The 54,866-nt window shown below is 70.7% G+C and carries 52 protein-coding genes and 3 pseudogenes (1 of these 55 running past the window's edge); 27 read left to right on the top strand and 28 right to left on the bottom strand.

Translation table 11 applies throughout. The features are described 5' to 3' along the window. A protein-coding gene (locus ACZ4WS_RS40575; RefSeq protein WP_467988190.1) for an MFS transporter crosses the window boundary here: on the bottom strand, nt 1–467 show its 5' portion. It extends 1,129 nt beyond the left edge of the window; the window shows 467 of its 1,596 coding nt (coding positions 1–467); its start codon is at nt 465–467; its stop codon lies beyond the left edge, outside the window. A gap of 236 nt (nt 468–703) precedes the next feature. Here ACZ4WS_RS40575 and panB point away from each other — a divergent pair, with 236 nt between their 5' ends. Continuing rightward, nucleotides 704–1,588, top strand: coding sequence for a 3-methyl-2-oxobutanoate hydroxymethyltransferase (gene panB / locus ACZ4WS_RS40570; RefSeq protein ID WP_467988189.1), 885 nt, complete (start codon nt 704–706; stop codon nt 1,586–1,588). A 133-nt stretch (nt 1,589–1,721) separates the two neighbouring features. Here panB and ACZ4WS_RS40565 read toward each other — a convergent pair whose 3' ends face one another. The 5 genes from ACZ4WS_RS40565 to ACZ4WS_RS40545 form a co-directional block, all read right to left on the bottom strand. Next, entirely contained in the window at nt 1,722–2,801 is a 1,080-nt protein-coding gene (locus ACZ4WS_RS40565) for a phosphotransferase enzyme family protein (protein ID WP_467988188.1), read from the bottom strand. After that, nucleotides 2,798–3,631 carry an ABC transporter ATP-binding protein gene (locus ACZ4WS_RS40560; RefSeq protein WP_467988187.1) on the bottom strand — a complete coding sequence of 278 codons (834 nt, stop codon included), beginning with the start codon at nt 3,629–3,631 and terminating at the stop codon, nt 2,798–2,800. Before ACZ4WS_RS40560 ends, ACZ4WS_RS40565 begins: the two co-directional genes overlap by 4 nt. Then, nucleotides 3,628–4,401 (bottom strand): ABC transporter permease, encoded by a 774-nt coding sequence (locus tag ACZ4WS_RS40555; protein WP_467988186.1) that lies wholly within the window; start codon nt 4,399–4,401, stop codon nt 3,628–3,630. Before ACZ4WS_RS40555 ends, ACZ4WS_RS40560 begins: the two co-directional genes overlap by 4 nt. Then, on the bottom strand, nt 4,398–5,444 hold the full coding sequence (locus ACZ4WS_RS40550; protein WP_467988184.1) for an ABC transporter substrate-binding protein: 1,047 nt from the start codon (nt 5,442–5,444) through the stop codon (nt 4,398–4,400). The genes ACZ4WS_RS40555 and ACZ4WS_RS40550 overlap by 4 nt, the downstream gene beginning before the upstream one ends. Nucleotides 5,445–5,568: 124 nt before the next feature. Next, nucleotides 5,569–6,501 carry an ABC transporter substrate-binding protein gene (locus ACZ4WS_RS40545; RefSeq protein ID WP_467988183.1) on the bottom strand — a complete coding sequence of 311 codons (933 nt, stop codon included), beginning with the start codon at nt 6,499–6,501 and terminating at the stop codon, nt 5,569–5,571. Nucleotides 6,502–6,921: 420 nt separating this feature from the next. On the opposite strand from ACZ4WS_RS40545, the gene ACZ4WS_RS40540 reads away from it, so the two are divergent. The 3 genes from ACZ4WS_RS40540 to ACZ4WS_RS40530 all read left to right on the top strand — a co-directional run bounded on the left by ACZ4WS_RS40540 (nt 6,922) and on the right by ACZ4WS_RS40530 (nt 9,779). After that, nucleotides 6,922–7,833 carry a sulfurtransferase gene (locus ACZ4WS_RS40540; RefSeq protein ID WP_467988182.1) on the top strand — a complete coding sequence of 304 codons (912 nt, stop codon included), beginning with the start codon at nt 6,922–6,924 and terminating at the stop codon, nt 7,831–7,833. Nucleotides 7,834–7,923: 90 nt separating this feature from the next. Beyond that, complete coding sequence (locus ACZ4WS_RS40535) at nt 7,924–8,958, top strand: ATP-binding cassette domain-containing protein (RefSeq protein WP_467988180.1); 1,035 nt, start codon at nt 7,924–7,926, stop codon at nt 8,956–8,958. Continuing rightward, on the top strand, nt 8,955–9,779 hold the full coding sequence (locus ACZ4WS_RS40530; RefSeq protein ID WP_467988179.1) for an ABC transporter permease: 825 nt from the start codon (nt 8,955–8,957) through the stop codon (nt 9,777–9,779). The genes ACZ4WS_RS40535 and ACZ4WS_RS40530 overlap by 4 nt, the downstream gene beginning before the upstream one ends. Nucleotides 9,780–9,809: 30 nt before the next feature. Here the strand turns inward: ACZ4WS_RS40530 and ACZ4WS_RS40525 are convergent, their stop codons facing one another. Then, the gene (locus ACZ4WS_RS40525) at nt 9,810–13,370 is read right to left on the bottom strand and encodes an AfsR/SARP family transcriptional regulator (RefSeq protein ID WP_467988178.1); all 3,561 of its coding nucleotides are present in this window, start codon (nt 13,368–13,370) and stop codon (nt 9,810–9,812) included. A 19-nt stretch (nt 13,371–13,389) separates the two neighbouring features. Continuing rightward, nucleotides 13,390–13,953 (bottom strand): DUF6578 domain-containing protein, encoded by a 564-nt coding sequence (locus tag ACZ4WS_RS40520; RefSeq protein ID WP_467988177.1) that lies wholly within the window; start codon nt 13,951–13,953, stop codon nt 13,390–13,392. Between the two features lie 114 nt (nt 13,954–14,067). On the opposite strand from ACZ4WS_RS40520, the gene ACZ4WS_RS40515 reads away from it, so the two are divergent. After that, nucleotides 14,068–14,868 (top strand): site-2 protease family protein, encoded by an 801-nt coding sequence (locus ACZ4WS_RS40515; protein ID WP_467988175.1) that lies wholly within the window; start codon nt 14,068–14,070, stop codon nt 14,866–14,868. On the opposite strand, the gene ACZ4WS_RS40510 is transcribed toward ACZ4WS_RS40515, so the two are convergent. The 3 genes from ACZ4WS_RS40510 to ACZ4WS_RS40500 all read right to left on the bottom strand — a co-directional run bounded on the left by ACZ4WS_RS40510 (nt 14,858) and on the right by ACZ4WS_RS40500 (nt 16,970). Then, a complete protein-coding gene (locus ACZ4WS_RS40510) occupies nt 14,858–15,067 on the bottom strand; it encodes a hypothetical protein (protein WP_467988174.1) in 210 nt (69 codons plus the stop codon). The genes ACZ4WS_RS40515 and ACZ4WS_RS40510 overlap by 11 nt on opposite strands. 72 nt (nt 15,068–15,139) lie before the next feature. Next, nucleotides 15,140–15,859: an NADPH-dependent F420 reductase gene (npdG, locus tag ACZ4WS_RS40505; protein ID WP_467988173.1), complete on the bottom strand. Its 720-nt coding sequence runs from the start codon at nt 15,857–15,859 to the stop codon at nt 15,140–15,142. 37 nt (nt 15,860–15,896) lie between these two features. Continuing rightward, nucleotides 15,897–16,970 (bottom strand): sialidase family protein, encoded by a 1,074-nt coding sequence (locus tag ACZ4WS_RS40500; protein ID WP_467988171.1) that lies wholly within the window; start codon nt 16,968–16,970, stop codon nt 15,897–15,899. A 120-nt stretch (nt 16,971–17,090) separates the two neighbouring features. On the opposite strand from ACZ4WS_RS40500, the gene ACZ4WS_RS40495 reads away from it, so the two are divergent. Then, nucleotides 17,091–17,693, top strand: coding sequence for a hypothetical protein (locus ACZ4WS_RS40495; protein WP_467988169.1), 603 nt, complete (start codon nt 17,091–17,093; stop codon nt 17,691–17,693). Between the two features lie 281 nt (nt 17,694–17,974). Here the strand turns inward: ACZ4WS_RS40495 and ACZ4WS_RS40490 are convergent, their stop codons facing one another. Then, on the bottom strand, nt 17,975–18,211 hold the full coding sequence (locus ACZ4WS_RS40490; protein WP_467988167.1) for a hypothetical protein: 237 nt from the start codon (nt 18,209–18,211) through the stop codon (nt 17,975–17,977). A gap of 57 nt (nt 18,212–18,268) precedes the next feature. Here ACZ4WS_RS40490 and map point away from each other — a divergent pair, with 57 nt between their 5' ends. Then, a complete protein-coding gene (gene map, locus ACZ4WS_RS40485) occupies nt 18,269–19,126 on the top strand; it encodes a type I methionyl aminopeptidase (RefSeq protein ID WP_467988165.1) in 858 nt (285 codons plus the stop codon). Between the two features lie 180 nt (nt 19,127–19,306). After that, nucleotides 19,307–19,975 (top strand): biliverdin-producing heme oxygenase, encoded by a 669-nt coding sequence (locus ACZ4WS_RS40480; protein ID WP_467988163.1) that lies wholly within the window; start codon nt 19,307–19,309, stop codon nt 19,973–19,975. Nucleotides 19,976–20,261: 286 nt separating this feature from the next. On the opposite strand, the gene ACZ4WS_RS40475 is transcribed toward ACZ4WS_RS40480, so the two are convergent. The 5 genes from ACZ4WS_RS40475 to ACZ4WS_RS40455 form a co-directional block, all read right to left on the bottom strand. Beyond that, nucleotides 20,262–20,906 (bottom strand): PhzF family phenazine biosynthesis protein, encoded by a 645-nt coding sequence (locus ACZ4WS_RS40475; RefSeq protein ID WP_467988162.1) that lies wholly within the window; start codon nt 20,904–20,906, stop codon nt 20,262–20,264. Between the two features lie 24 nt (nt 20,907–20,930). Beyond that, nucleotides 20,931–21,563 carry a hypothetical protein gene (locus ACZ4WS_RS40470; protein WP_467988161.1) on the bottom strand — a complete coding sequence of 211 codons (633 nt, stop codon included), beginning with the start codon at nt 21,561–21,563 and terminating at the stop codon, nt 20,931–20,933. Between the two features lie 13 nt (nt 21,564–21,576). Next, a complete protein-coding gene (locus tag ACZ4WS_RS40465) occupies nt 21,577–22,446 on the bottom strand; it encodes a hypothetical protein (protein ID WP_467988159.1) in 870 nt (289 codons plus the stop codon). 15 nt (nt 22,447–22,461) lie between these two features. Further along, complete coding sequence (locus ACZ4WS_RS40460; RefSeq protein ID WP_467988158.1) at nt 22,462–22,710, bottom strand: hypothetical protein; 249 nt, start codon at nt 22,708–22,710, stop codon at nt 22,462–22,464. Nucleotides 22,711–23,289: 579 nt separating this feature from the next. Further along, the gene (locus ACZ4WS_RS40455; protein WP_467988157.1) at nt 23,290–23,889 is read right to left on the bottom strand and encodes an HtaA domain-containing protein; all 600 of its coding nucleotides are present in this window, start codon (nt 23,887–23,889) and stop codon (nt 23,290–23,292) included. Between the two features lie 98 nt (nt 23,890–23,987). On the opposite strand from ACZ4WS_RS40455, the pseudogene ACZ4WS_RS40450 reads away from it, so the two are divergent. The 5 genes and pseudogenes from ACZ4WS_RS40450 to ACZ4WS_RS40430 form a co-directional block, all read left to right on the top strand. Continuing rightward, nucleotides 23,988–24,427 (top strand): annotated as a pseudogene (locus ACZ4WS_RS40450) (ATP-binding cassette domain-containing protein); the annotation flags it as partial. 191 nt (nt 24,428–24,618) lie between these two features. Then, entirely contained in the window at nt 24,619–25,764 is a 1,146-nt protein-coding gene (efeO, locus tag ACZ4WS_RS40445; protein WP_467988156.1) for an iron uptake system protein EfeO, read from the top strand. 12 nt (nt 25,765–25,776) lie between these two features. Next, a complete protein-coding gene (gene efeB, locus ACZ4WS_RS40440) occupies nt 25,777–27,048 on the top strand; it encodes an iron uptake transporter deferrochelatase/peroxidase subunit (RefSeq protein WP_467988155.1) in 1,272 nt (423 codons plus the stop codon). A gap of 3 nt (nt 27,049–27,051) precedes the next feature. Continuing rightward, nucleotides 27,052–27,927 carry an iron uptake transporter permease EfeU gene (gene efeU / locus ACZ4WS_RS40435; protein ID WP_467988153.1) on the top strand — a complete coding sequence of 292 codons (876 nt, stop codon included), beginning with the start codon at nt 27,052–27,054 and terminating at the stop codon, nt 27,925–27,927. Then, on the top strand, nt 27,884–28,942 hold the full coding sequence (locus ACZ4WS_RS40430; protein WP_467988152.1) for an SCO2278 family lipoprotein: 1,059 nt from the start codon (nt 27,884–27,886) through the stop codon (nt 28,940–28,942). Before efeU ends, ACZ4WS_RS40430 begins: the two co-directional genes overlap by 44 nt. 54 nt (nt 28,943–28,996) lie before the next feature. Here the strand turns inward: ACZ4WS_RS40430 and ACZ4WS_RS40425 are convergent, their stop codons facing one another. From ACZ4WS_RS40425 to ACZ4WS_RS40405, 5 genes are all read right to left on the bottom strand, one after another. Beyond that, nucleotides 28,997–29,722, bottom strand: coding sequence for a bifunctional DNA primase/polymerase (locus ACZ4WS_RS40425; protein WP_467988151.1), 726 nt, complete (start codon nt 29,720–29,722; stop codon nt 28,997–28,999). A 239-nt stretch (nt 29,723–29,961) separates the two neighbouring features. Beyond that, nucleotides 29,962–30,603 carry a TetR/AcrR family transcriptional regulator gene (locus tag ACZ4WS_RS40420; RefSeq protein WP_467988149.1) on the bottom strand — a complete coding sequence of 214 codons (642 nt, stop codon included), beginning with the start codon at nt 30,601–30,603 and terminating at the stop codon, nt 29,962–29,964. A gap of 126 nt (nt 30,604–30,729) precedes the next feature. Further along, the gene (locus ACZ4WS_RS40415) at nt 30,730–31,722 is read right to left on the bottom strand and encodes a small ribosomal subunit Rsm22 family protein (RefSeq protein ID WP_467988148.1); all 993 of its coding nucleotides are present in this window, start codon (nt 31,720–31,722) and stop codon (nt 30,730–30,732) included. Nucleotides 31,723–31,879: 157 nt separating this feature from the next. Next, entirely contained in the window at nt 31,880–33,052 is a 1,173-nt protein-coding gene (locus ACZ4WS_RS40410; RefSeq protein WP_467988241.1) for a serine hydrolase domain-containing protein, read from the bottom strand. Beyond that, entirely contained in the window at nt 33,007–34,413 is a 1,407-nt protein-coding gene (locus ACZ4WS_RS40405; RefSeq protein WP_467988147.1) for a multidrug effflux MFS transporter, read from the bottom strand. The genes ACZ4WS_RS40410 and ACZ4WS_RS40405 overlap by 46 nt, the downstream gene beginning before the upstream one ends. Before the next feature lie 83 nt (nt 34,414–34,496). On the opposite strand from ACZ4WS_RS40405, the gene ACZ4WS_RS40400 reads away from it, so the two are divergent. Both ACZ4WS_RS40400 and ACZ4WS_RS40395 read left to right on the top strand, forming a co-directional pair. After that, nucleotides 34,497–35,525, top strand: a complete 1,029-nt coding sequence (locus tag ACZ4WS_RS40400; RefSeq protein ID WP_467988146.1) for a Gfo/Idh/MocA family protein — start codon at nt 34,497–34,499, stop codon at nt 35,523–35,525. Nucleotides 35,526–35,616: 91 nt separating this feature from the next. Beyond that, nucleotides 35,617–36,375, top strand: a complete 759-nt coding sequence (locus tag ACZ4WS_RS40395; RefSeq protein WP_467988145.1) for an SDR family oxidoreductase — start codon at nt 35,617–35,619, stop codon at nt 36,373–36,375. A gap of 303 nt (nt 36,376–36,678) precedes the next feature. Here ACZ4WS_RS40395 and ACZ4WS_RS40390 read toward each other — a convergent pair whose 3' ends face one another. Further along, nucleotides 36,679–37,842 carry a D-alanyl-D-alanine carboxypeptidase family protein gene (locus ACZ4WS_RS40390; protein ID WP_467988144.1) on the bottom strand — a complete coding sequence of 388 codons (1,164 nt, stop codon included), beginning with the start codon at nt 37,840–37,842 and terminating at the stop codon, nt 36,679–36,681. Between the two features lie 387 nt (nt 37,843–38,229). Between ACZ4WS_RS40390 and ACZ4WS_RS40385 the strand changes: the two genes are divergently transcribed. Both ACZ4WS_RS40385 and ACZ4WS_RS40380 read left to right on the top strand, forming a co-directional pair. After that, nucleotides 38,230–39,708 (top strand): ABC transporter permease, encoded by a 1,479-nt coding sequence (locus ACZ4WS_RS40385; RefSeq protein ID WP_467988143.1) that lies wholly within the window; start codon nt 38,230–38,232, stop codon nt 39,706–39,708. A 113-nt stretch (nt 39,709–39,821) separates the two neighbouring features. Then, nucleotides 39,822–40,565: an ABC transporter ATP-binding protein gene (locus ACZ4WS_RS40380; protein WP_467988142.1), complete on the top strand. Its 744-nt coding sequence runs from the start codon at nt 39,822–39,824 to the stop codon at nt 40,563–40,565. Nucleotides 40,566–40,589: 24 nt separating this feature from the next. On the opposite strand, the pseudogene ACZ4WS_RS40375 reads toward ACZ4WS_RS40380, so the two are convergent. Both ACZ4WS_RS40375 and ACZ4WS_RS40370 read right to left on the bottom strand, forming a co-directional pair. Next, nucleotides 40,590–40,883, bottom strand: a pseudogene (locus ACZ4WS_RS40375) (aldo/keto reductase); the annotation flags it as partial. A 164-nt stretch (nt 40,884–41,047) separates the two neighbouring features. Continuing rightward, the gene (locus ACZ4WS_RS40370) at nt 41,048–41,374 is read right to left on the bottom strand and encodes a nuclear transport factor 2 family protein (protein ID WP_467988141.1); all 327 of its coding nucleotides are present in this window, start codon (nt 41,372–41,374) and stop codon (nt 41,048–41,050) included. Between the two features lie 132 nt (nt 41,375–41,506). On the opposite strand from ACZ4WS_RS40370, the gene ACZ4WS_RS40365 reads away from it, so the two are divergent. The 3 genes from ACZ4WS_RS40365 (at nt 41,507) to ACZ4WS_RS40355 (ending at nt 42,914) form a co-directional block, all read left to right on the top strand. Beyond that, nucleotides 41,507–42,052: a DoxX family membrane protein gene (locus ACZ4WS_RS40365; RefSeq protein WP_467988140.1), complete on the top strand. Its 546-nt coding sequence runs from the start codon at nt 41,507–41,509 to the stop codon at nt 42,050–42,052. A 70-nt stretch (nt 42,053–42,122) separates the two neighbouring features. Continuing rightward, nucleotides 42,123–42,455, top strand: coding sequence for a MazG-like family protein (locus ACZ4WS_RS40360; protein WP_467988138.1), 333 nt, complete (start codon nt 42,123–42,125; stop codon nt 42,453–42,455). A 42-nt stretch (nt 42,456–42,497) separates the two neighbouring features. Continuing rightward, nucleotides 42,498–42,914, top strand: a complete 417-nt coding sequence (locus ACZ4WS_RS40355) for a P-loop nucleotide/nucleoside kinase family protein (RefSeq protein ID WP_467988137.1) — start codon at nt 42,498–42,500, stop codon at nt 42,912–42,914. Here ACZ4WS_RS40355 and ACZ4WS_RS40350 read toward each other — a convergent pair. Continuing rightward, nucleotides 42,898–43,134, bottom strand: coding sequence for a hypothetical protein (locus tag ACZ4WS_RS40350; RefSeq protein WP_467988136.1), 237 nt, complete (start codon nt 43,132–43,134; stop codon nt 42,898–42,900). The two genes, ACZ4WS_RS40355 and ACZ4WS_RS40350, sit on opposite strands and share 17 nt — an antisense overlap. 210 nt (nt 43,135–43,344) lie before the next feature. Between ACZ4WS_RS40350 and ACZ4WS_RS40345 the strand changes: the two genes are divergently transcribed. The 4 genes from ACZ4WS_RS40345 (at nt 43,345) to ACZ4WS_RS40330 (ending at nt 48,991) form a co-directional block, all read left to right on the top strand. Next, nucleotides 43,345–44,646, top strand: a complete 1,302-nt coding sequence (locus ACZ4WS_RS40345; RefSeq protein WP_467988135.1) for an extracellular solute-binding protein — start codon at nt 43,345–43,347, stop codon at nt 44,644–44,646. 68 nt (nt 44,647–44,714) lie between these two features. Continuing rightward, complete coding sequence (locus ACZ4WS_RS40340; RefSeq protein ID WP_467988133.1) at nt 44,715–45,566, top strand: carbohydrate ABC transporter permease; 852 nt, start codon at nt 44,715–44,717, stop codon at nt 45,564–45,566. Further along, entirely contained in the window at nt 45,563–46,489 is a 927-nt protein-coding gene (locus ACZ4WS_RS40335) for a carbohydrate ABC transporter permease (protein ID WP_467988132.1), read from the top strand. Before ACZ4WS_RS40340 ends, ACZ4WS_RS40335 begins: the two co-directional genes overlap by 4 nt. Nucleotides 46,490–46,618: 129 nt before the next feature. Beyond that, a complete protein-coding gene (locus ACZ4WS_RS40330) occupies nt 46,619–48,991 on the top strand; it encodes a glycoside hydrolase family 3 N-terminal domain-containing protein (protein ID WP_467988131.1) in 2,373 nt (790 codons plus the stop codon). 121 nt (nt 48,992–49,112) lie between these two features. On the opposite strand, the gene ACZ4WS_RS40325 is transcribed toward ACZ4WS_RS40330, so the two are convergent. Both ACZ4WS_RS40325 and ACZ4WS_RS40320 read right to left on the bottom strand, forming a co-directional pair. Then, nucleotides 49,113–50,642, bottom strand: a complete 1,530-nt coding sequence (locus tag ACZ4WS_RS40325; RefSeq protein WP_467988130.1) for an RICIN domain-containing protein — start codon at nt 50,640–50,642, stop codon at nt 49,113–49,115. 130 nt (nt 50,643–50,772) lie between these two features. Beyond that, on the bottom strand, nt 50,773–51,813 hold the full coding sequence (locus ACZ4WS_RS40320) for a LacI family DNA-binding transcriptional regulator (RefSeq protein ID WP_467988129.1): 1,041 nt from the start codon (nt 51,811–51,813) through the stop codon (nt 50,773–50,775). A gap of 112 nt (nt 51,814–51,925) precedes the next feature. Between ACZ4WS_RS40320 and ACZ4WS_RS40315 the strand changes: the two are divergent. The 3 genes and pseudogenes from ACZ4WS_RS40315 to ACZ4WS_RS40305 all read left to right on the top strand — a co-directional run. Continuing rightward, nucleotides 51,926–52,264: pseudogene (locus ACZ4WS_RS40315) on the top strand (tetratricopeptide repeat protein); the annotation flags it as partial. A gap of 128 nt (nt 52,265–52,392) precedes the next feature. Further along, nucleotides 52,393–54,333: a DNA/RNA helicase domain-containing protein gene (locus ACZ4WS_RS40310; protein ID WP_467988127.1), complete on the top strand. Its 1,941-nt coding sequence runs from the start codon at nt 52,393–52,395 to the stop codon at nt 54,331–54,333. 342 nt (nt 54,334–54,675) lie between these two features. After that, nucleotides 54,676–54,866: transposase (locus ACZ4WS_RS40305; protein WP_467988126.1), on the top strand; the 191-nt coding region annotated here is incomplete at its 3' end.

Below are 54,866 nucleotides of genomic sequence, written 5' to 3'. Positions count from 1 at the left end.
GCCCAGATGCCGATGGCCTTGGGCTGCTCGTCACGCTCGAAGACGTTCATCAGGACGGCGAGCGTGGCGGGCATCACGAAGGCGGCGCCCAGGCCCATCAGGGCGCGGAACACGATGAGCTGGACCGGCGAGCCGGATTCCGCGGCCAGCGCCGACCCGATGCCGAAGACGGCCAGACCGGCGAGCAGCACCTTCTTGCGGCCGAGCCGGTCGCCGAGCAGCCCCGCGGTGAAGAGAAGTCCGGCGAAGACGAGCGTGTAGGCGTTGATGGCCCATTCCAGCTCGCTCTGGGTGGCGCCGAGTCCGGTGGGTGCCGGGGTCGAGATCGTCTTGATCGCGACGTTCAGGATGGAGTTGTCGAGCACCACGATCAGCAGGCTGAGCATGAGCACGCCGAGGATCGCCCAGCGGCGCCGATGCACCGCCTCGGGCACATGTCGATCGGCAGGAGGAGCGGAAGTCGTCATGGCTGCCAACCTAGCGAGTTTCGATACGACACCGTATCGTATCGGAAATACTTTACACAGAACTTACGAAGAGACCTAGGGCTGTGGCGGCGGAGACCTAGGACTACTGAACCAGGACCCGGAGCGGGATCTGGGTCACTCGCCCCGGTCTAGCCGCGCGTGGCACGAGGTGCCACCATGGAGGTGATCCGGGGACGCCGTCAGGGTGCCTCGAGATGACAGAAGGAGCCGTTGCGATGACGCAGCTTTCGGCTGCCCAGCAGCCCGCTGAGGGTGTGCGCCCGTCCACCGACAGCAGCAAGGCGCTGTACGGGGGCAAGAGCACCCGCCGCATCACGGTGCGCGACGTCACCGCCGCCAAGGAGCGCGGCGAGAAGTGGCCCATGCTCACCGCGTACGACGCGATGACCGCGTCCGTCTTCGACGAGGCCGGCATCCCGGTCATGCTCGTCGGCGACTCGGCGGGCAACTGCCACCTGGGCTACGAGACGACCGTGCCCGTCACCATGGACGAGATGACCATGCTGTCCGCCGCGGTCGTACGGGGCACCTCGCGCGCCCTGATCGTCGCCGACCTCCCCTTCGGCTCGTACCAGGAGGGCCCGGTCCAGGCGCTGCGCTCGGCCACCCGCCTCGTCAAGGAGGCCGGGGTCGGCGCGGTGAAGCTGGAGGGCGGCGAGCGCTCGCACCGCCAGATCGAGCTGCTGGTGGAATCCGGCATCCCGGTCATGGCGCACATCGGCCTGACCCCGCAGTCCGTGAACTCCATGGGCTACCGCGTGCAGGGCCGTGGCGAGGAGGCCGCGCACCAGCTGCTGCGGGACGCCAAGACGGTCCAGGACGCGGGCGCGTTCGCGGTCGTCCTGGAGCTGGTCCCGGCGGAGCTCGCGGCGGAGGTCACCCGCAGCCTGCACATCCCGACGGTCGGCATCGGCGCCGGTCCCGAGACCGACGCGCAGGTCCTCGTCTGGACCGACATGCTCGGTCTGACCGGCGGCAGGATGCCGAAGTTCGTGAAGAAGTACGCCAACCTGCGCGAGGTCATGGGCAACGCCGCGAAGGCGTTCGCCGAGGACGTCGTCGGCGGAACGTTCCCCCTTGAGGAGCACTCCGTCCACTGAGGGCCCGAGGCCCACTGAGCCACTGCGGCACCGAGGCGACCCGTCGATCTTCCCCCGTCGACGGGTCGCTGCCCCTTTTTGCGCCTAAACCGGCGCCGCTCTCGCGGACCGAATTGCTCGCCGCAGGGGTTCCTCAATCGATGGTTGCGGTGCGTATTCGCTTCAACAGACACATGCCGTCCTCCCCCGCGAACCACCGCGCATGCTCCACGAAGTACTCGTACGCCAGCGCCGTGTTCTCGGCGGCCCGCGTGACCCCGTGGAAGTAGCCCATCTCGGAGAGCGCGAACTCGGCGTGCACGAGCGGCAGCAGCTCGGGCAGGGCGGCCGACTCGGCGGGGCTCAGCGGGCGTACCGAGGTGTAGCCGTCGAGGAGCGCGTCCACGTCCTCGAAGCGGACCGGGCGGGCCGGGTCCAGCCACTGCACCGTGTTGCGCTCGATGGCGGTGGCCAGATCGTGGACGGCGGTCGTGCGGTCGCTCAGGCCGAAGTCGAGGACGGTGGAGACCTCGCCGGACGCGGTGTCCCACAGCAGGTTCGAGGCGTGCCAGTCGTTGTGGGTCCACAGCGGGGTGAGGCGGCTCAGGTACGGCAACAGGCGCTCGTAGAAGGGGAGATGGACCTCACGGAGGTCGCTGCGCCAGGACCGGCGCGCCAACGCCGCGGCGACGGCGGGGCGTTGGATCGCGTACGACTCCAGCGCCGCCTCGGGGTCGACCGCCGCGAAGACGGTGAAGGAGGAGACGAGGTGCTGCGGGCGGCGCCGCGGAGCGTCGAACCCCTCCGCGGCCAGGTGAAGTTGGGCCAGCGCGGCCCCGGCGGCACGGGCATGACGTACGGAGACGAAGGGCGACCACGAGAGCGCGTCCCGGTAGAGGTCCGTGCCGGTGCCGGCCGAGTGGACCTCGTACACCCACTCCCCCCGCACCTCGGCGCCCAGCACCTCGACGACCGGCGCGCCCCGTTCGCGCAGATGCCGCAGGAAGGCGTGCTCCTCGGCCAGACCCTCAAGGGTGCGTACGTCGCTGTGGTGCCGTTTCACGAAGAGCAGCCGTCCGTCGCTGTCGACGAGAGCGGCGGCCGACAGCGGGCGCGGACTGCGCCACAGGACGTGCCCGGGGCCGACGACGGCCTCGACCTCGGCCTGGGTGAGCGGCGGCCAGTCGGGGGCGACGGGGTCCGTGCCCATGCCGTGGGCCAGCAGGCGGCTCATCCGGTCACCACCTTTTCCGCCTCATCCTGTGAGGCCCTACCCACCCGACCCGGTGAAGCCTTACCCACCCGACCCTGCGAAGTCTCGCCCACCCGGCCGCTCAGCGCGTCCAGCAGGCGCCGTTCCGTCGCCGCGAACTCCGGTGCGGCGAGGGCGTCCAGGCCGCGCGGCCCGGAGCGCGGCACCTCGACGCGCTCGACGACCGTGGCCGGGCGGCGCGAGAGCACATGCACGGTGTCGGCGAGCAGCACGGCCTCGCGGATGTCGTGGGTGACCAGCACGACGGTCCAGCGATAGCGCTGCCACATGTCGGCCAGCCACAGCTGCATCTCGGTGCGGGTGAGCGAGTCGAGCGCGCCGAACGGCTCGTCGAGCAGCAGCACCGGCCGCTCCAGGACGACCGTGCGCAGCAGCGCGGCGCGCTGCCGCATACCGCCGCTGAGCTGGAAGGGGTAGGACTGCTGGAAGCCGTCGAGGCCGAAGGCCTCGAAGAGTTCGCCCGCCCTGCGCCGCGCCTCCTTCTTCCGCACGCCCTGCGCCTCAAGACCCAGCGCCGTGTTGTCGAGCACCGTGCGCCAGGGGAAGAGGAGGTCCTTCTGCGGCATGTACGCGACCTTGCCGGAGGCCACCGACGCCGGGGCGCCGTCGACGAGGATCTCGCCGGAGGTGGGGGTGTCCAGGCCGGAGATCAGGTTGAACAGGGTGCTCTTGCCGCTGCCGCTCGGGCCGATGACGGCGGCGAACTCACCTGGCTCCACGGCGAGTTCGAGGTCGCGCAATACTTCGAGGGACCCGAACGCCTTGCCGGCGCCACGGACTTGGAGACTCATGAACGGCCCTCCTTCTCCAACGCCCGTTCCCACGGCAGGACGAGCCGTTGCAGCAGACAGGTCGCCCCGAACAGGGCGATGCTCAGCAGGGCGGTCACCGCGACGGCCGCGAAGACGAGGTCCGTGCGGAACGCGCTCTTCTGCGCCTGCATGTAGATACCGAGGCCCTTCTCGGCGCCCGCGTACTCCGCGAAGACCGCGCCCACAACGGCGTACGTGATGCTCACGCGCAGCCCGGTGAAGAAGTGCGGCAGCGCGCTCGGCACCCGGACGAGGCGGAAGGCGCGTATCCGGCCCGTGCCCAGCGAGCGCAGCAGGCGCATCGCCTCGCGGTCGGTGGCGGCGAAGCCCGCCGCGAGGTTCGCCGCGAGCGGGAAGAACGTCGTCAGCGTCACCACCAGCATCTTCGGCAGCAGTCCGAAGCCGAACCAGATGATCAGCAACGGGGCGACCGCCACGATCGGAATGGTCTGCGAGGCGACCAGGAGCGGGTACAGACCCCGGCGGGCCGCGGCCGAGAAGTCCAGGACCACGGCCACCAGCCAGGCCGCGGCGAAGGAGAGCGCGAAGCCGAGCAGGGTCTCCTGGAGGGTGGGCAGGGTCTGGTCCCACAGGTCGGTGCGGTTGGCCCAGCCCTGGGTGAGGACGCGCCCGGGACTGGGCAGCACCGTCGGATCGACACCGGCGGAGGTCACGTACGCCTGCCAGCCGCCGATGAGCAGGGCGAGGACGAGGAGCGGCGGCCAGACGGCACGCAGTGCCGCTCTCACTTGGCGCTCGGCAGGTAGGCGTCGGTGAAGAACGCCGAAGCGTCCGGGGCCTTGGTGAGCTTCTTGCCGTTCTTGTCCGTCAGCAGCCCCGACTCGTACTCGAAGTCGGCGAAGTCCTGCCAGCGCTTCGCGCTCTGGGTGCCGATCGTGCCGTCGTCGGCCCGGTAGTACTCCTTGGCGAGCAACGTCTCGCTCTGCTTGACCAGTTCGGTGTTGGTGAGCGTGCTCTTGTTGGCCGCGATGAGCAGGCCGGCGGCCTGGTCCGGGTGGTCGGCGGCGTACTCGTACCCCTTGTTCACCACGGCGAGGAACTTCTTCGCCACCTCGGGGTTCTGCTTCAGGTACTGCCCGGAGGACGCGACGAGCGTCGAGTAGATCGCCGGGAAGCCGTAGTCGGCGAGCGGGAAGTCCTTGAGCGGCTTGCCCGTCAGCTTCGCCTCCAGGCCCTCCCAGGTCGGCATCGGCATCGCGAAGTCCGCCTTGCCCGCGTAAAGGGCCGCGTACGCCGAGGTGTTGAGCGTGACCTGCGTGAAGTCGCCCTTACCGCCGTCCTCCTGGATGACCTTCTGGAGCAGCGCCTTCTCGTACGGGGCGCCGAAGCCCGCGTACGTCTTGCCGTCCAGGTCCTTGGGGGAGGCGATGTCGTCGCGGTCGGCACGGACAGAGACCGTGACGTTCGTCTTCTGCGTGACGGCGTAGACGGAGGTGATGTCCTGTCCGGCGGCGCGCGCGGTCGTCACACCCTCCTGGTAGGAGATGCCGAAGTCCGCCCTGTGGTTGGCGATCAGCGTCTCGGGCGCGGTCGAGCCGTACGGCACGATCTTCAGGTCGATCCCGGCGTCCTTGAACCAGCCCTTCTGCTGGGCGACGTAGATGCCGGTGTGGTTGGTGTTGGGTGTCCAGTCCAGGGCGAGGGTGACCTGGGTGGTGCCGTCCTTCGACGCGGCAGACGCATCGGACGCAGAGTCCTGGGAGGCGCAGCCGGTCGCGGTGAGGGCGGCGGCGGTGGCCAGGGCGAGCAGGGCGGTCGTACGGGATCTCATCGGGTTCCTTGAAGGGCGGCGGCGCGGACGGGGGCGTGGGCAGGTGCTCACGCTCGACACAGCGCGCTGTTGACCCGCATGAGGTCCACGGCCATCCGCCTCGTCAGTTCCCTTGCCTGGCAGATCACTTGGTGCTCACCGGGGCGGCGGCCAGCAGGTCGTTCGTGTACGACGACGCCCAGTCGCGGGCGTGCGCTATGGCGCCGTGCCGGGCGAGCCAGTCGGCGTACGGGCCCATGCGGGTCTCGTCGATCACGCCCCAGCGGCCGTCGGCGCCGGTCCAGGTCGGGGCGACGAGGGCGAGGGAGCGGGCGATCAGCGGGCGGGAGAAGTAGGGGATCACGCGCTCCAACAGGGCGCGGGTGGCCTCCTGTTCGGCGACGGCGGCCGCGTAGCCGCGGGCCGTGGCGGCGAGGAAGGCGCGTATCAGGTCGGGCTCGGCGCCGGCGAACGCCTCGCTCGTGCCGAGGAGGTAGCTGTGGTAGCGGGGGGCGCCGATCTCGTCGACCGGCCAGGTCAGCCGCTGCTCTTCGGGCAGGTCGCCGCGGAGGGCGTCCCAGGACCAGTAGTTGCCGAAGGTGGCGTCGGCCTCGCCGGCCGCGATGTCGTCGACGGTGAGTTCGCGGTAGCCCGCGTCGACGGTGATCACCGAGTCCGGGTCGCCGCCGTCGGCCGCCACCAGGTGACGGACCATGGCACGCCCGCGGGGTGTCGGGTTGTAGGCGAGGCGGCGCCCGGCCAGGTCGCGGGGGCGGGTGATGCCGGTGCAGCGGGCGGTCTGGATGGCCTCCAGGGCGCGGTGGTTGACGGCGGCGACGGCGAGCAGCGGCCGGCCGTCGGCGGCGCGCCGGGCCAGCAGCCGGTTGGGCGGGAAGAGGCCGAGGTCCACCTCGCCGCGGGCCAGGTACTCCAGGGTGTCGCCGCGTCCCGGATCCTGGACGGCGAGTTCCACGTCCAGGCCCGCCTCGCGATACCAGCCGCGCTCCCGGGCAACATACAAACCGGCCGAATTCGGCCACGGGTGGAAGTAGTCGAGCATGACTCGGACGTGCGACATCGAGGTACTCCGCATACGGCACTCAGGCGTGCGGGCCTGGTGAGGAAGAGAGGGGGAGGGAGAGAGAGGGGGGACCGTTCCAGGTCAACAACAGGAGCGGGCCGCCGCGGCGGACGCCGGGGGACACTGCTGCTCGACTGCTGAGGACATGCGGTACTCCTACGCGGGCAGCCCTGTGGGGGGCTCAAGTGATGCGGTCGGCGTTCCCATGGGGATCCCGTACGGCGTGTGCCGCGTGGATCCCAGACGCCCTCTCAGCCCAACCGGGTAGGGGCTCCCGCGTAGATGGCCGAAACCATAACCCCGGGCAACCGATCCTGTGCAAGCGACTTCCACCATGTGGGACGACTCTGCCCAGTGAGTGAGATATCCCAGCTCAGACACGTCTTCCTCAAGTGCCTTCGGGTTAGCATCCGCGCCATGACCGACGCCCCGCTCCCCGGACCGCTGCTCCCCGAACCGTTGCTCCCCGGACCGCTGGTCGACGACGCATGGCTCGCGGCCCGCCTCGACGACCCCCGGCTGGTCGTCCTGGACGCCACCGCGCTGCTGCCGTCGCCCCGCCACGACGGCGACTACCGCTCCGGCAGCGGCCGCGCGCAGTGGTCCGAGCGGCACATCCCGGGCTCCCGCCACGCGGACCTCACGGGCGAACTGTCGGACCACCAGGCGCCGTACCACTTCGCGGTCCCTTCGCCCCAGGCGCTGGCCGAGGCCCTCCAGCGGCTCGGCGTACACGACGGCACCGAGGTCGTCGCGTACGACAGCGGGGGCGGTATCTGGGCGGCCCGGCTGTGGTGGATGCTGCGGTCGATTTCCGTACCGGCGGCGGTACTTGACGGAGGCCTTCAGGCCTGGGAAGCGGCCGGACGGCCGGTCACCGGCGAACAGCCGGAGCCCGGTCCCGCTGTCGGCAGCCTCACGCCCGTCCCCCTCCCGCACACCTGGGCCACCCTCCCCGACGTCGACGCCATCCGCCGCGGCGAGCGCCCCGGCACCCTCGTCTGCGCGCTCCCCGTCTCCGGCTTCGACGGCAGCGCGCCCACCCGGTACACGCGGCGCGGTCACATCCCCGGCAGTCTCAGCCTCCCCGGCCGGGGGCTGCTCGACGAGGCCGGGCGGTTCCTGCCGCGGGCCGAGCTCGCCGTCCGCGTCGGGGCCGTGCTCGGCGAGAGCGCCTCGCCCGTCGTCCTGTACTGCGGCGGCGGGATCTCCGCGGCCGGCACCGCCCTCGCGCTCACACTCCTGGGCCGCGAGGACGTCACCCTGTACGACGGCTCGCTGGAGGAGTGGTCGGCCGACCCGGCGCTGCCCCTCGCGCATCACGCCTGACCTGCGAGGACACCGCACTGTCGGTGGGGTGTAGGCGGCTGTGGGCGGTCTGTCGGTGGTTTGTCGGTGGTGGCTGACACCTTGATGGACATGACGCGAATCGACGACAATCCCCGACGAGCCGCTGCCGGCCGCAGCGCCGTCACCGTACGGGGGCTGGTCAAGCACTACGGCGAGACCAAGGCACTCGACGGCGTGGACCTGGACGTGCACGAAGGCACCGTGCTCGGTGTGCTGGGTCCCAACGGCGCCGGCAAGACCACCCTCGTCCGCATCCTGTCCACCCTCGTCACCCCCGACTCCGGCCATGCGACCGTCGCGGGCTACGACGTGCTGAAGCAGCCCCGCCAGCTGCGCCGCGTGATAGGGCTCACCGGCCAGTACGCCTCGGTCGACGAGAAGCTCCCCGGCTGGGAGAACCTGTACATGATCGGGCGGCTGCTCGACCTGTCCCGCAAGGACGCCCGCCGGCGCGCGGACGAGCTGCTCGAGCGCTTCTCGCTCACCGAGGCGGCCAAGCGCCCGGCGTCCACGTACTCCGGCGGTATGCGCCGCCGTCTCGACCTCGCCGCCTCCATGATCGGCAACCCGGCCGTCCTGTACCTGGACGAGCCGACGACGGGCCTCGACCCGCGCACCCGCAACGAGGTGTGGCGGGAGGTCAAGCGCATGGTTGCCGACGGCGCCACCGTGCTGCTCACCACCCAGTACATGGAGGAGGCCGAGCAGCTCGCCTCCGAGCTGACGGTCATCGACCGCGGCAAGGTCATCGCCAGCGGCCGGATCGACGAGCTCAAGGCACGGGTCGGCGGCCGTACGCTGCGCGTCCGCCCGGTGGACCCGCTGGAGCTGCGCCCGCTGGCCGCCATGCTCGACGAGCTGGGCCTCACCGGCCTCGCCACCTCGGCCGTGGACATCGAGACCGGCACCGTCCTGGTCCCGATCCTCAGCGACGAGCAGCTGACCGCCGTGGTCGGCGCGGTCACCGCGCGCGGCATCACGATCGGCTCCATCAGCACCGAACTGCCCAGCCTGGACGAGGTGTTCCTGTCCCTCACCGGCCACAAGGCCAGTGCCCCGCAGGACGCAACCCCCGCCCGCGCCTACGAGGAGGTCTCCGCATGACTACCGCCGTTGTCGAAGCCCCCCTCGCCGTCCAGGGCGACTCCCGTATCTCGGCCCGCGCGCACGCGCGCCACATCGGCGCCCTCGTCCGCCGCAACCTGCTGTGGATCCGCCAGGACCCGGAGTCGATGTTCGACGCCGTCCTGATGCCGGTCATCTTCACGCTGCTGTTCGTGTACGTCTTCGGCGGCTCCATCGGGCAGTCGCTGGGCGGCGGTCAGCACCAGTACGTGCAGTACGTGGTGCCCGGCCTGATGGCCATGATGGGCATGAACATCGCGACGGCCGTCGGCACCGGCTTCAACGAGGACTTCCAGAAGGGGGTGATGGACCGCTTCCGCACCCTGCCGATCGGCCAGGGCTCCGTGCTCTTCGCCAAGATCGTGGTGGAGCTGCTGCGGATGCTCGTCGCGACGACGATCCTCATGATCGTCGGCGTACTCGTCGGCTTCGAGATCACCAACTGGGCAGGGCTGTTCGCGGCGGTGGGGCTCGCCACGCTCTTCGGCTCGGCCCTGATGTGGATCTTCCTGGTCCTCGGTGTGACGATGAAGAACGCGCAGTCCGTGCAGGCGATGGGCTTCCTGGTCCTGATGCCCCTGCAGTTCGGTTCGTCGATCTTCTCGCCGACGGGGACCATGCCCGGCTGGCTGCAGCACTTCACCGACTACAACCCGCTGTCCGCGCTCGCGGACACCGCGCGCGGTCTGATGGTGGGCGGCCCGGTCGCGCACGACCTGTGGGTGACGCTCGGCTGGACGGCGCTGATCACGGTGGTGATGGCGCCGGTCGCGATCCACAAGTTCCGCACCAAGAACTGACGTTCAGCACGGTACGACCCCCGGTCCGCGTCACATGAGGGCGGCGGCCTCCGCAGCGGAGAGCCCGCCGCCCTCGGCGTACGCGGCGTCGTACGCCGCGTCGTCGAGGATGGCCCGCACCCCTGCCTCGGCCCGCGCGCGCACCTCGTCCTCCATCGGGCCCACGAAGTGACCGGGCGGCAGCAAGTGGTCGGCGGCGCCCAGGAGCCGGGCCGCGTCGCGGGCGCGGCGGCCGCCGTCAAGGCCGGCGAGGGCGGTGGCGGCGGTGGTCAGATGCGCGGAGATCATGTGCGGCGCGATCATCTGCGCCAGCGGATCCGCGGCACGCTCCGTCGCCTGCCGCGCCTTGTCCAGGGCAGCCGCGTACTGCCCATCGACCGCGTCCAGCCAGGCGTCCACGCCCAGCACGAACCCGTCGAAGACCACGAAGGTGCTGGCCGCGAAGTCCTCGCGCAGCAGGCTCATCTGCTCGCGCGCCTCGGCGACCCGGCCGGTGCGGCCGAGCCACATGGCGAGGAAGAGCCGGCCCGCGGGCATCGCCTCGTTCAGGGCGCCGTGGCCCTCCGCCAGCACGTCGCGCAGCATCCGCTCGCCCCGCTCGGGCTCGCCCAACTCCATGAGGATGCCGCCGAGACGGACGCTGAGCACCGCCGTCTGGGCGCGGGCACCGATCCGTTCGGCGTACGTCATCGCCTCCGAGTAGTCCGCGGCGGCGGGCCCGTACTCGCCCATGCGTTCGTGGGCCTCGCCGCGCGCGGAGAGCGCCTCGGCGGCACCCCAGGCGTCTCCGATCCGGGTGAAGATCTCCAGCGCCTCGTCGGCGTCGCAGGTCGCGCCCTCTGTCGTGTCGGCGCGGTTGGCGCGGATGTTGGCGCGCATCTGGAGGGCGACGGCGAGTTCCCACTCGAAGCCGAGCTCGCGGCAGGTGCTGACCGTCACGTCGATGACGGCGTGCATCCGGTCGATGTCCCCGGTCAGCAGGACGGCGTAGAACCAGAGGGAGCCGGGGTTGCGGCAGGTCTGCGGAAATCCCGGCCGGTAGGTTTCGCTGATGGCGCGCAGCTTGTCCTTGGCCTGCGGGGTCTGCCAGGCCCCCATGTCCATGTCCATACAGGAGAGATGGACGAGGTGCACACCGCGTCGGCCCTCCTCGAGGACCTCCGGTCGCATCGGGGGCGGGCCCGCGATGCAGCTCTCGTGCAGCGGGGTGGCTGGTCGCAGGGGCGGTGCGAAGGGGTCGGGGCCGAGGGCCATGACCTCGTGGGACCAGGCGCGGGCTTCGATCCGCTGGTCGCGCATCTGCCAGTACCAGGACAGCGACAGGACGAGGCAGACCGCCTCCTGCTCGTCGCGCGCGGCGACGGCGCGCCGCAGGGCGGTGCGCAGATTCTCGTACTCGCGCTCAAGGAGCGCGATCGCGGCGCCCTGGCCGGGGCCGCGCAGCGCGGGGTCGGTGGTGCGGGCGAGTTCGCGGTAGTACGTGAGGTGGGCGCGCTCGGCGGCGGCGCGGTCGCCGGACTCGTCGAGGCGCTCGCCCGCGTACTCGGCGACGGTCTCCAGGAGCCGGTAGCGCATCCCTTCTTCGCCCGAAGGTGCGGCGACGACAAGGGACTTGTCGACGAGCGAGCCGAGTGTGTCGAGCGCGGCGGGCCCGCAGACGGCCTCGGCGGCGGCGAGGTCGCAGCCGCCCGCGAAGACGGACAGCCGCCGCAGCGCGTCCCGCTCGTCCTCGTCGAGCAGGTCCCAGGACCAGTCGACGACGGCACGCAGGGTCTGCTGCCGGGGCAGGACGGTACGGCTGCCGGAGGTCAGCAGGCGGAACCGGTCGTCGAGCCGGTCGGCGATCTGCCGCGGGGTGAGCATCCGCAGCCGGGCTGCGGCGAGTTCGATGGCGAGCGGCAGGCCGTCGAGGCGGCGGCAGATCTCGGCGGCCGCTTCCGGGTCGTCCGCGATCCGGAAGCCGGGCCGGGCCGCGGCCCCGCGGTCGGCGAGCAGCCGCAGCGCGACGGGCTCGGGCAGCGGCTCCACGGGACGCAGCAACTCCCCCGGTACGCCAAGGGGTTCGCGACTGGTGGCCAGCACCGTCAGTCCGGGGCAGCGCTCCAGCAGCTCCTCGACGAGGTGGGCCGCGGCGTCCACGACATGCTCGCAGTTGTCGAGAATGAGCAGCATGCGGCTCTTGGCGCAGTGCTCGGCGAGCCGGCTGAGGGGGTCGTCGTGCCGGTCCGCGACGGCCCGCATCTCCTCGGCGCCGGCGCCGCGCAACACGGTCTCGCGCGCGCCGACGGCGGTGAGCACGGCCTCCGGCACCGCCTTCGGATCGTCCACCGGCGCGAGCTCGGCCAGCCACACCCCGTCCCGCGCCGCGTACGCCACGGCCTCCGCCGCCTCCTGCGACAACCGCGTCTTCCCCGCGCCACCGGGCCCGAGCAGCGTCACGAGCCGTGCCGCCGCGAGATCACCCCGGATGGCGTCGATGTCGGCCTCCCGGCCGACGAAGGAGGTGAGGCGGGCGCGGAGGTTACCCGGGGGCGGGAGTGGGGCTTGGGCTGGAACTGGGGCTGGGGCTCGGGTGCGGGAGAGCATTGCGGGGTCCGCCGCATGGGTCGCGTGGGCCGCGTGGGCTCTGGCGGAGGCGGGGTTCGCGGAGGCTGAGTTCGCGGAGGCATCGGGCTCCGCGACGGCCTGGTCACCGGCACCGTACGGGTCGCTGCCCGGCTGGACGGACCTGATGGGGTGCGGCGCCCGGGAACCGCCGTCCGGCCCCCGGCCCCGCCCCGCAGGCCCCACGACGACGGGCGCCGCTCCGGCTCCGGCAGGCGCGCCGTCGCCCGGCTCGGCGGTTCGGGCCCCAATACCGTCGGCCGGGGTCAGCAACTCGGCGTGCAGCGCCCGGAGTTCGGGCCCCGGGTCCGAGCCCAGGCGGTCGGCCAGGAGGGCGCGTACGGACGCGTAGGCGGCGAGGGCCTCGGCGGGGCGGCCCGCGTCGCGGAGGGCGCGCAGGCGGAGGGCGTGGAGGGCTTCGTCCAGGGGGTGGTGGTCGCACAGGGCGGTGAGCTCGGGCAGGGCCTGCTCGGCGTGGCCGAGGGCGAGGGCCGCGGTGAGGCGGGCGCGGCGCACGTCGAGGCGGCGGGTCTCCCAGCGGGCCGACTCGGCCTTGCGGTCGGGCAGGTCGCTGAGCGCCGGGCCGTACCACAGGGCGAGGGCATCGTCGAGGACCACGGCCGCCTTCGCGGCGTCGCCGTCGGCGAGCGCGCGGGTGCCCTCGCCCGCGAGCCGCTCGAAACGGTGCAGGTCGATGTCGTCGGCGGTCGCGGCGAGCCGGTAGCCGCCGTCCGCCGAGGCGATCACGTCCGGCCCGAGCGCCCGGCGCAACCGCCCGACCAGCGCCTGCAGCGCACCCGGCGCGTCGGCGGGCGGGTCGCCGTCCCACACCTCGTCGACCAGGACGGTCACGGGCACGGTCCGTCCCGGCCGCAGCGCCAGCACGGTCAGCAGGGCACGCAGCCGCGCCCCGCCGACCGGGACGGGCGTGCCGTCGGGGCGGAGTGCCTGGGTGGTGCCGAGGATGCGGTAGCGCACGGGGTCCATTGTCTCCGGTGGCGTGGCGTCAGGTGCGGGGGTCCGGTACGCGGAGTTCGACCAGGACGCCGGACCGGTCGCGGTGGCGGCGCGCCCCTGTCCCCGTACGGCTCTCGCCGTAGGGTCCGCCGAACCATCGCGGGCAGCTGTCGACGGCCTCCAGGGAGCGGTCCTCACGGACGGGGAAGAAGGTACGCGAGCCGGGGCCCGTCTCGGCGTAGCCCTGGTGCACCAGATGGATGGCGCGGACGCGGCCCGTGGTCTCGGGCCACTCGGCGCTGTGCCGCTCGACGGTGAGGAGGCCGACCCGGCGGATCCACTGGTCGGAGTCGAGACCGGATGCCTCCACGGGGTCGCCGCGCAGCGCGGCAACCAGCCCGTCGTCCGCCCGCAGCACCTGGATCACCTCGCCCCCGTCGCGCACCCACTCCACAGGGGCCGAGATCTTGCTGAGCTCCTTGAACCAGCCGCCCCCGAGCACGTCTCCCGCGTCGTCCAGCACCAGGGGCCAGGTCACCTCCTCCCCCACCGAGAACGGCGTACCGCAGCACTCCATCTGCCAGTCCGCGAAGAACACGTGCCAAAGCCCCATGACCCCACCTTCTCCGGAACCAATGTCCGATCGCGAGACGATTTCGGCACGTGCCCGGTACGGTCGGGCAGGCCCGAGCACATGCGTACCCGCCCAGCCAGTCCAGGGAGCCCCATGACCACCGCCGCCTCCCGCCGCAGCGACCGGAGGATCAGCCCCGTCTTCGTCGGGATCGTGGCCGTGACGGCGGTGACCGGCTGGGCCACGTGGACCGCGTTCGCCGAGCAGCCCGGTCTGGCCGTGTTCCTGTTCGTGACGGGCGCGTGGATCGTCTCCCTCTGTCTGCACGAGTACGCGCACGCGCGCACCGCCCTGCACAGCGGTGACATCTCGATCGGCGCGAAGGGCTATCTGACGCTCAACCCGCTGAAGTACACGCACGCGCTGCTGAGCATCGTGCTGCCGGTGATCTTCGTGATCATGGGCGGGATCGGCCTGCCGGGCGGCGCGGTCTTCATCGAGCGGAACCGGATCCAGGGCCGCTGGAAGCACAGCCTGATCTCGGCGGCGGGCCCGCTGACGAACGTGCTGTTCGCCGTCGTCTGCACGGCCCCGTTCTGGCTGCACGCCCTGGACGGGGTGCCGAGGACGTTCCAGTACGCGCTGGCGTTCCTCGCACTGCTCCAGGTCACGGCCGCGATCCTGAACTTCCTGCCGGTGCCGGGCCTGGACGGGTACGGCGTGATCGAGCCCTGGCTGTCGTACGGCATCCGCCGCCAGGTGGAGCCGTTCGCGCCGTTCGGCCTGCTCGCGGTGTTCGCGGTGCTGTGGATTCCGTCAGTGAATATCGCGTTCTTCGACGCGATCTACTCGCTCCTGCACGGCCTGGGGATCGACGCCACCCAGAGGTCCTGCGGCCAGATCCTCTACCGCTTCTGGAAGGGCACGAACGAGTACTGCACCCTCAACTCGTGACGGACCGGTCCCGCGCCTTGCCGCGCCGCGCGTAGTACCACGTCATGTTGGACGACAGGCTCGCCAGCAGCACCCACACGATCCCCAGCCAGCTGCCCTGGGCGAAGGAGACGACGGCCGCGGCGACGGAGAGGATGCAGACGGCGAGGGCGTAGAGGGCGAGTCGCCGGGCTGGGGCGGGTGGGGGCAAGAGGGGCATGGGGGTCGGCTCCTGACGGGACAGATCGGACGAGGTCGTACGGCGTCCAGTGTCCCCCATGCCCGTACGCCGCTATACGTCCGTCACCCGAAGGCCCGCGTGCGCCTTGTAGCGCCGGTTCACGGAGATCAGGTTGGCGACCAGGGACTCGACCTGGTGGGCGTTGCGCAGGCGCCCGGCGAAGACACCGCGCATGCCGGGGATGCGTCCGGCGAGCGCCTGGACGATCTCGACATCGGCTCGCTCCTCGCCGAGGACCATCACATCGGTGTCGATCTCCTCGATCTCCGGGTCCTGGAGGAGGACGGCCGAGAGGTGATGAAACGCGGCGGCGACCCGCGAGTCGGGCAGCAGGGCGGCGGCCTGCTCGGCGGCGCTGCCCTCCTCCGGCTTCAGCGCGTACGCGCCCTTCTTGTCGAAGCCGAGCGGGTTGACGCAGTCGACGACGAGCTTGCCGGCCAGCTCCTCGCGCAGGGATTCGAGGGTCTTGCCGTGGCCCTCCCACGGCACCGCCACGATCACGATGTCGCTGCGCCGCGCGCACTCGGCGTTGTCGGCGCCCTCGACACCGTGCCCGAGCTCCTCGGCGGCGCTCTGCGCGCGGTCCGCGGCGCGCGAGCCGATGATCACCTTCTGCCCGGCCTTGGCGAGCCGGTAGGCAAGGCCCTTGCCCTGGGGGCCGGTGCCGCCGAGCACGCCGACGACGAGCCCGGACACGTCGGGAAGGTCCCAGGGGTCCTTGGCGGGGGCCTTCTGTGCACGGTCGGTGGAGGCACTGTCAGTAGAGGTCATGGGCCGACTTTACGTGCGCGGATCCCGGGCGTGGGGGTCAGGTGAGGGCGGTCACGGGGATCCGGCGGAAGGTGATCCTCTCGTACGCGCCGAAGTCGCCCGACTCGTAGAGGAGCCCGACGGTCGTGGCGTCGACGCGTACGAGATCGGAGTACGCGGCGGGCAGCCCGTTCACCGTGTGCACGGGCCGCCAGGTGGTGCCACCGTCGGTGGAGGCGCGCAGCGTCATCAGGGCGCGGGAGCCGGGATCGGCGGGGCCCGAGTACAGGAGCAGGTCGGGGTCGCGGAGCTGGAGGAGGCTGCCCTGGACGACGGGGGTGACGAGCCCGGCCTGCGGGCGGAAGGGTTTGACCAGGCTCTTGCCGCCGTCGCGGGAGTGGGCGTCGGCGCGGTTGCCGGGGGACGGGGAGTCGTTGCGGGTGTTGAAGTAGACGCGGCCGTCGGGGAGTTCGGCGGCGGTGGTCTCGTTGACATTGATGTAGCCGTTGGTGTTCTCGTCGAGGTAGCCGAGGTACCAGGTCTCGCCGCGGTCGTCGCTGAGCAGGCAGTGGCCGCTGTTGTACTTCGCTTCGGTGCCGTTGTCCGTGCCGGTGGGCGGCAGGGTGTGGTTGCCGGGGACGACGACCCGGCCGGTGGTCAGCTGGATCGCGTGCCCCGGCGTGGTGGCGTACCACCGCCAACTCGCCTTCTTCACCTGCCCGGTGATCTCCTTCGGGCTCGACCAGGTGAGCCCGTCGTCGTCGCTGTGCTGCACCCACACGCGCCGCCCGTCGGCCGCCTTCACCTTGCCGCGCAGGAGGGCGTCCTCGCTCGCGGTGGCCGCGCTGCGGACGTGCACGAGCAGGACGCGGCCGGTGTCGAGGACGACCGGGGCGGGGTTGCCCGCGAGGTTGTCGCCGTTCTCGGCGACGGCCTGGAGCGGGCCCCAGGTGCGGCCGCCGTCCGTCGACCGCTTCAGCACGATGTCGATGTTGCCGTGGTCGGCCGCGGAGTCGACTCTGCCCTCGCAGAAGGCGAGGAGCGTGCCCGCGCGGGTGGCGACGACCGCCGGGATCCGGAAGCCGGCGTAGCCTTCGCGGCCGGCGCGGAAGGGGGTGCTTGCTTCTGTCATGGGCGGGCTCCTTGGCGGGTGTTTCCTTGTGTGGCCGGTGATGCGGGCCTCTGCCCAGCTTGGGCGAATTCGTGGTGAACTCCGGGTCACGAGTGGCCGGTTGCGGCAGGATGCGTTCCCATGGATGCCGTACGGGTCGCGTTGCTGCGCGAAGTGCTCGCCGGGACCGAGTGGTTGGGGGCCACGCGGCGGTTCGCCGGGGCGTTGCGGGGGTCCGTGGTGTCGTACGGGGGCGGGCTGCTGCTGGTGGGGACGGAGGAGTACGAGCCCTGGCATCTCGCCGCGCATCTGGTGGACGAGGCGGCGTGGTCGGGGACGCCGGATCTGTCGCCGACGTTGGTGCGGCATGGGGCGCGGGACTCCGATCCGGCCCACTTGGCGGTGGGCCTCGGGCGTATCGAGGCCGCGCGGCGGGGGGAGACGCTGCTCGTGGTGGCTCCGGCCGCGCCGGGGGCGCCGTTACTGGAGCGGATTCATGATGCGCGGCGGGCGGGGGCGACGGTGCTGGCGCTGTCCGCGGGGGATCGGGAGCTGGGGGCGATGGCCCACGAGGCGCTCGCGGTGCCGGACGATCCCGACCTTGATCTCGATACCGTGCAGCACCTTGTCAGTGCGGCGGCCGGGGAGAACGCGTTGCCCTCGCCGCGGGGGCGGCGGCGCTTCCGTGACCGGTTGTCCCGCTTCGCGGATCAGCTGACGGCTCCGCCGTCGGCTCGGTGGTAGTTCGCGTTCGCCTTTGTCCGGCGGTGCGTCTCGCCGCTTCGCGGCGGTTTCCCACCCACCCGCCCGACTCGGTCTCCCTTCCCGCCTGCGGCGGACAGCCTTGCCGCTTCGCGGCGGTTTCCCACCCACCCGCCCGACTCGGTCGCCCTTCCCGCCCGCGGCGGACAGCCGACTCCCGCCCGCCCGTCTCGGTAGCTCCCCCTGCCCGCGGCGGACAGGCCTTGGGCGCCGCGGGCTGGGGGCCCGCCTCAGCCGTCGTCAGCCCCGGGCACCGGCCCGCCTCAGTCCTCGTCGGCCTCCGGCGCCGTCCCCGTCGCGTCGTGCCACTTGGGATCCGTCTCCCATTCCAGGTTCCGCTCGCGGGCGATGTCCATCGCGTGCTCCGCCTCCTCGCGGGAGGCGTACGGGCCGAAGCGGTCCTTGCCGGGGCAGTCGGGGCCTTCCTCGACCTTCTTGTGCTCCAGGCAGTAGTACCACTCGCCGGGCTTGCCGACGGTCCGCTTCTTGAAGAGGGCCATGACGGCTCCTTTCGCCACGGACATGGTCTCCCATGCCCGCTGGTTAGACTCGCTGGCATGTCTGGCCAGTCGCTGCTCGTACCAGGGGAGCTCTCTCCCACCCGTCCCGTGCCGGGAAACATCAGGCGTCCCGAGTACGTGGGCAAGCCCGCCCCCACGCCGTACACCGGACCGGAAGTGCAGACGCCCGAGACGATCGAGGCGATGCGGATCGCCGGGCGGATCGCCGCACAGGCGATGGCCGAGGCCGCCAAGCTGATCGCCCCGGGTGTGACGACGGACGAACTGGACCGGGTCGCCCACGCCTACATGTGCGACCACGGCGCCTACCCCTCCACCCTCGGCTACCGCAGTTTCCCCAAGTCGCTGTGCACCTCCGTGAACGAGGTCATCTGCCACGGCATCCCGGACTCCACGGTCCTGCGGGACGGCGACATCATCAACCTCGACGTGACGGCGTACATCGGCGGGGTCCACGGCGACAACAACGCGACGTACCTCGTCGGCGACGTCGACGAGGAGAGCAGGCTGCTCGTCGAGCGGACCCGCGAGTCCCTCAACCGCGCCATCAAGGCGGTCAAGCCGGGCCGGCAGGTCAACATCATCGGGCGCGTCATCGAGTCGTACGCGAAGCGGTTCGGGTACGGGGTCGTCCGGGACTTCACCGGTCACGGGATCAACTCCTCCTTCCACTCCGGGCTGATCATCCCCCACTACGACAGCCCGCACGCGACGACCGTCATCCAGCCCGGGATGACCTTCACCATCGAGCCCATGCTCACACTCGGTACGCACGAGTACGACATGTGGGACGACGGGTGGACCGTCGTGACGAAGGACCGGAAGCGGACGGCGCAGTTCGAGCACACGCTGGTCGTCACCGACAGTGGCGCGGAGATCCTGACCCTGCCGTAACCCTGGTTCCCACTGTCCCCGAGCCCGCCCTGTCCACAGGGCGGGCTTTGCCATGTGAGCTTGATCGGGAATCGGGGTACCGTTTTACCGACAGGGTGTCGGGAAGTTATTGACTTAGGTAAGCCTAACCATAGAAGATGGGCTGGATCTCGCCCCTTCCTCTTCGGCTCCGGAGGCCTCATGAACGCGACGGACACGTCGAGCGCCACGTTCTCGACACTCATTCGCACCGCGTCGCACGAGCAGCACGTGGAGGCGGAGACGTCGACGTTCATGAGCGACCTGCTCGGCGGCCGGCTGGGCGTCGAGGCGTACGCGCGCTACACCGAGCAACTGTGGTTCGTGTACGAGGCGTTGGAGGCGGACGCCGAGCGGCTGGTGTCCGATCCGCTGGCCGGACCCTTCATCAAGCCCGAGCTGCTGCGCCGCGCCGCCCTGGAGCACGACCTGGCCCATCTCCGTGGCCCCGACTGGCGCGCGACCCTCACCGCACTGCCCGCGACCCGGGCGTACGCGGCCCGCGTGGCCGACTGCGCCCGCACCTGGCCCGGGGGCTACGTCGCCCACCACTACACCCGCTACCTCGGCGACCTCTCCGGCGGCCAGATCATCCGCGGCAAGGCCGAACAGACCTGGGGCTTCGCCCGCAAGGGCGACGGCGTCCGCTTCTACGTCTTCGAGGACATCACCAACCCCGCGGCGTTCAAGCGGGGCTACCGCGAACTGCTGGACAGGGTCCTCGCCGACGACCTGGAGAAGCAGCGCATCATCTCCGAGTGCAAGCGCGCGTTCGCCCTCAACACGGCGGTCTTCCTGGCCCTCGGGCAAGAGTTCCCCTTGACCGCGTGATCCGGCTCGGAGAGATGAGGGCGTATCGGCTGCGGGTGAGTGGGGGCTTGTCGCGCAGTTCCCCGCGCCCCTAAAAACCGGGGGCCGGTCGGAGGCCACCTGCGCCCCGTAGCCTCCGGCCAGCCCGGGTTTTTAGGGGCGCGGGGCTGTGTCGATATGCGGCTCCGCCGCGTGGGCGCGAGCAACCCCCACCGGCCCGCAGCCGACGAACTGCCCAGGGGGTCTGGGGGCGGAGCCCCCAGGAACGGATGGGACGGGTAGGGGCGGCGGGGGCGAAAACAGCCCCTCAGCGCTCCAGGCGTACCCGGCCCCCCACCTCGACCCAACCCCCCGGCTGCGGAGCCGTAAGAAGCTGCGATCCAACCCCCTGCACAATGTTCAGCGCCCGCCCCAGCTGATCCGTCAGAAGCAGCGCCGCCGCCCCCGTGGCCTCGTCCTCCTCGATCCCGTCACCCCGCCCGGGAAACGCCCGAGCCCGCACCCGCCCCGCGGCCTCGTCCTCCCAGGCCCAGGCATAGATCCACTCACCAGCCTCCGGAACGGCCAGCGCGTCGACCTCGGCAGCGGACCCGTACCGCCGCAACGTACGCGCCGGCGCCCACTCCGCCCGTGCCTCGATCCAGCTGAACTCCCCGTCCAGCCGCACCCCCACCACCCCGGCAGGCGTGACCAGTTCGGGTACGTCGAGCAGCCACCCCACCCCGACACACGGATGCCCGGCGAACGGCAACCGCAGCGTCGGCGTGTAGATGTCGATGACCCCCCGCTCGGGGTCGTCGACGAAAACGGTCTCGCTGAACCCGAGCTTCGCGGCGAACATCTGCCGTTCCTCGCGCTCGGGCATCACGGAGCCCTCGCGCACGACACCGAGCTCATTGCCATACCGTCCGTCGGATCCGCAGAAGACCCGGAGCATGTCGTAGTCAGTCACTCCGGCATTCAAACATCACCGTTCCTAAGTTGATCGGCCGGTGCTGGCCATATCGGACGTCCCGAACAGCGTGAGTTGCTGGTCTGGAACGCTGGGCCCCCGAACGATGGTGGGGCCGTGGGGCGGGTGCTTTCCGGGTGGGCGCGCTCGCGTCTGACGCACCACGGGGGTGGTGCTGCGCGTCGTCCTGGCCGGAGCTGTCCGCTCCGTACGGCCCGGGGTGCGGTGACTCGGCGTTTCGGGGACGGTCGGCCCGGTGCGATCCTCCGGTCGCACGGCCCCCACCTCGGCACGCCGTGGGGCGTGGGTGGTGGGGGTTTGGCGGGGTCCGTCTTTCCTGCGCCGGGCCGTGCAGCCCAGACCGCGTCTGCCGACGACCACCGCGGCGGCATGATGTCCCGTCACGGTGGTCGAACCGGTAGAAGCCTGCTCTTTCAAGGCACCCAGCCAGTGCTGGGCGCCCCACTTGCTCGAATACGCCGGGTCCACCGCGATCACGGACAGCCCGGCATGATGCGCCATCCCGGCAAGCCGGTCGCGGAACTTCGCGGTCGGCATCCCGGCCACCGTGCGGCGGAAGGATTTACCCCGCCGTCCACGGCCCAGCTTCTCCCGGCCGGTGGCACGGGCATCGACGAAGTCCAGGTCCTCGATCACCAGCGCCGCACACTCATGGAGTTGGGCAAGGCGGATGAGCCGGGAGACGGCCTCGCGCAACCGGGCATCCCGGGTCATGGCCGTAAGTAAGGCCCGCCAGTTCCAGGGGGAGGGTCCGGGGCGCGCCGACGGGGTTGCCACATGGGTCGAGGATCCAGGCGGCGAGGTGGTCGGCGTTGACATCAACCGCGAGGACCGGATGCTGGCGGAGGGCCTCCAACGTAGGGACAGGAACCTGCTGTCCCTTCTTCACCGTGGACCAGGAGGCGTCGAGGTACCAGCGCCCACGTCCGGCGTCGTAGGTGATGTCGTAGCGCACCGGGGCACCCGCGCCGATCCGGTCGGCCCACTGCTGACCGCGGTGGGTGAAGACCGCCGTCGCATCGAGGAGGTACCGGCCGCGCGGAGCATTGGCGTGCTGCCGGCGCAGGGGTTCGGGCAGCACGAGAGCGATGGCGCCGTCGGCGGGGTTGATGCTGATGGTGTAGTTCCCGAACGGCGCCCCCGCCTCCCCGTCCGCGGTCAGGAACATCCGCCGCGCCGACCACTCCTCACCCCAACTGTCCAGCGCTGCCTGCCAGGCGGCCTCGGTCAGCGGCTTCGGCCCAGGTGTGGTGTCGTAGTCGTAGAGGTGGTGGCGGGAGTTCAGCAACCGTCGTCCGCCCCGGGTAATTCGCACCCGGCCGTCATCCCGCTCGCGCACCGCCTGCCGCAGATCACCTTTCAGGATCTGCAGGCGCTGCTGCTTGGCCCGTCGCTCCGTATGGTCGGCATACCCGCGCACCGTCCTTCGCCCCCGGCGCACGCTGCTGCCAGGTGGGACGGCGAGCCGGGCCTCGATCGTGGCGACGGCCCGGCGAAGAGAGCCGATCCGGGCGTTCAACGCCCGCCTGCCGAGCTAGAACTGGTCTTCCGAGGTGCGGGTGATCGCACCCGCCCACCGGGATGACGACTGGCCGGTCAGGGCCTTCTTGCGCTCCGCCCGCCGGGTGTTGGCCGCCGGCACGTTCCCGATCCGCACCCGCCGAGCCAGGTCCGTCCCTGCCAGCGAACCGAGATGTGCCCCCACCGCCCGCAGCACCATCGCATCCGCGGGCGAGACATGCAGCCGGGTCCGGATCCGGCACCCGGACGGCGGAGAGACCACGAACGGAGCAGCCAGCGCACGGTAGGGGCGCAGCTCACGCCCTTTCCCACCCCGCACCCGCTTCCCCATGCCGTACGCCCCGCCCCACCCGTGATGATCTCGACGAGTCGAAACTAGCGGCGTCCCCCCACCCGTCGGCGCACATGTCGACGATTGGCAAACAAATGATCCATTTCGCACGGCAATGTCCGAAGACGATCACCAGCCCCGGCCCCTCATCGCAAACCCGCGCCACCCCGCTCGAGGCACTCCGCCCGCGAGTCCTCCGGCGGCGACGGTGGACGCAGCGGTACGACGCCGCTGGAGTGGGCCGGGACAGACCAAGCCGAGACGATTACGCCGTACGCCGCCTGCGTACCGCGACCACCACGCCCGTGCCCGCCGCGACCGTCACCGCCGCCGCGGCCCCGAGGGCGCCAGCGGGCACGTTTGACCCCGTGGAGGCGAGCGCACTGCTCACGCCACCTCTGGTGGATCCGGTGCCGCCGGTGGTCGAACCAGAGCCGCCGGAGGAGCTGCCACCGGAGGAGTCCCCGGACCCCGACTCGCTGTCTCGGCCCGGCAGTTGGGCGTCATCGCTCAGCGCCACCGACAGGTCCACCGGGTCCAGCTCGGTGCCCGCCGTGTAGAAGCCGCCGAACGCCTCCGCGCCCGCGCCGTCAGCGTGGCCGTGACGTCTTCCCGCCCGCCGCGGCGGTGAGCGTGGTGGCCAGGCCCCGTCATGTCTTGGCTGGTCGGTGCGGCGACCGTGGCGAGCGTCACGTCCTGCTGCTTCTCGCCGCCGTCCGCGACCAGGTCGGCGGTGAGGGCGCCCGCGGCGCTGTCGTACTGGAAGTCGGACATCTCGCGCACGAAGCCGTGCGCCGTCGACTTGGCGGTCAAGGTGCCCTGGAAGGCGATGTGCAGGGTGTGGCTGGTGCTGTCGTAGGTGCCCTTGCCGCCGGTGAAGGTGAAGACGCCATTGCCCGCGGCCTGCGAGGCGCCGTCCGCGGCGGTGAAGGAGCCCTGGGCCCAGGTACCGGTGACGTACGAGCGGTAGGACTGCTTGATGCCCCAGGTCAACTCGTAGCCGTTGAGCGGAACTTCGGCGGCCGACGCGGTGTTCACAGCGCAGGCGCCGGCTCCCAGCGCGACCGCTACGGCGGTGAGAGCGAGGGGGCGGCGGCGATTGGCGGCCATGGCCGTGGGTCTCCGCGGAGGATGGATACGCTCCGCCGCCGGGCGGAGGGCGGGTGTGTCAGCCCTCGCCCGGGGAACCGGACGCGGACGACGTGGATGAGGAGGACGACGACGCGGCCGTCGCGCAGGCCGTGGCGGCCACGGAGGCCACCGGTTCGCGGCCCGCCCGTTCTCCCGCTCAGCGGTGGCGAGCGGGCCCGGGTCGCGCTCGCCCGGGTGCTCGCCCAGCGGGCCCCGCTGCTGCTGCTCGCGAGCCGACCGCCGCTCTCGACCTCAGACAGCAGGAGTTGGTGCTGCGCGTGTGCTGGGAAAGGGCGCGCGCCGGGGACGCGGTGGTCGTGGTGCTGCACGATCCGGGGCTCACGAGCGCGTACGCGCGCCGGGTGGCGATTCTGTGCGCCGGTCGTGTCGCGGCCGACGGCCCGCCGGGCGAGGTCCTCACCGGTGGCTTGCCGAGCGACGTCAATCGGCAGCCTGTGGAGGTGTTCCCGCACCCAGGACCGGAGCCGTCCTGATCACCCTAAAACGGGACTCTTGACCCTCGCTTGACCTTTTCATGGGGTGTGTTTTAAGCCGTCGTGATCAAGCCGTGCCTGTGCGTCACCTGTGAGAGCTGAATCACCGGACGGGTGGGTATCAGTGAGGCAAGCCTCAGATAAGTTAGGCCAGCCTCACCATGCCGCATGGGCCCGTCCGTGCGGTTTGTCCGACTCTTCTCCTGGAGCCTGAATGCGAGCCGTCCGACTCTCAGTTGTCACCGCTGCCGCCACCGCGGCCGCTCTGACCGCCGTCACGGGCTGCACCGAGAAGAGCGACGCCAAGGGCGGCGACGCGATCCAGGTGACCGCCGCCGACTCCACGTGCAAGACCTCGTCGAAGTCGGTCCCGGCCGGTCAGGTCACGCTGAAGATCGAGAACAAGGGCTCGAAGGCCACCGAGGTCGAGATCCTCTTCCCGGACGACCGGATCGTCTCGGAGAAGGAGAACATCGGTCCGGGCACCAAGTACACGCTGACCGCCGAGGTCAAGGCCGGTTCGTACGAGATCGCCTGCCGCCCCGGCATGAAGGGCCTCGGCGTCCGCCAGAAGCTCACGGTCACCGGCGGCAAGGTCGCCAAGCGAGACCCGCGCCTGGACAAGGCCGTCGCCGCCTACCGCGAGTACGCGCAGGAGCAGGCCGACGCCACGCTGCCCAAGGTCAAGGTCTTCGCGCAGGCCGTCAAGGACGGCGACATCGAGGCCGCGAAGAAGGAGTTCGCGGACTCGCGCCTGGGCTGGGAGCGCACCGAGCCCGTCGCGGAGTCCTTCGGTGACATCGACCCGAAGGTCGACGTCCGCGCGGACGGTCTGGAGGACGGCCAGAAGTGGACGGGCTGGCACCGCCTGGAGAAGTCCCTCTGGGAGGACAAGAAGATCAGCGCGACGGACAAGACCCTCGCCGACCAGCTGGTGACGGACCTGACCGACTGGCAGAAGCGCGTCGGCAAGGCCGAGATCACCCCGACCTCCATGGCCAACGGCGCCAAGGAGCTGCTCGACGAGGTCGCCACCGGCAAGGTCACCGGCGAGGAGGACCGCTACTCGCACACCGACCTCAGCGACTTCAAGGGCAATGTCGAGGGCGCGCAGAAGGCGTACGAGCTGCTGAAGCCGGTCGCCAAGGAGAACGACGCGGCGCTGACCACCGAGCTCGACAAGCAGTTCGCCGCGCTGAACACGCTGCTCGACAAGTTCCGCACGGACGGGACGGATAAGACACAGTACGACTTCACCTCGTACGACAAGGTCGGCAAGGCCGACCGCAAGGAGCTCTCCGACGCGGTCAACGCGCTCGCCGAGCCCCTGTCCAAGCTCGCCGCCGCCGTCGTGAAGTAAGCGAGGCTCACCATGACGGACACCACGGAAGCCACGCAGACCGCCACTGGCGCCTCCCCCTCCCGGCGTTCGCTGATCGGCTGGGGCGGTGCCGGGCTCGCGCTCGGTGCGGCAGCGGCCGGCGGCGCGGTGGCGATGACCCGCACCGGCAACGACGTCGATCCGACCGCCGCCGAGACGGGCGCCGCGGTCGCCTTCCACGGCGCGCACCAGGCGGGCATCGCGACCGCGGTGCAGGACCGGCTGCACTTCGCCGCGTTCGACGTGAAGACGGACGACCGCGCCGAGTTCGTCCAGCTGCTGAAGGAATGGACCCAGGCCGCGCGGCGGATCACCGCCGGGCACACGGTCGGCGAGGGCGCGTACGGCGGTCTGGCCGAGGCGCCGCCGGACGACACCGGTGAGGCGCTGGGCCTCAAGCCGTCGCGGCTGACGCTGACGATCGGCTTCGGGCCTTCGCTCTTCGACAAGTTCGGGCTGACGGACCAGCGTCCGGAGGCGCTCGTCGACCTGCCGAAGTTCCCCGGCGACAACCTGGAGCAGGCCCGCAGCAACGGCGACCTGTGCATCCAGGCCTGCGCGGACGACCCGCAGGTCGCGGTGCACGCGATCCGCAACCTCGCCCGCATCGGCTTCGGCAAGGTCGCCATCCGCTGGTCGCAGCTGGGCTTCGGCAAGACCTCCTCGACGACGCCGGACGCGCAGACCCCGCGCAACCTGATGGGCTTCAAGGACGGCACCCGCAACATCGCGGGCACCGAGCCGGACCGGCTCAAGAAGTTCGTGTGGGTGGGCGACGGTGACGGTCCCGACTGGATGGCCGGTGGCTCGTACCTCGTGGCGCGCCGCATCCGTATGAACATCGAGACCTGGGACCGTACGTCGCTCCAGGAGCAGGAGGACGTCTTCGGCCGCGACAAGGGCGAGGGCGCCCCGGTCGGCAAGGCCAAGGAGCACGACAAGCCGTTCCTGAAGGCGATGAAGCCCGACGCGCACGTCCGGCTCGCGCACCCCGACTCCAACGACGGGGTGACGATCCTGCGCCGCGGCTACTCCTTCACGGACGGCACGGACGGCCTGGGCCGGCTGGAGGCGGGCCTGTTCTTCCTCGCGTACCAGCGTGACGTCCGCAAGGGCTTCATCCCGCTGCAGCGCAGCCTGTCGCGTTCCGACGCGCTCAACGAGTACATCCAGCATGTGAGTTCGGCGGTCTTCGCCGTCCCGCCCGGCGTCCGCGACACGGACGACTGGTGGGGCCGCGCGCTGTTCTCCAAGGAGGCGTAGCCCGTGTTCAGCAACTATCTGATCGGCCTGCGCGAGGGGCTGGAAGCCAGCCTCGTTGTCTGCATCCTCATCGCCTACCTGGTGAAGACGGACCGCAAGGACGCCCTGAAGCCGATCTGGATCGGCATCGGCGTCGCGGTCGCCCTGGCGCTCGGCTTCGGCTGCGCGCTCGAATTCGGCTCCCAGGAGATGACGTTCCAGGCGCAGGAGGCGCTCGGCGGCTCGCTGTCGATCGTCGCCGTGGGCCTGGTGACGTGGATGGTCTTCTGGATGCGGCGCACCGCCCGGCATCTGAAGTCCGAGCTGCACGGCAAGCTGGACGCGGCGCTGGCGATGGGCACGGGCGCGCTGGTCGCGACCGCGTTCCTGGCCGTCGGCCGTGAGGGCCTGGAGACGGCGCTGTTCGTGTGGGCCTCGGTGCACGCGGCGAGCGACGGAACACCCCGCCCGCTGATCGGCGTCGCCCTGGGCCTGGCCACCGCGGCCTTCCTCGGCTGGCTCTTCTACCGCGGCGCCCTGAAGATCAACCTTGCCAAGTTCTTCACCTGGACCGGCGGCATGCTGGTCGTCGTCGCCGCGGGCGTGCTCGCGTACGGCGTCCACGACCTCCAGGAGGCCGACTTCATCCCGGGCCTGCGGAACCTGGCCTTCGACATCAGCAGCACCATCGATCCGACCAGCTGGTACGGCACCCTGCTGAAGGGCGTCTTCAACTTCCAGCCCGACCCGACCGTCCTCCAGGTCACGGTGTGGGCGCTGTACCTGGTCCCGACACTCGCGATCTTCCTCGCCCCGGTAGGGTTCGCCTCCGGGAAGGGGAAGGTGAAGGCACCTGATGAGCAGGGATCGCACGGGTCGCAGCCCACGAAGGCTTCGTAGTCTCGGACTTCACGGTCTTGGACTGCACGGTCTCAGACCTCTTGGTCTCCACCGCTTCGCCCTGGCGACAGGTGCGGTGACCGTTCTGTCCTTGACCGCGAGCGGCTGCGTGGTGGTACACGGCGAGCGGGAAGTCGTGCCGGCGGCGACACGGGCCGAGGCGGCCCGCGCGCTCAAGGACTTCACCACCGCGTACAACAAAGCGGACAAGACGTACGACCGTTCGCTGGACGCGGCCCGGGTCACCGGGCCGCTCGCCGACATCGACGGCGCGAAGCTCAAAGCCGGGCACAAGAACAACCCGGGCGGCAACCCGGCCCATTCGCCGCTGAAGTTGACCGACGCCAAGTTCGCCATACCCGAGAAGGCCGGCTGGCCGCGCTGGTTCGTGGCCGACACCGCGTCCAACAAGGGTCTGGCGGACAGCCGTTGGCTGCTCGTCTTCACCCGCGACAGCGCGAACGACGTGTGGCAGGCCTCGTATCTGACCGTCCTCGCCGCCGCCGACGTACCGAAGTTCACGAAGGACGACGCCGGCTGGGCGCAGCCGGTCACGGCGAACGACGCGGCCCTCGCGGTCGAGCCGGAGAAGCTGGGCCAGTCGTACGTGACGTATCTCAGGAGCGGCGGCGACACCTTCGCCCCGGGCACGCACACCTCGCAGTGGCGTGCCCTGCGCAAGCAGAACGCCAGCAAGCCCGGTCTCGCCCGGCAGTACATCGACGAGCCGCTGGACTCGGGCGACTACGCCCCGGTGGGCCTGCGCACCGCGGACGGCGGGGCGCTGGTGTTCTTCACCACGCACCGCTACGAGAAGCAGACCGCCGCGCCGGGCACCTCGATCCCCACCCCCACCGCGGACGTCCAGGCCCTGACGACCGGGGAGATCAAGCAGTCCCTCACCCTGGAGTTCATCTCCAACCAGGCGGTCCTGGACCCCGGGAAGGGGTCGGGGGACCAGCAGGTTTCGGTGCTGGGGCGGGTCGAGGGGCTTACGGGGGCCAAGGGCGAGTAGCGACGGCCACCCGGCGCTGCTCGCTCAGAGCGCCGGGTGCCGTGCGGGCAGCGTTCAGCCCCGGTGGGGCCAGGCGGCCAGCTGCTCCGAATCGTCCCCCGCATGGCGGGCGCACGCGTCCGTGAGGATCTCGAGGAGGGTGAGCGGGTCCGGCAGGGCGTACTCGGGCCCGCGCACCCAGTCGACCGTCAGGTCACCCGGGAGCTGGGCCGGCGGCACGAGGACGTACGAGCCACGGCAGTGCCAGCGCAGCCCCGGGTGCTCGTCCATCGTCTCTGGGTGGCAGTCCAGCTCGCAGGGCCACCACTCGTCCTCGTCCTCGGGCGTACCCCGGGTGAGCGTGAAGAAGAGCATGCGTGCGTCGCCGCTCTCGGCGACGGGCCCGACGTCGATCCCGGAGGCCAGCAGCCGCTCCAGCGCCTCGCGCCCGGCGTCGAGCGGCACGTCGAGGACGTCGTGCACCATGCCGGTCGCGGTGATGAAGTTGGCTTTCGGCTGGTGCCTGGCCCAGCGCTCGATCTGCGCACGGTCGGTCGTGGACTGCGTCTGCCAGGCGAAGGAGACGGGGTGGCGCGCGGGGGTGGGACAGCCGACGCGATCACACGAACATCGGTAGCCGGAGGGGTACGCGGCCTGCGCGAGCGGCAGCCCAGCGGCGGCAGCGGCGAGCAGCAGGGCCTCACGCCCGCTGTCGTCGACGGTCTCCTTCGGACGGCGTCCACGCAGCCACTGGGAGATCCTGCCCTGCGCGCCGGAGCGGCGGCCGAACTCTGCGCTCATTTATCCCCTCGCCTCGCCGTAGTGCCCACGTCTTGCTCTTGCCCTATGGTCCCACCATCCTGCGCCCCGGGTGGCCAGAGCCCACATCCGGGGTAGGTGGGGCGATGGGTCCCGCCGACCCGGATCGAATGCAATTCCGTACTTTGACGGGATTTACCCCCCTGTCGGGGTCGCCAGAGTGACACAGACCGCACCCATCGTTTTCGCCGGTCTCGTCGGCTTCGCCGGTCGCGCGGGTCTCACCGGTCGCGGGGGGCGAGGCCGTGGAGCGCGTAGTCGACGAGGGTGTCGGTGTACTCGTACGAGATCGGTCCGGTGCGCTGGAGCCAGCGCTGGGCGAGCGGGGAGACGAAGAGCTCCAGGGCGATACGGGGGTCGACGTCCGGCCGCACATCCCCCTCCTCCTGCGCCGAGCGCAACCGCTGCACATACAGCTGGAGCTGGGGTTCGAGCAGCTTGGCCACGAACTCGGCGCCGAGCCGCTCGTTGACGAGGCCTTCGGCGGCCAGGGCGCGCGAGGGGGCCTCGAACTTGGGATCCAGCAGTTGGTCCACGGTGGCGCGCAGTACGAGCTTCAGGTCGGCCGTCAGATCCCCGCTGTCCGGGATCTCGTACGACTCCTGTCCCGCCGCCCGCGCGGCCTGCTCACCGAGGTCCAGGAACGCGTCCAGCAGCACGTCCGCCTTCGACGACCACCAGCGGTAGATCGTCTGCTTGCCCACGCCCGCGCGGGCCGCGATGCCCTCGATCGTGGTCTTGGGGTAGCCGGCCTCGCCGACGAGGGCGAGTGCGGCGTCGTAGATCGCGCGACGCGACTTCTCGCTGCGGCGGGTGGCGTCGGGGGTGGGCTTGCCCGAGGACGGGGCGGACTTCTGGACCATGGTGCGAATCTAACAGGCAGGCAAGACGCAGCGTCTCGCCTCGGGCGGTCTTCGCGCTGGCGCGCTCGTCCAGTGCTGCACGCAGGAACTGCGCGCCCAGCCCTGGAAGCAAGCGCCTGACGGGCCCTAGTCGTCCTGGGCCGGTGGCCAGGCGTCGCCCCAGTCCGCGTCACGGGCCGCCTTGTACAGGAGCCCGTGGCGCTTGGTGACGGTTTCCCGGCGGAGGGACGGGTCGGTCTCGCACAGGTCCAGGAGTACCTGGCCCTTGCGGATCTGCGGCTTGCGTACGACGCGGGAAGGGGCCGGGGTCACCGGGAAGCGCGCCGCGGCGACGTAGCTGAACTTCTCGTCCTCGTACGCCAGGGAGCCGCCCTTGACCTGCCGGTGCAGGGAGGAGCGGCTGACCCGGGCGGAGAAGTGGCACCAGTCCTCGCCGGGGACGATGGGGCAGGCCGCGCTGTGCGGGCAGGGGGCGGCGATGTGGAACCCGGCGCCGATCAGGCGGTCGCGGGCCTCGATGACGCGGGTGTAGCCGTCGGGGGTGCCCGGCTCGATGATCACGACGGCCTGGGCGGCAGCCGCGGCGGCGTCCACGACCGAGCCGCGGTCGGCCTCGGTCAGCTCGCCGAGGACGTACGACACGGTGACGAGATCAGTGCTCTCGATGGTGAGCGCCGCTCCGATACGAGAGCGCTGCCACTCGGCGGACTTCAGCTCCGGGTTCGCCCCGGCGATCTCCCGGCCCAGCGCGAGTGCGGGCTCGGCCCAGTCGAGCACCGTGACCGGGCGCGTGCCCTGCCAGGTCGCGTTCACCGCCCAGGTGGCCGCGCCGGTGCCTCCGCCGACGTCCACATGGCTGCCCGGCGCCCAGCCGGGCACCGCGTCCGCGAACGCGTCCAGCGCCGCGCGTACCGCCTCGAAGGTCGCGGGCATCCGGTACGCGGCGTACGCGACCACGTCCGAGCGGTCGCGGAGGATCGGGGCGTGGGTCGGGGTGGTCCCCCGGTAATTCGCGATCAGCCGCTCGACGGCCTGCGCGGCTGCCTTCGGGGGCAGGCCGTCGAGCAGCCCGGCGAGGGCGGCACGCAGGGTCTCAGCGGGGGAAACGGGGGCGTTCACCCCGTGATTCTAGGTTGTTCGCCCCCTCCGCCCCTACCCGTCCCGTACCTGGGGGCTGCCGCCCCCAGACCCCCGCTTCGGCCTGAACGGCCTCGTCCTCAAACGCCGGACGGGCTAAAAACTCTTAGCCCGGCGGGGGCGCCCACCCAAGCCCCCCTCAAGCCCCCCGCACCGCCCGAGCCAACCGCACCCCCGCCCCCGCCCTCGGCGCGTTGTCCGGCGGGCGGCGTCGGGGATGCACGGTGTTCGCGAGGAGTACCAGGAACGTGTCCGTCGCCGGGTCCAGGACCAGGGACGTACCGGTGAAGCCCGTATGACCGGCGGCGCCGTGGTGGGCGAGGGTGCCCATGAACCAGGGCTGGCCGAGGCCGAAGCCGAGGCCGGGTGGGGTGAGCATGAGGTCGACGAAGTCGGGGCCGAGGATGCGGGCGGGGCCGTAGGAGCCGCCGGCCAGCAGCGTGCGGCAGAAGACGGCGAGGTCGCGGCCCGTGGAGAAGAGCCCCGCATGCCCCGCCACCCCACCCAGCGCCCACGCGTTCTCGTCGTGCACCACCCCCCGCAGCATCCCCCGGTCCGCCTTGGCCCACGGCCGCCGCTGATCCTCCGTCGCCGCCGCCCCCGGGCAGGGACCGAAACAGGTGGCCGTCATGCCGAGCGGCCGCGTGATCCCGTCGTGCACGAGGACGTCGAGCCCGCGCCCGGTGACGCGTTCCAGGACGTACTGGAGGAGGAGCAGGTTGAGGTCGGAGTACAGATACTCGCCGGGTGCGGTCGAAGGGGCCTCCGCGCGGAGCATGGCGAGCCGTGCCCGGTCGTCCGGGCAGTCGTACAGCGGGAGTTCGGGCCGCAGCCCGGAGGTGTGCGTGAGCAGCTGCCGTACGGTGATGCCGTGCTCGGCGGCCGCGCGGAACTCCGGCAGATACGCGCCCACCCGCGCGTCGATGCCCAGCGTGCCGCGCTCCAGCTGCTGCACCGCGGCGACCGCCGTGAACAGCTTGGTGAGGGAGGCCAGGTCGAAGGGCGTGTGCACACTCATCGGCACCCGCGCACCCGGCGGCAGCTCGACCCCCGTGTCCGTCTTCTCGTCGTACGCCGCGTAGCGCACCGCCCACCCCGCCGCCTCCTCGACGGCGATGACCGGGCCGCGCCCGGCGACCAGCACCACGCCCGCCGCCCAGGGGTCCGCCCCGCGCGTGAGGGCGCGTACCTCCCGTACGAGGTGACGTAGTTCGCCGGGGTCGAGCCCGGCCCGTTCCGGTGTGTCGATGCGCAGTCTCGGTGCGCTCAGCTGCCCGCCGCCTCTCCGTCCGATGTGCGTCCCGTCCGCCAGGGACGGCACAGTCCCACGAAGCAGGCGATGGCCACCAGTGCTGCGGCCAGTTGGACGACGGCCATCGGCACGGCGGTGTGCTCCCCGGCGATGCCGACGAGGGGCGAGGCGATCGCGCCGATGAGGAAGGACGAGGTGCCGAGCAGCGCGGACGCGGAACCGGCGGCGTGCCGCACCCGCATCAGCGCGAGCGCCTGGGTGTTGGGCAGACCGAGGCCCATCGCGGACATCAGCACGAACAGGGCGGCGGCGATCGGGGCGAGGCCGACGTCGCCGAAGACACCCGCGGACATCAGGAGCAGCGCCGTCGCGGCGAGGGCGACGAGCGCGAGGCCGACGCCGAGGACCTTCTCCAGGCTGACCCGGCCGACCAGGATCTTGCCGTTGATCTGACCCGCGATCACCAGGCCGACGGAGTTGACGCCGAAGAGCAGGCTGAAGGTCTGCGGTGAGGCGCCGTAGATCTCCTGGACGACGAACGGCGACGCGGAGATGTACGCGAACAGCGCGGCGAAGGTGAACCCGCCCGCCAGCATGTACCCGGCGAAGACCCGGTCGGCCAGCAGACCTCGCATGGCGCGCAGCGCCTCGCCGACGCCGCCGCCGTGCCGTTCACCGGGCGCGAGGGTCTCGGGGAGCCGGAACCAGACGACCGCCGTCAGCGCGATGCCGACGGCCGTGAGGACCACGAACACGCCCCGCCAGTCGGTGGCGCGCAGGATCTGCCCGCCGATGAGGGGCGCGACGATCGGGGCGACGCCGGAGATCAGCATGAGGGTGGAGAAGAAGCGGGCCATCGCCATGCCGTCGTACAGATCGCGTACGACGGCCCGCGCGATCACGATTCCGGCCGCGCCCGCGAGGCCCTGCGCGAGCCGGAAGGCTACGAGGAGTTCGACGTTGGGCGCGACGGCGCACAGCGCGGTGGCCACGATGTAGATGAGGAGCCCGACGAGGAGCGGACGCCTGCGGCCCCACCGGTCGCTCATCGGCCCGACGACGAGCTGTCCGAGCGCCATCCCCGCGAGGCACGCGGTGAGCGTGAGCTGCACGGTCGCGGCGGGGGCGTGCAGGGACTTGGTGACCTCCGGCAGCGACGGGAGGTACATGTCCATCGCCAGCGGGGGTGTGGCGGTGAGCCCGCCGAGGATCAGGGTGACGAGGAGTCCGGTGCGGCGCAGGGCACCGGCCTCGGCCGAGGGCTTCGGTGCGGCGGCCGAGGGCCTCAGCGCATCGGGCGAGGGCTTCGGTGCGCCGGCCGGCGCCGGGTCGGTGACCGCCGTGGCGTCGGCGACCGCCGTGTTCGGTATGTGCCCCTCCGGGCCGTCCTGGTCCCGCGTGGTGCGGCCACGCTCGGGCATGGGCCCCTCCCTTTCCGAGTAATCCGCCACCTATGCTCTCAGTTCGAACAGGGTGTTCGGGGTCACAGAGCGAGGGGCCGGGGATGGCAGTCGAGCGCGTGCGGTGGGGGATTCTGGCGACGGGCGGGATCGCCGCGGCGTTCACCGCGGATCTGGTGGACCTGCCGGACGCCGAGGTCGTGGCCGTGGCCTCGCGGACGGATGCCTCGGCGAAGGCGTTCGCGGAGCGGTTCGGGATACCCAGGGCGTACGGGGACTGGGCGTCGCTCGCCGAGGACGCGGACGTGGATGTGGTGTACGTCGCCACTCCGCACTCGGCGCACCGGGCCGCCGCCGGGATGTGCCTGGAGGCCGGGCGCCATGTGCTGTGCGAGAAGGCGTTCACGCTGAACGCGCGGGAGGCGGAGGAGCTCGTCGCGCTCGCGAAGGAGCACGACCGCTTCCTGATGGAGGCCATGTGGACGTACTGCAATCCGCTGGTCCGGAAGCTCAAGGCGCTCGTCGACGACGGCGTGATCGGTGAAGTCCGCACGGTGCAGGCCGACTTCGGGATCTCGGGTCACCTCTTGCCGGAGGCGAGGAATGGGACACTGCCGCCGTCACACCGGCTGCGCGATCCGGCGCAGGGCGGCGGCGCGCTGCTCGATCTCGGCGTCTACCCGGTGTCGTTCGCGCAGCTGCTGCTCGGGGAGCCCTCGGACGTCACCGCGAGAGCGGTGCTCTCCGACGAGGGCGTTGATCTCCAAACGGGTGCAGTGCTCTCCTGGGAGAGCGGCGCTCTCGCTTCGGTGCACTGCTCCATCAACGGCGGCACCCCCGTCTCCGCCTCGGTCACCGGCTCCGCGGGCCGCATCGACATCCCGGACGGCTTCTTCTTCCCGGACCACTTCGTACTGCACCGCGACGGCCGCGACCCCGAGACGTTCAAGACAGACCCGGCATCCGGCCCCCGCAACAGCCTCAAGCACGAGGCCGCCGAGGTGATGCGCGCCCTGCGGGCCGGCGAGACCGAGTCCCCGCTCGTCCCCCTCGACGGAAGCCTCGCCGTGATGCGGACGCTCGACGCGATACGGGACCGCATCGGCGTCCGCTATCCCGCCGAGACCGGCTGAGGGCCGGCCCCTCCCGGCCGGCTCACACGGCCGGCTGCGCACCCACGGCACCTGACATCCGGACCGGTGCCCTCCCGTACGCTGCGGCCCCATGAACGCCATGCAAACGAAGATCGCGGTAGTGACCGGAGCGGGCTCCGGCATCGGCCGTGCCGTAGCCGTGGAACTGCTGCGCACCGGCTGGTCGGTGGCGCTGGCCGGACGCCGGACCGAGACGCTGGAGGAGACGGCGGCGCTCGTTCCCGAGGGGCCCTCGACGGCCGTACGCACCGACGTCTCACGGCCCGACGAGGTGGCCGCCCTGTTCGCCGCCGTGCGCGAGCGCTTCGGGCGGCTCGATCTGCTCTTCAACAACGCCGGTACGTTCGGTCCGGGCGGCGTACCGCTGGAAGAGCTGCCGTACGAGGCCTGGCGGCACGTCGTGGACACCAACCTCAACGGCGCGTTCCTGTGCGCGCAGGCGGCGTACCGGCAGATGAAGGAGCAGGACCCGCAGGGCGGCCGGATCATCAACAACGGCTCGATCTCGGCGCACACGCCCCGCCCGCGGTCGGTCGCGTACACGGCGACCAAGCACGCGCTGACGGGCCTGACCAAGTCGCTGTCCCTGGACGGGCGTCCGTACCGGATCGCCTGCGGTCAGATCGACATCGGCAACGCGGCGACGGACATGACCGAACGCATGCAGACCGGGACGTTGCAGGCGAACGGGGAGCTGGCGGTCGAGCCGGTGATGGACGCGGCGGACGTGGCGCGCACGGTGCGGCACATGGCGGAGCTGCCGCTGGAGGCGAACGTGCAGTTCGCGACGGTGCTGGCGACGGCGATGCCGTACGTGGGACGCGGCTGAGGCGTTCACACCCACATCGTCAACGACTCAACTTGCACAAACGGAAGGTGAACCTCCGGACCATAAAGGCCGGTGGCAGGCATATGCTCAACGTCTCCTCCACCAGAGCTTCACACTTGGAGCACGAGACTTCGGTACGACCACGGTCCACGGGTCCACACCGAGGGGGGAGGCGGCAGCCGTTCCGCGGCCCGGGTGGGGGCGGACCTCGCGCGGGACCGCGAGGTATGCACCGGGCCGGGGAACGGCTGCCCCGCAATCAGCTGATGGCTGCCTCGCGATCCGCGAACGGCTGCCCCGTGATCAGAGCCGGTGACGGCCGTCCGCCGCGTCGCCCTCGGCCCTGCGCCGCCGGCCGCGCAGCGCGAACGCCCCGCCGGCGAGCAGTGCGAGCGCACCTCCGGCCCCGCCGACCAGCCCCCACGACGAGTGGCCTCCCGCCGTGGTGGCGGCCGGAGCGCCTCCGGCGGCCTTCGCCGCCTTCCGCGTGGGCGTCGCGCTCGCGCCGCCCTCACTGAGCGGATCGACCAGCGTGCCCACGGGCTCGGCCTTCGCCGCGTTCTTGAAACCCCAGTCGAGCAGTTGGGCCGTCTCCAGGTAGACGCCGCTGCCGCCGCTCTTCGGGTGCATCACCGTGACGAGGAGGGTCCGCCCGTCCCGGGTGGCCGCGCCGGTGAAGGTGTTTCCGGCGTTGCTGGTGTAGCCGTTCTTCACACCGATCAAGCCGTCGTATGTGTCCACACCCCACGCGCCCGTGAGCAGACGGTCGGTGTTCTGTATCTGGAAGGTCTTCTTGCCGCCGGCCGGGAAGTCGGCGGTCTTCGTCGAGCAGTAGGCGCGGAAGTCGGCGTCGCCGAGGCCGTGCCGGGCGAAGAGCGTCAGGTCGTACGCCGACGACAGCTGCCCCTTGTGATCGAAGCCGTCGGGGCTGACCACGTGGGTGTCCAGGGCCTGGAGGTCCTCGGCCTTGGCCTGCATCTGCGCGACCGTCTCGGCGACACCGCCGTTCATATGGCTGAGGACGTGCACCGCGTCGTTGCCGGAGCGCAGGAAGACGCCGAGCCACAACTGCTCGACGGTGTACGTGATTCCGGGCTTGACGCCGACGAGGCTGGAGCCCGCGGGTATTCCGGCCAGGTCGGCGTCGGTCACCTTGTACTTCTCGGTCCGCTCGAACTTCTTCAGCACGGTGTCCGCGAACAGCATCTTCAGGGTGGACGCGGGCGCGAGGCGCCGGTGCGCGTTGTACGAGGCGAGCACCTCGCCGCTCTCGTGGTCCGCGACCAGCCAGGCGCGGGCGGTGAGCCCTTTGGGCAGCCCCGAGGCGCCACGCACCTGGACGCCGGTGCGGCCGAGCCGCTCACCGCCGATCGTGGTGGCGGCGTACGAAGGGGAGGCGGCGGCCAGCGGGACGGCCGCGGCGAGGCCGAGAGCGGCACGACGGGAAAGCCGGGAAGAATCACGCATCCCGGGACCGTACAAAGAGCGTCCGCGACGCGGCACAGCGGGGTGATAAAGGAAAGGAACGCCGCGCCCAAAGACACGGCAAAGCTCCACGGCGTGAAGGCGCGCGCCAGGGCGTGCAAGAGGCGCGGGCCCGCCCCGTACGACCGTCCACCGTCCCACCGGGAGATGCGTACCGGGCGGGCCCGCTGTTCTTCACCAAGGGGTCACTCAACAGGCGTTTCCTGGCAGTACGCCCTAGAGAGCTTAGGAATCAGCTGTCTTACGGAATATTGATTTCGGTCGCCACTTTCTCAGCCCTCACACATCTCTTACTCAGCCCGACTCAAAGGTTTCTCCATAGCTTGTGGCCGCGCCCACAGCGGGCGCCAAGAACCTTTGAGGAACGGGATGTTTGGCATCTATCTCAAGCGTGAGCTGAGCCGGCGCAAGAAGGCGGCGCTGGTGATCGCCATGGGTCTGGCGCTCGGTATCGCGCTGGTCATCACCGTCAACTCGGTGTCGGCCGGCATGCAGCAGGCTCAGGACAAGGTCCTGAAGTCGCTGTACGGGCTCGGCACCGACATGACGGTCACGAAGGCCCAGACGGCACCCACGAGCAGCTCCTCCGGCAGACCGAAGTTCAACTTCGACGCCAAGTCGAACGACAGCAGCGACACCCAGAGCTCGGACCGCGTGATGACCCAGGGCGGTCAGTCCCTGAAGTCCTCGCTCGTCACCAAGGTCGCCGCGCAGAAGGGCGTGGCGAGCGCGGTGGGCGCGCTGAGCCTGAACGTCACCAAGGTCGACGGCTCCTTCACGCAGGGCAAGGCGAAGTCCACCACGGGTTCCTCCAGCTCGCAGCAGGGCGGCCCCGGCGGCGGCCAGAGCGGCACCAGCACGGGTGCCCCGCAGGTGCAGGGCGGCGGCGCGTCCTTCGACGTGAACTCGTACTCCGTCGCGGGCGTCGACGTCACCAACCAGGACCTCGGCCCGCTGGCCACCTCGAAGATCAGCACGGGCAAGACCTTCACGGCCACGCAGACCAACGCCAAGGTCGCGGTGCTCAGCAAGTCGTACGCCAAGGAGAACAAGAAGACGGTCGGCAAGACCATCACGATCTCCAGCACCAAGTACACGATCATCGGTATCGCCACGCCCGACAGCAGCGAGTCGACCACCGACGTCTACCTGCCGCTGAAGCAGGCGCAGTCGCTGGGTGACTCGAAGAACAAGGTCACCACGATCTACGTCAAGGCGACCGACTCGAAGCAGATCTCCACGGTCAAGAAGACGATCCAGGCGAACATCTCGGGTACGACGGTCACCACCTCCGCCGACCTCGCCGACACCGTCTCCGGCTCGCTGTCGACCGCCTCGAACCTGGCCACCAGCGTCGGCAAGTGGCTGTCCATCGCGGTTCTCATCGCCGCGTTCCTGGTGGCGGCGCTGCTCACCTCCTCCGCCGTCTCCCGTCGGGTCCGTGAGTTCGGCACCCTGAAGGCGCTCGGCTGGCCGTCCCGCAAGGTCACCCGCCAGGTCGTCGGCGAGTCCATCGTGAACGGTCTGCTCGGCGGCGCGCTCGGCATCGCCCTCGGCCTCGGCGCCGCGTACACGGTGACGGCGATCAGCCCGAAGCTGACGGCGGAGCTCGGTTCCACCAGCACCAGCGGTGGCGGTATGGGCGGCCCCGGTGGCGGCGGTCCCGGCCAGCAGGCGGCTTCGGCGGCCAAGAACACCATCGACATCGCGCTCTCCGCGCCGGTCTCGCTGACCACCATCGCGCTCGCCGCGGGCCTGGCCATCGCGGGCGGTCTGATCGCCGGTGCGATGGGCGGCTGGCGCGCCTCCCGGATGCGCCCCGCGGACGCGCTGCGCAGCGTCTCCTGATCCCCTTCGAGTCATTCCCTTCGAGTCACACCCCTTGAGCTGGGGCGCCGCGTCCACTCCCCCCGGGCCGCGGCGCCCCGCCCCCTTCATCTTCTTCATCTTCGGAGACCTTCATGTACAAGCTCACCGGCGTCACCAAGCGCTACACACGGGGCAAGGAGACGGTGGAGGCGCTGCGCGGCATCGACCTCGCCATCGAGGACGGCGACCAGCTCGTCATCCAGGGCCCCACGGGTGGCGGCAAGTCGACCCTGCTCCAGATGATCGGCGGCCTCGACCGCCCCTCGTCCGGCAGCGTCGAGCTGGATGGCGTGGACCTCGCCTCCATCAGCGAGGCCAAGCTGACCCGGCTGCGCGCCGAGAAGATCGGCATCATCTTCCAGTCGTTCAACCTCATCCCGACGCTGACCGCGCAGGAGAACGTCGAGACGGCGCTCGTGCCGCTCGGTGTGAAGCCCAAGGAGCGGCGCGAGCGGGCCGCCGAGGCCCTGACCTCGGTCGGTCTCGGCGACCGCCTGGGCCATGCGCCGAGCGAGCTGTCCGGCGGCCAGCAGCAGCGTGTCGCCATCGCGCGCGCCCTGGTCAAGAAGCCGAAGGTGCTGCTCGCGGACGAGCCGACCGGCAACCTCGACGAGGGCACCCGCGACGACATCATGGGCCTGCTCGAAGGGCTGTGGCACGAGTACGGGCTGACCTTCATCATGGTCACCCACGACTCGTCCATCGCCCGCCGCGCGCCGCGCCTGGCGACCATCAAGAAGGGGCAGATCACGCTGAAGGAGCAGGGCGGCGGGGTTCGCCGGGCGGCTGCCGCGCAGAGCGTTCCCGCTGCGCAGTACGGCGGCCAGGGCGTCTGATCCCTCCGCGGGCCGAAGGGCCGCTCACCGTCCCAGAACGCGGTCGACTTCGGTCAACTGCCCGGCGGTGAGCGGCCCTTCGGCGATCGCGCCCGCGTTCTCCTCCGCCTGCGCGACGGAGCGGAAGCCCGGGATCGGGACGGTGCGCGGACTGCGCGCCCACAGCCGGCCGAGGGCGCCCTGCGCGAGCGTACGGCCGTCGCTGGTGAGGATGTCCCTGAGGGCGTCGACCCTGGCGAGCCAGGCCGGATCGGCGCCGCTCTTCTCGGTGAAGCCCGGCAGCCCAGCGGCTGCCCGTCGGGGGTCGCCCTCCCCCAGTTCTCGGCTCCGCTCGAACCGGGGGACCCCCATCCGCCGATGGCCCAGCAGCCGAAGCCGAGCGCGCTCACCTCGATACCGCTGGGTCCAGTGTCCTGTTGGTCTCCATGCCTGCGGACGTTAGGAGTTGGAGCGCACTTCAGGGCAAGACCTCGTACGGACTCTTACGCCTGGCCGGTCTCGAAGCGAGAGATCCTGCCGCCGTCGTCGACGATGAAGCTCCACTTCGTCTTCATCTCGCCCCAGGTGTCGTTGTTGTAGTGGGCGATGAGGGAGCGGCCGCCGTTGGACTCGTTGTCGACGTCCATGTGGCCGTGGGAGGAGAAGATCTCCCGGTCGGTCCACTCGTCGAGGTCCCGGTCGGAGCCGTCGTCGGACATGGTGGCTCCGGGCGCGAGGAGCGCCTGGAAGGCCTCGCGGTCGTGGGCGTTCACGGCGGTGACGAAGGCCCGGACGGCGGGGTCGCTGAGTTTGGCTACCTGAATCGTCATGCCAGCCAGGTTCACACCGCTCCCGGGGGCCCGCCACCCGAACGGCCCGCGCGGGCGGGCCGGGCAGGGGTGAGCAGTGGCACGGTGGTCAAGCGGGATGGACCGTTCCTGCTGCCTGCTCCGGGAGTGATCGTGACCTGTTTCGACCGACGTGATCTGGGACTGCTGCTGCTCCGTCTGGGCACCGGCGGGGTGCTTGCCGCGCACGGCGCACAGAAGCTGTTCGGCTGGTTCGGCGGGGGCGGACTGGAGGGGACCGCGGCGGCGATGGAGGCGATGGGTTACGCCCCCGGGAAGGCGAGCGCGGCGGCGGCGGGCCTCGCGGAGGCGGGCGGCGGCGCCCTGCTGGCGCTGGGCCTCGCGACACCCGCGGCCGGTGCGGCGGCGGCCGGAGCGATGGCTGGCGCGGCGGCGGTCCACGTACCGAATGGGTTCTTCGCGATGAGCGGCGGCTACGAGTACGCGGCGACCCTGGCCCTGACGGCGGCCGGCCTCGCCGTGACAGGCCCCGGCCGCATCTCCCTCGATCACCTCGCGGGCCACGCGGTGAACCGCGGCTGGATGGTGCCGACGGCGCTGGGCGCGACGGCGGCGGTCACCGCGGTGGTCGTGGGAGCGCGGAACAAGAGGGTGCGGAAGGCGGCGGAGGGCGAGCAGGAGACGTTGTTCGACGAGTAGGCGTTGTTCAGCGAGTAGGCTCGTTCGGCGAGTAGGCGTCGGGCACACGGCCGCTGGGGAAGCTGGCCCCATGGCTGATGAAGACGTCTGGGACTCGATCGACCGCCTGCACGCCTGGCTGGACGCCCACCGCGCGCACGGCGGCCGGGAGGGGCTGCTGCTGCGCATGCTGAAGCTGTCGGAGGAGGTCGGCGAGGTCGCGCAGGCGGTGATCGGTGCGACAGGCCAGAACCCGCGCAAGGGCACGAGCCACACCTGGGACGACGTCCAGTCCGAACTCTGCGACGTCGTCATCACCGCCATGGTGGCGCTGCGCACCCTGGCACCGGACGCACGCGACGTCTTCGCGGCGCACCTGACGGGCGTCACCGAACGCTCACTCGGACCGGCCGGAACTCCCTGAGCGGAGACGGCACTTGGTCCCGCACGCGGCAGAATGTGGCCGGTGCCGATCATCCTCGGCGGCCTCCCCGCCACCGGAAAGACCACGCTCGCCCGGCTCCTGGCCCGCCGCACGGGCGCGGTGCACCTGCGCGTCGACACCATCGAGCAGGCCCTGGTCCGCTCGGGCCTGACGGCCCACCCAGTCGGCCCGGCGGGCTACGCCGTCGCGTACGCCCTCCACTCCTGGGACGGCGACCCGGCCCACGCCCCGGTCAAGCGCCTCGACCTGCCCACCAGCGACCCGGGCGGCTGGGAGTCCGTCATCGACGTCCCCGACCTGACCACACCGGGCGCCCGCGCCCAGCTCCTCACCGACAACGGCTCGGCCGACCTCTACGGCGACGGCACGGAGGCCAAGGACCTCACCCAGCCGGAGTGGAAGAAGTCCCGGGCCACGTGGTTCACGGTGACGGGCTGACGGAGGAGGGACGTCCCGTCAGGGAGCCCTCGGGCTCGGCCAGCACCAGCCTGCTGGCTTCGCTGCGAAGGTGACCCGTGACCTGAGGTGACGGCTCCGCTCGCGTGGCGAAGTGCCGACGCAGCTCGGGCTCGGGCGCGTACCTGTAGCGGTCGAGGTAGTACGCGATCTGGTCGGACCAGACCCACGTACCGTCGGTGCGGAAACCGGCGGGCACCACCCTGCCGCGTTCCAGGAGTCCGGAGTGCGGGAAGACGGCGAAAGTCTTTCGTAACCGGGGGATTTCCCCTCCTTGTCCCGGGCGTGAAGCGCATGTCAGTGTCCCGGTCCAGCAGGCAGACCGCTGTGGCGGTGCACCCGAAAGCCTTTCGTGCTGCTTTCTGATCTGCCTTGCGCACTCATGGCATGCCCAGACGAAGAGAGGCAGAGCATGCACGGGATCCTGAAAGCCAGAACTCGGCGCGTCGTCATATCCCTCACCACCGTGTCCGCCGCCCTCGCCCTCGCCGCATGCGGGACGTCCGGGCCGTCCACGACCTCGTCGGCGAAGGGCCTGACGATGTGGGCGCTGAACGACCAGACGATTCTCAAGGAGTCCGTCGACGCCTACAACAAGGACCACCCGGACGAGAAGATCACCCTTCGGCTGTTCGCCAACGACGACTACAAGCAGAAACTGCGCGTGGCCTTCGGCGCGAACCAGGCGCCGGACCTCTTCTTCAACTGGGGCGGGGGCGCGCTGGACGACTACGTCAAGGCGGACAAGGTCGACGCCCTGACAGCGGCGGAGGTGAACACGGACCGGTTCACCCCGAGCGTGCTGCAGAGCGCCACCTTCGGCGGCAAGGTCTACGGCGTTCCGGCCAACGGCCTCGCCCCTGTCGTCCTCTACTACAACAAGAAGGTGCTGGCCGACGCGGGCGTCAAGCCTCCGAAGACGTACGGCGAGCTGATGTCGGCCGTGCCGAAGCTGAAGGCCAAGGGTGTCGTGCCGCTGTCGCTCGCGGCCAACTCCAAGTGGCCCACGCTGATGTACACGGAGTACCTGCTCGACCGTACCGGCGGCTCCGGGGTGTTCTCGAAGATCGCCTCCGGTGACGCCTCGGCGTGGCAGGATCCGGCGGTCACCAAGGCCAACCAGTACCTCCAGGACCTGGCCGAGGCCGGTGCCTTCGGCGACAACGCCTCGTCCGTGAACTACGACCAGGGCGCGTCCACGGCCCTGGTCTACACGGGCAAGGCGGCGATGGAGGTGATGGGCACCTGGGAGTACGCCAATTTCGTCAAGTCGGCGCCGGACTTCGCGAAGAGCGAGCTGGGATACACCGCGTTCCCGACGGTTCCCGGTGGTGCCGGTGACCCGCAGAGCATCGTCGGCAACCCGTCGAACTTCCTGTCGCTGAACTCGGCGTCCACCCACAAGTCCGCGGCGCTGAAGTACCTCCAGGACTACGTCCTCAACGACTCGCAGGTCGACGCCTACCTCGCGGCCGGCAGCGTGCCGCCGGTGAAGGGGCTGGAGTCGAAGCTGGCGTCGACGAAGTCGTCCGACAAGGCGTGGCTGCAGTTCGTCTACGGCCTGGTGCAGAAGGCCCCGGGCTTCCAGCTCTCCTGGGACCAGGCGCTGCCCTCGGATCAGTCCGATCCGCTGCTGACCAACGTTGACAAATCGTTCCTGCGGCAGATCAAGCCCGAGCAGTTCGGCACGAACATGAGCAAGGCGGCGCAGTAGTGGCGACCGTGGTCCGTACCCCGCGGACGGGCCCACCCGTCCGCGGGCGCCGCTGGAGCGGCGCCCTCATGGCCGCCCCCGCCCTCCTCGTCTTCGGCCTGTTCGGCCTGGTCCCGCTCGTGGGCGTCGGGGCGCTCAGCCTCTCCCACTGGGACGGCCTGGGCGCCATCGGCTGGGCCGGCGGTGACAACTGGAGCGGTGTCCTGACCGACGGCGCGACCTGGCAGGCGCTGTGGCTCACCGTCAAGGTGATGGTGGTCAGCTGGCTGGTCCAGACGCCCGTCGCCCTGGCGCTCGGCGTCTTCCAGGCTCCCCGGGGGCGGCTGCGCGCGTTCTTCGCCGTCCTCTGGTTCCTCCCCCTGCTGCTGTCCGCCGTGGCGATCGGACTGACCTGGCAGGCGCTGCTCGACCCCTCCTTCGGCATCGGCGCCTCGCCGGGACTGCACTGGCTGGCCCGGCCGCTGCTTGGCTCGCCGGAGCTGGCGCTCTACACCGTGATCTTCGTGATCGCCTGGCAGTTCGCACCGTTCCACGCGCTGCTCTACCAGGCCGGGATACGTCAGGTTCCCGTCTCCCTGTACGAGGCGGCGGCCATCGACGGGGCCGGACCCTGGACCCGCTTCCTGCGGATCACCCTGCCGCAGCTGAAGTACACGATGGTCACGTCGAGCACGCTGATGCTGGTGGGCTCGCTGACGTACTTCGACCTGATCTTCGTCCTGTCCGGCGGCACCGGCGGGCCCGGCACCGCCACCCGTGTGCTGCCGCTGGCCATGTACATCACGGGGTTCCAGGCACACGACATGGGTCGGGCCAGTGCCGTCGCCACCCTGCTGGTGGTGACCGGCCTCGGGCTGTCGCTGCTCACCACCCGCCTCTCCGGCTTCACCCGGATGGACAGCCAGCAGGAGGGCATGTGAGCACCACAGTGACGAAGACCCGGCCGGGCACGGACCGCGCAAGCCTTCCTGAGCGCCCGGCATCGGCACCGCGGGCCCGGGCCGCCTGGCCCCGCCTCGCCGTCACCGCCCTGCACCGCGCCCTCACCGGCAGCGCCACCCTCCTGTGGACGGCGATCGTCATCGTCCCCGTCTACTGGCTGGTCGTCACCAGCCTGCGCAGCCGTACGGACTTCACGACCACCAGTCCGCTGGCACCGCCCGGCCACCCGACGCTCGCCAACTACCGGACCGTCCTGACCGGGGACTTCACGACCTACCTGCTCAACAGCGTCGTCGTCACCGTGGCGACGGTCGCGCTCACGGTCGTCGCCGCGCTCATGGCCTCGTTCGCGATCGTCCGGCACGCCGGCAGCCGCTGGTCCCGGCTGTCCTTCCGGCTGTTCCTGCTGGGCCTGGCGATCCCGTTGCAGGCGGTGATCATCCCGGTGTACCTGCTGATCATCCGGCTTCAGTTGTACGACAGCCTGGCGGCGATCGTCCTGCCGTCGGTGGCGTTCGCGCTGCCGATCACCGTGATGATCCTGGTGAGTTTCCTGCGGGACGTGCCGCGTTCACTGTTCGAGGCGATGGTCGTCGACGGCGCGGGCGACTGGCGGATGCTGTGGTCGCTCGCGGCGCCGCTGGCCCGTCCGGCGCTGGTGACGGTCGCCGTCTACGACGGTCTCCAGGTGTGGAACGGGTTCCTCTTCCCGCTCATCCTCACCCAGAGCGGCGACAAGGCGGTGCTGCCCCTCGCCCTGACGCTCTACCGGGGCCAGTTCGGCATCGACGTCCCGGCGACGATGGCCGCCGTGGTGCTCTCCACCCTGCCCGTGCTGGCGGTGTTCATCCTCGCCCGACGGCAGCTCGTCGCCGGCCTCACCGCCGGATTCTCCAAGTAACGGGCCCCAGAGCCTGTCTTCCGGATCAGGCCTGGGCCCAATTTCCCACCAGCGCGTCCTGCGCAGCGGCCGGGTGGCATACCCGGCCGCCGCGCGCGCGTGCCCGCGTACCTCCCCGAGGAGTCGTGAATGACGACCACCATGCCCGACCACGGCGGCCTTCCGCAGGAGGGAGACGACCGCCCCTGGACCGATACGACGCTGCCGACCGCCGAACGGGTCGAGGAACTGCTCGCCAGGCTCTCCCTGCCGGAGAAGGTCGCGCAGCTCAGCAGCACCTGGGAGGACATCGAGGCCGACGGCCCGGAAGTGGCCCCGGGCAGCAACCACTTCGGCCGCGTCGGCGACCTCGACGAGACCGCCCGGCACGGCCTGGGCCAGCTCACCCGGCCCTACGGAACGCTCCCCCGGCCCGCCCTGGAACACGCCCGCCTGCTGGCCGACCGTCAGCGACAGGTGATGGCGCAGAGCCGCTTCGGCATCCCCGCCATGGCCCACGACGAGTGCCTGACCGGCTTCACCGCCTACGGCGCCACGATCTATCCGACCTCGCTGGGCATGGCTGCCACCTTCGACCCCGCCCTGATCCGCCGGGTCGGCGAGGCCATCGGCTCCGACATGGCCGAAGCAGGCGTCCACCAGGGCCTCGCCCCGGTCGTCGATGTCATCCGCGACTACCGCTGGGGCCGCTGCGAGGAGACCTTCGGCGAAGACCCTTACCTGGTCGGCGAGTTGGGCGAGGCATACGTCCTGGGTGTGCAGAGCGCGGGGGTGTACGCCACCCTCAAGCACTTCGCCGGGTACTCCGACTCGACGGGCGGCCGCAACCACGCCCCCGTACGCATCGGCCGCCGGGAGCTCTTCGACGTCATCCTGCCGCCGTTCGAACGGCTCGTCGCCGCGGGCGTGCGGTCGGTGATGAACTCGTACGCCGAGATCGACGGCGAGGCGCCCGCCGCCAGCCAGTGGCTGCTGACGAACGTGCTCCGCGACCAGTGGGGTTTCGAGGGCACCGTCGTCTCCGACTACTGGTCGCTGCCGTTCCTGGTGAGCGCACACCGCGTGGCGGCCGACCTGCCCGCGGCCGGAGCGCTCGCCCTGCGGGCCGGCATGGACGTCGAACTGCCGGACCAGCGCGGCTTCGGGCAGGCGCTGGCCGGTGCCGTGGAGCGCGGGCAGGCGGACGAGAACGACGTCGACCGGGCCGTCCGCAGGGTGCTGCGCCAGAAGATCGAACTCGGGCTCCTGGACCCCGACTGGGACCCGCAACCGCCCGCCCTGCGCGCGAGCCGCCTCGACCTGGACAAACCGGAGCACCGCCAACTCGCCCACACGGTCGCCCAGTCCAGCGCCGTCCTGCTGTCGAACGACGGGACCCTGCCCCTCTCGTCCGTCGGCCGGATCGCCCTGATCGGCCCGTGCGCCGACGACGTACGCACCATGTTCGGCTGCTACAGCTTCCCCAACCACGTCCTCGCCGACCGCGAGGACCTCGGCAACGGTGTCGACGCAGTCTCCCTGCGCACCGCACTCGCCTCCGAACTCCCGCGCGTGGCCTGGGAGTTCACCCAAGGCTGCCCGATCCGCGATGACGACCGCTCCGGCATCCCGGCCGCGGTGGAGGCCTGCGCCGCCGCAGACGTCACCGTCCTCGTCGTCGGCGACAAGGCGGGCATGTTCGGCATCGGGACCTCGGGCGAGGGCTGCGACGTCGAGGACCTGCGGCTGCCCGGCGTACAGGAGGAGCTGGTCGAGGCGGTGCTCGCGGTCGGCAGGCCGGTCGTGCTGATCGTCAACAGCGGCAGGCCGTACGCCGTGGGCCGGTTCGCGCGGGACGCCGCGGCCATGGTGCAGGTCTTCCTGCCCGGCGAGGAGGGCGGCCGCGCGGTGGCCGAACTCCTGTCCGGAACGGCGAACTTCAGCGGCAAGCTGCCCGTGCAGATCCCGGCCTCCCCGGGTGGCCAGCCCTACACGTACCTCCACCCTCCACTGGCCGACCGGCAGAGCTTCCTGTCCAACCTCGACCCGACGCCCGCGTTCCCCTTCGGCCACGGGCTGTCGTACACGACGTTCGAGATCGACGTGCTGGCCGTCGACTGTGCGCAGGTCCCGACGGACGGTCGGTTCACGGCCTGCGCGCGGGTGCGGAACACGGGCACGCTGCCTGGCGCCGAGACGGTACAGCTGTACGCCGTCGACCCGGTCGCCCAGGTCACCCGCCCGGTCCGGTCCCTGCTGGGATTCGCCAAGGTCGGCCTCGAACCCGGCGAGCACGCCACCGTCCGCTTCGACGTCCACACCGACCGCCTCGCCTTCACCGGGCTGGGCGGCCACCGGATCGTCGAGCCCGGCGAGATCCTGCTGTACGCCGGCTCCTCCAGCCTGGACACACCGGTCCGGGACGCGGTGCAACTGGTGGGCGAGCAGCGGGACTTGACCGTCGTGCGCCACCACGGCGTGCCCGTCACCGTCGAGCGGGGGCAGAAGGTCGCGAGGGAATAGAAGGACGAGAGAGATAGCAGGACGAGGGGGATAGCAGGACGAGGGGGATAGCAGGACGAGGGGGATAGCAGGACGAGGGGGCGGGCGGCCAACGGCCCCCGCCCCCTCTCTCTTGCGTGGTTCAGCTGACCTGCACGATCTGCCACTGCTGGTCGGTGGAGCCGGTGTCGGTCCACTGCACGGCCTGGGCGCCGTCGGAGACCGACCCGCCCAGTACGCCGAGCACCTTGCCGCTGTTGACGTTGCGCAGCTTGACGTACGAGCCGGCCTGGACGACCTGCCACCGCTGGTCGGAGGCGCCGGTGTCCAGCCACTGCACCGCCTGGTCCCCGTCTGCGGTACCGGAGGCGTTGACCCCCGCCACCCGCCCGCTGCCGCGGTTGCCGAAGACGGTGGCGCCACCGCTGGCCGTGGTCATGTGCCAGGCCTGGTCGGCCGCCCCGGTGTCCGTCCACTGGACCAGGCTCGTACCGTCGCCGAGACCCCCGCCACTCACGCCGAGCACCTTCCCGGAACGGCGGTTGACCAGCTTGTAGTACGCGCCCGCGGAGTGGCCGAGGTCCACGTCGGCGTACCGGATGGTGTTCACGTTGCCCTGCCAGAAGCCGCCACAGGACATGATGAGGACGCGTCCCGTGCCGGACACGTACTGCAGGGTGCGGCTGTACCCGGCTTCGATGGGCGTCTTCACCCGGGTCCACGCACCGACCCCGTTGCTGGTGTTGATCAGCAGATCGCCCGATCCGTAGGAGTTGTACACCAGCTTCCCGTCCGGAAGAACGATGTTGTACGGGCTGCCGCCGCCGTCGATCTTTGTGCCGAGGTCGGTGGCGTTCCAGTTCTCCGGGTCGTCGCTGATCTTGAAGTAGTTGGGCGGACCGGAGCCGGCGTTGACCACCTCGTAACTCATGAAGTACTTGCCGTTGGCCAGCTTGGACACCACCGCCATGCCCGGGCGCAGATTGGTGTCGGTGGGCGCGACGTCGTTGACGACCGGCCCCCAGTTGACGCCGTCCGTGCTGGTCTGGTGGACGAGTTTCTGGTTGTTGTTCGCCTTGTCGCGCTCGTCCGAGTAGTACACGATCAGCTTGTTGTTCGCGACCAGCACGAACGGTTCCCAAATGGGCGTGGTGGTGTAACCGCCACTCGACGCGATCCGGCTGACATAACTCCACGTACGTCCGGCGTCATTGCTCTTGTAGACCTCCATCCGCTCCGCCGACTTGTCCGCCGGAGCCGAAAGCCCGATACAGAGAATGGTGCCCGCGGGCATGTTGCCCACCTGCTGCGGGAGTTCGTAGAGGAATGCTCCGTTGCGGTTGCCCCAGCCGTTCACCGTGTCGGTGACCGAACTGATCTGATTCCATGTCGCGCCACTGTCGGTGCTGCGGTAGATGGGGAACACCGGCGTGGTGGCGGGCTGTTCGAAGGTGGCGAGGATCGTGCCGTTGTCGGCGCCGTTGTGCTGCAGCTGCACCGTCTTCGGGTACAGCGCGCCGTATTCCTGTGCGCCGGCGGGCGGTTGATAGAGAACCGAGGGGCCGTAGGCTTGAGCCTGCGTGGTGAGCGACGGCAGGGAAAGCGCGGTGCCGGTCGCCAAGGCTATGCCGAGGATTCTTCTGCGGGAGATTCCCGGGGGTGTGGTGAACAAGGCATTCCTTTCACCCTGAGCATGAACAGCGAATTGCGCTCCGTGGGACATGAGCGGGACGGAGCCAGTATTCGGGCATAGGCCCGCCATGTCACCGACGCATTTCGAAAGTGTTTCGCGCGATGGCGGGTTACCGGGTATTGACGCGGTGGTGAACGGACGTCGAGGTCCGCAGCACCAGTTCGGTCGCCAGCTCGATCCGCGGCGACGCGGGGGGCTTCCCTTCGGCCAGCTGCATGAGGACCCGGGTCGCTTCGTGGCCCAGTTCCTCGAACGGCTGGCGCACCGCGCTCAGCGGCGGGCAGGCCATGGCGGCCACCAGCGTGTCGTCGAAGGACATGACCGCCAGGTCGTCCGGAACGCCGAGCCCTTGCTGGCGGGCCGCCTCCAGGACGCCGAGCGCCTGCGCGTCGCTGGCCGCGAAGACGGCCGTGGGCGGCTCGTCGGAGCGCAGGATCTGCAGCGTGGCGGCCAGCGCCTCGTCGAAGTCGAAGTCCGTCGAGCGCACGATGGCGGGGTCGTAGGCGATGCCGGCCTCCTCGATCGCGGCCCGGTAGCCGTGCAGGCGCGCCGCCCCGGCCAGGGAGTGCGATCTGCCCGCGACCATGCCGATCCGGGTGTGGCCGAGTCCCAGGAGGTGCTGCACCGCGTCCCGGGCCCCGTTCCAGTTCGTCACCCCGATGCTCGGGATGTCCAGCGACGGCGCACTGAGCGGATCGACCAGCACCACCGGAAGCCGCTGCTCGACGATGCGGCGCTGGTCGTCCTCGGCCAGCATCGAGATCACGATGATCAGCCCGGCCGCACCGAGCGCCACGCACTCCTCCAGCCACTGGGAGATCGAACGCCTGCTGGTCGTCCCCGTCACCACGTTGACGCCGAGCTCGCCCGCCGCGTCCACGATCCCGCGCACGACCTCCAGGGTGTACGGCCCCGACAGGTCCCTGAACACCGCGATGATCTGACGCGGCACCTCGGGATCGCGCTCCCACGGGCGGACGTAACCGTGCCGCGCCAGGAGCTCCTCGACCCGGGCCCGCGTCGCCGCGCCGACGTCACGACGCCGGTGCACCACCTTGGACACGGTGCTGAGCGACACCCCCGCCTCACCGGCGATGTTCGACAGCAGACCGTACTGCGCATCCAGGTGTGCCTTGCCCTGAGCTGTCACCCGATGCCCGCCCCAGTCGCCTTCGCCGGCACCGATGCGCCGGCCCGCACCGACTCCCTCACCAGAATTCTGATCATCCAGCGCCTTCTCGGGGACTGGCAAGGTGTCGTGCGCGCCTTCGCTCAGGGCTCAGGGCCCGAACTCGGTCGGGACAGAGGTAGTGGACGTCGCACACCGGATCACCACGGCCTTCAGCGCCGCCGACGAACGCCTCGGCAGCGGCCACGGCCTGACCACCCTCACCGCCTACCTCGCCGACACCGCCGCACCCATGCTCCGCGAACGCTTCCCAACCGAAGCCTTACGCCGAGCAGCATTCGGCGCCGTGGCCGAACTCGCCTACCTGGCAAGCTGGATGCACCATGACCTCGGCCAGGAAGGCGCCGCCCAGCGCTACTACCGGGTCGGCTACCAGCTCGCCTGCGAAGCCGACCCGCACGGCCACGCCGCCGCACCACCCGGCCCAGCCAAACACCGCCCATCCCCTCCTCGTGATCCACAGGCTGACCTAGGATGGCGAGCACTATCTCAGCGGCCCGACGGGCTTCCTGATCCGCCTGCGCGCGGACATCGGAGGACATGCCCCCACCCGCACGAGTCTTCTTCGTGCTGCCTGGGGGCGTTTTCTTGCTGTTCCGTGAGTCCGCGGCGTCCGTGGCCGCCCGCATCCTCGAAGGGTCGCTGGCGCTGCATCTGACCGAGAACTTCCGTCACCAGCACGGCCGCAGGCCCGCACCGGCGGAGATACGTTCCTGGGAGCGCAGCCTCCCCGCACTCGTCAACGCCCTCATCGAGGCCGGCCTCGACGACGTCGAAGTCCTGGTCGAGTACAGCCTGCCCCTCACCAGCAAGCGAGCGGACGCCGTACTCGCCGGCGTGCACCCGACGACGGGTGAACCGTCGTACGTCGTCGTGGAGTTGAAGCAGTGGAGCGCGGCCTACCCGGAGGAGGACGAGCCGCTGCTGTGCCGGATCGACGCGTACGCGCGGCCGGTCCTCAACCCCATCGAACAGGTGCGGGGCTACTGCGAGTACCTGCTGTCGTTCAACGGGGCCCTGGAGCGGATGCCCAGGTCGCTGGCCGGGGTGGCGTTCCTGCACAACGCGACCGAGTTCGGGGTCGCTGGGCTGCGCGCCGTCACCAAGGACCACCACGGCCGGATGTACACCGGCGAACAGCGCGGCGCCTTCCTGAACTTCCTTCGCTCTCGGCTCGCCGCGAAGCCCGGAGCGGAGGCGGCGGACGTACTGCGCGACGCCAAGATCCGACCCTCCAAGCAGCTGATGGCCGTCGCGGCGGCCGAGATCCGCGACCGCGAGCAGTTCGTACTCATCGCCGAGCAACGGGTCGCCTACGAGAAGGTGATGTCCGCCGTACGCAAGGCCAAGCGGTCGAACCGCAAGCAGGTGATCGTGGTGACCGGCGGTCCCGGCTCCGGCAAGAGCGTGATCGCGATGTCGCTGCTGGGCGAGCTGTACCGGCGCGGGGTGCCCACGCTGCACGCCACCGGGTCGCAGTCGTTCACCAAGACGATGCGCAGAGTCGCAGGGGCCAAGAAGCGCGAAGTCCAGCAGCTGTTCAAGTACTTCAACAGCTTCATGGACGCAGAGCCGAACGACCTCGACGTACTGATCTGCGACGAGGCCCACCGCCTCCGAAAGACCTCCGCCAATCGCTACACCAAGGCCGAGCTGCGCACGGGCCGGCCCCAGGTGGCCGAGCTGATCGACGCGGCCCGGGTACCGGTGTTCCTGCTCGATCAGCACCAAGTGGTGCGGCCCGGCGAGATGGGGACCAGGGAGCAGATCCAGCGGGCCGCCGCCGAACAGGGCTTCGAGTGCACGGTGTTGGAGCTGGACAGCCAGTTCCGGTGCGGCGGCAGTGACGCGTACGAGAAGTGGGTCGTCGACCTGCTCGGCCTGGAGGGTGGCACACCCGGCCAGTGGGAGCCGGACGGCAAGTTCGAGCTGCTGACCGCCGAAAGCCCCCAGGAACTGGAGGACTTCCTCGTCGCCCGCCGCGAAGAGAACTACGGCGCCCGAATGTCGGCCGGTTACTGCTGGAAGTGGACCACCAAGGTCACCCCGGACATGGCGGCCCTGCCCGCCGACGTCGTCATCGGCCAGTGGGCCCGTCCCTGGAACGTGTACGGCGACCGGTCCCTGCTCGGGGCGCCGCCCGCGCCCCTCTGGGCCACCGATCCGGCCGGTTTCGGCCAGGTCGGCTGCGTCTACACCGCGCAGGGCTTCGAGTACGACTGGTCAGGTGTCATCATCGGCCCCGACCTGGTGTGGCGAACGGACCACTGGGTCGTGGACCGGTCGGCGTCAAAGGACCCGTCGTTCACAAAGGCGACGCCGGACGCGGACATCAACCGCCTCATCCGCAACACCTACAAGGTGCTGCTGACCCGGGGCATGGTCGGCACGATCGTCTACTCGACGGACCCGGAGACTCGCGAGAAGCTGCGGTCGCTCATTCATCCTGCGTCCGAGGTCGAGGCGCCCGCGCTCGTGTAAGGCCGCGCGTAGTGCCACGTGCGCGAAGAGCTCGACCACAGCATTACGGTCGGCGTCAACACAGGAAAGGGCCCCGACCAGGCCATGAGACCTACTCAGAGCCCGGCCAGCAGACGAGTCAGGCTACACGCCGGGGATAGTGGCGGGATTGATGAAAACGGCCTCTGATCTGCGTGGACGTTCTGCGTGACCAGAGGCCGTGCACATCGGGTGCACACCGGCGGCTTGCCTACTCAGTCGAAGCTGAGGCAAGCCCGACGCATCGACGCGGACCTAGTAGGGCTTGGTCAGGTCGGTTGTGGTGGTGCGTGTCCTGGGGGTCCGGTGTGGCGTTGAGAGTGTGTGACTCCGGACGAGATTGCTGTGGTGCGTGGCGAGTTGGAGACGTTCGCGGCGGAGGTGTTCGAGCCGTTTGCGCGCAAGGATCAGCGCCGGTGGGGGCAGGTTTATCTGCGGGGGCTGCTGACCGACGGGCAGCGTAAGTCGGTCGAGCCGATGGCCGCCCGGCTCGGGGAGGACGGCAATCGTCAGGC

The organism is Streptomyces sp. NPDC029292, from assembly GCF_055569295.1.
Note: the sequence above shows the minus strand (reverse complement) of the source record. Positions and strands in the feature narration are given on the sequence as shown.

What these genes read in the sequence shown, in the direction of transcription:
- ACZ4WS_RS40405 (WP_467988147.1), bottom strand. Translation starts at nt 34,413, where the DNA reads ATGCCCGAGCGTGGCCGCACCACGCGGGACCAGGACGGCCCGGAGGGG.
- ACZ4WS_RS40345 (WP_467988135.1), top strand. Translation starts at nt 43,345, where the DNA reads ATGCACGGGATCCTGAAAGCCAGAACTCGGCGCGTCGTCATATCCCTC.
- ACZ4WS_RS40490 (WP_467988167.1), bottom strand. Translation starts at nt 18,211, where the DNA reads ATGGCCCTCTTCAAGAAGCGGACCGTCGGCAAGCCCGGCGAGTGGTAC.
- ACZ4WS_RS40310 (WP_467988127.1), top strand. Translation starts at nt 52,393, where the DNA reads ATGCCCCCACCCGCACGAGTCTTCTTCGTGCTGCCTGGGGGCGTTTTC.
- efeO (WP_467988156.1), top strand. Translation starts at nt 24,619, where the DNA reads ATGCGAGCCGTCCGACTCTCAGTTGTCACCGCTGCCGCCACCGCGGCC.
- ACZ4WS_RS40420 (WP_467988149.1), bottom strand. Translation starts at nt 30,603, where the DNA reads ATGGTCCAGAAGTCCGCCCCGTCCTCGGGCAAGCCCACCCCCGACGCC.
- ACZ4WS_RS40510 (WP_467988174.1), bottom strand. Translation starts at nt 15,067, where the DNA reads ATGCCCCTCTTGCCCCCACCCGCCCCAGCCCGGCGACTCGCCCTCTAC.
- map (WP_467988165.1), top strand. Translation starts at nt 18,269, where the DNA reads ATGTCTGGCCAGTCGCTGCTCGTACCAGGGGAGCTCTCTCCCACCCGT.
- ACZ4WS_RS40390 (WP_467988144.1), bottom strand. Translation starts at nt 37,842, where the DNA reads ATGCGTGATTCTTCCCGGCTTTCCCGTCGTGCCGCTCTCGGCCTCGCC.
- ACZ4WS_RS40525 (WP_467988178.1), bottom strand. Translation starts at nt 13,370, where the DNA reads ATGGACCCCGTGCGCTACCGCATCCTCGGCACCACCCAGGCACTCCGC.
- ACZ4WS_RS40395 (WP_467988145.1), top strand. Translation starts at nt 35,617, where the DNA reads ATGAACGCCATGCAAACGAAGATCGCGGTAGTGACCGGAGCGGGCTCC.
- ACZ4WS_RS40340 (WP_467988133.1), top strand. Translation starts at nt 44,715, where the DNA reads ATGGCCGCCCCCGCCCTCCTCGTCTTCGGCCTGTTCGGCCTGGTCCCG.
- ACZ4WS_RS40565 (WP_467988188.1), bottom strand. Translation starts at nt 2,801, where the DNA reads ATGAGCCGCCTGCTGGCCCACGGCATGGGCACGGACCCCGTCGCCCCC.
- ACZ4WS_RS40380 (WP_467988142.1), top strand. Translation starts at nt 39,822, where the DNA reads ATGTACAAGCTCACCGGCGTCACCAAGCGCTACACACGGGGCAAGGAG.
- ACZ4WS_RS40480 (WP_467988163.1), top strand. Translation starts at nt 19,307, where the DNA reads ATGAACGCGACGGACACGTCGAGCGCCACGTTCTCGACACTCATTCGC.
- panB (WP_467988189.1), top strand. Translation starts at nt 704, where the DNA reads ATGACGCAGCTTTCGGCTGCCCAGCAGCCCGCTGAGGGTGTGCGCCCG.
- ACZ4WS_RS40360 (WP_467988138.1), top strand. Translation starts at nt 42,123, where the DNA reads ATGGCTGATGAAGACGTCTGGGACTCGATCGACCGCCTGCACGCCTGG.
- efeB (WP_467988155.1), top strand. Translation starts at nt 25,777, where the DNA reads ATGACGGACACCACGGAAGCCACGCAGACCGCCACTGGCGCCTCCCCC.
- ACZ4WS_RS40500 (WP_467988171.1), bottom strand. Translation starts at nt 16,970, where the DNA reads ATGACAGAAGCAAGCACCCCCTTCCGCGCCGGCCGCGAAGGCTACGCC.
- npdG (WP_467988173.1), bottom strand. Translation starts at nt 15,859, where the DNA reads ATGACCTCTACTGACAGTGCCTCCACCGACCGTGCACAGAAGGCCCCC.
- ACZ4WS_RS40535 (WP_467988180.1), top strand. Translation starts at nt 7,924, where the DNA reads ATGACGCGAATCGACGACAATCCCCGACGAGCCGCTGCCGGCCGCAGC.
- ACZ4WS_RS40495 (WP_467988169.1), top strand. Translation starts at nt 17,091, where the DNA reads ATGGATGCCGTACGGGTCGCGTTGCTGCGCGAAGTGCTCGCCGGGACC.
- ACZ4WS_RS40520 (WP_467988177.1), bottom strand. Translation starts at nt 13,953, where the DNA reads ATGGGGCTTTGGCACGTGTTCTTCGCGGACTGGCAGATGGAGTGCTGC.
- ACZ4WS_RS40545 (WP_467988183.1), bottom strand. Translation starts at nt 6,501, where the DNA reads ATGTCGCACGTCCGAGTCATGCTCGACTACTTCCACCCGTGGCCGAAT.
- ACZ4WS_RS40560 (WP_467988187.1), bottom strand. Translation starts at nt 3,631, where the DNA reads ATGAGTCTCCAAGTCCGTGGCGCCGGCAAGGCGTTCGGGTCCCTCGAA.
- ACZ4WS_RS40530 (WP_467988179.1), top strand. Translation starts at nt 8,955, where the DNA reads ATGACTACCGCCGTTGTCGAAGCCCCCCTCGCCGTCCAGGGCGACTCC.
- ACZ4WS_RS40370 (WP_467988141.1), bottom strand. Translation starts at nt 41,374, where the DNA reads ATGACGATTCAGGTAGCCAAACTCAGCGACCCCGCCGTCCGGGCCTTC.
- ACZ4WS_RS40330 (WP_467988131.1), top strand. Translation starts at nt 46,619, where the DNA reads ATGACGACCACCATGCCCGACCACGGCGGCCTTCCGCAGGAGGGAGAC.
- ACZ4WS_RS40515 (WP_467988175.1), top strand. Translation starts at nt 14,068, where the DNA reads ATGACCACCGCCGCCTCCCGCCGCAGCGACCGGAGGATCAGCCCCGTC.
- ACZ4WS_RS40455 (WP_467988157.1), bottom strand. Translation starts at nt 23,889, where the DNA reads ATGGCCGCCAATCGCCGCCGCCCCCTCGCTCTCACCGCCGTAGCGGTC.
- ACZ4WS_RS40540 (WP_467988182.1), top strand. Translation starts at nt 6,922, where the DNA reads ATGACCGACGCCCCGCTCCCCGGACCGCTGCTCCCCGAACCGTTGCTC.
- ACZ4WS_RS40400 (WP_467988146.1), top strand. Translation starts at nt 34,497, where the DNA reads ATGGCAGTCGAGCGCGTGCGGTGGGGGATTCTGGCGACGGGCGGGATC.
- ACZ4WS_RS40425 (WP_467988151.1), bottom strand. Translation starts at nt 29,722, where the DNA reads ATGAGCGCAGAGTTCGGCCGCCGCTCCGGCGCGCAGGGCAGGATCTCC.
- ACZ4WS_RS40430 (WP_467988152.1), top strand. Translation starts at nt 27,884, where the DNA reads ATGAGCAGGGATCGCACGGGTCGCAGCCCACGAAGGCTTCGTAGTCTC.
- ACZ4WS_RS40385 (WP_467988143.1), top strand. Translation starts at nt 38,230, where the DNA reads ATGTTTGGCATCTATCTCAAGCGTGAGCTGAGCCGGCGCAAGAAGGCG.
- ACZ4WS_RS40550 (WP_467988184.1), bottom strand. Translation starts at nt 5,444, where the DNA reads ATGAGATCCCGTACGACCGCCCTGCTCGCCCTGGCCACCGCCGCCGCC.